This window comes from Corynebacterium lipophilum (assembly GCF_024102595.1).
Taxonomy (GTDB): Bacteria; Actinomycetota; Actinomycetes; order Mycobacteriales; family Mycobacteriaceae; genus Corynebacterium; species Corynebacterium pseudogenitalium.
The window spans coordinates 1-56,173 of record NZ_JAEUWV010000015.1 but is presented as its reverse complement, the minus strand read 5'-3'; the positions used below and the strand labels follow the sequence as shown (position 1 = coordinate 56,173).

Annotated in this window: 52 protein-coding genes and 2 tRNA genes; 34 read left to right on the top strand and 20 right to left on the bottom strand. The window is 62.6% G+C overall.

Features of this window, described 5'->3' with window-relative positions:
- Positions 1-790: 790 nt before the first annotated feature.
- The 7 genes from JMN37_RS09125 (at position 791) to JMN37_RS09095 (ending at position 8,586) form a co-directional block, all read left to right on the top strand.
- Complete coding sequence (locus tag JMN37_RS09125) at positions 791-1,885, top strand: ABC transporter substrate-binding protein (RefSeq protein WP_252931904.1); 1,095 nt, start codon at positions 791-793, stop codon at positions 1,883-1,885.
- 397 nt (positions 1,886-2,282) lie between these two features.
- On the top strand, positions 2,283-3,407 hold the full coding sequence (locus JMN37_RS09120) for an ABC transporter ATP-binding protein (RefSeq protein ID WP_252931894.1): 1,125 nt from the start codon (positions 2,283-2,285) through the stop codon (positions 3,405-3,407).
- 9 nt (positions 3,408-3,416) lie between these two features.
- Positions 3,417-4,646, top strand: a complete 1,230-nt coding sequence (locus JMN37_RS09115) for a DUF4032 domain-containing protein (protein ID WP_252931893.1) — start codon at positions 3,417-3,419, stop codon at positions 4,644-4,646.
- A 123-nt stretch (positions 4,647-4,769) separates the two neighbouring features.
- Complete coding sequence (locus JMN37_RS09110; protein ID WP_252931891.1) at positions 4,770-6,098, top strand: ABC transporter substrate-binding protein; 1,329 nt, start codon at positions 4,770-4,772, stop codon at positions 6,096-6,098.
- Positions 6,099-6,180: 82 nt separating this feature from the next.
- Complete coding sequence (locus tag JMN37_RS09105) at positions 6,181-7,026, top strand: carbohydrate ABC transporter permease (protein WP_252931890.1); 846 nt, start codon at positions 6,181-6,183, stop codon at positions 7,024-7,026.
- A 3-nt stretch (positions 7,027-7,029) separates the two neighbouring features.
- Positions 7,030-7,908: a carbohydrate ABC transporter permease gene (locus tag JMN37_RS09100; protein WP_252931888.1), complete on the top strand. Its 879-nt coding sequence runs from the start codon at positions 7,030-7,032 to the stop codon at positions 7,906-7,908.
- Between the two features lie 9 nt (positions 7,909-7,917).
- Positions 7,918-8,586, top strand: coding sequence for a MusI family membrane protein (locus tag JMN37_RS09095; protein ID WP_252931885.1), 669 nt, complete (start codon positions 7,918-7,920; stop codon positions 8,584-8,586).
- Here the strand turns inward: JMN37_RS09095 and JMN37_RS09090 are convergent.
- Positions 8,583-9,803, bottom strand: a complete 1,221-nt coding sequence (locus JMN37_RS09090; protein WP_252931883.1) for a dicarboxylate/amino acid:cation symporter — start codon at positions 9,801-9,803, stop codon at positions 8,583-8,585. The genes JMN37_RS09095 and JMN37_RS09090 overlap by 4 nt on opposite strands.
- Before the next feature lie 158 nt (positions 9,804-9,961).
- Here JMN37_RS09090 and JMN37_RS09085 point away from each other — a divergent pair, with 158 nt between their 5' ends.
- The 10 genes from JMN37_RS09085 to JMN37_RS09040 all read left to right on the top strand — a co-directional run bounded on the left by JMN37_RS09085 (position 9,962) and on the right by JMN37_RS09040 (position 18,930).
- Positions 9,962-10,351 (top strand): SdpI family protein, encoded by a 390-nt coding sequence (locus tag JMN37_RS09085; protein ID WP_252931881.1) that lies wholly within the window; start codon positions 9,962-9,964, stop codon positions 10,349-10,351.
- A 249-nt stretch (positions 10,352-10,600) separates the two neighbouring features.
- Positions 10,601-12,100: an anthranilate synthase component 1 gene (locus tag JMN37_RS09080; protein WP_252931879.1), complete on the top strand. Its 1,500-nt coding sequence runs from the start codon at positions 10,601-10,603 to the stop codon at positions 12,098-12,100.
- Positions 12,097-12,678: a glutamine amidotransferase-related protein gene (locus JMN37_RS09075; RefSeq protein WP_252931870.1), complete on the top strand. Its 582-nt coding sequence runs from the start codon at positions 12,097-12,099 to the stop codon at positions 12,676-12,678. The genes JMN37_RS09080 and JMN37_RS09075 overlap by 4 nt, the downstream gene beginning before the upstream one ends.
- Positions 12,679-12,680: 2 nt before the next feature.
- Positions 12,681-13,709: an anthranilate phosphoribosyltransferase gene (gene trpD / locus JMN37_RS09070; RefSeq protein ID WP_252931868.1), complete on the top strand. Its 1,029-nt coding sequence runs from the start codon at positions 12,681-12,683 to the stop codon at positions 13,707-13,709.
- On the top strand, positions 13,702-15,123 hold the full coding sequence (trpCF, locus tag JMN37_RS09065; protein ID WP_252931854.1) for a bifunctional indole-3-glycerol-phosphate synthase TrpC/phosphoribosylanthranilate isomerase TrpF: 1,422 nt from the start codon (positions 13,702-13,704) through the stop codon (positions 15,121-15,123). Before trpD ends, trpCF begins: the two co-directional genes overlap by 8 nt.
- On the top strand, positions 15,116-16,366 hold the full coding sequence (trpB, locus tag JMN37_RS09060) for a tryptophan synthase subunit beta (RefSeq protein ID WP_071573848.1): 1,251 nt from the start codon (positions 15,116-15,118) through the stop codon (positions 16,364-16,366). The genes trpCF and trpB overlap by 8 nt, the downstream gene beginning before the upstream one ends.
- 1 nt (position 16,367) lies before the next feature.
- Positions 16,368-17,225: a tryptophan synthase subunit alpha gene (gene trpA, locus JMN37_RS09055; RefSeq protein WP_071573849.1), complete on the top strand. Its 858-nt coding sequence runs from the start codon at positions 16,368-16,370 to the stop codon at positions 17,223-17,225.
- Between the two features lie 14 nt (positions 17,226-17,239).
- Positions 17,240-17,587, top strand: a complete 348-nt coding sequence (locus JMN37_RS09050; RefSeq protein WP_071573850.1) for a Rieske (2Fe-2S) protein — start codon at positions 17,240-17,242, stop codon at positions 17,585-17,587.
- Between the two features lie 53 nt (positions 17,588-17,640).
- A complete protein-coding gene (locus JMN37_RS09045; RefSeq protein ID WP_252931852.1) occupies positions 17,641-18,615 on the top strand; it encodes a bile acid:sodium symporter family protein in 975 nt (324 codons plus the stop codon).
- Positions 18,616-18,621: 6 nt separating this feature from the next.
- On the top strand, positions 18,622-18,930 hold the full coding sequence (locus JMN37_RS09040; RefSeq protein ID WP_070975444.1) for a hypothetical protein: 309 nt from the start codon (positions 18,622-18,624) through the stop codon (positions 18,928-18,930).
- Here the strand turns inward: JMN37_RS09040 and JMN37_RS09035 are convergent.
- Positions 18,927-20,150, bottom strand: a complete 1,224-nt coding sequence (locus tag JMN37_RS09035; RefSeq protein ID WP_252931850.1) for an HNH endonuclease signature motif containing protein — start codon at positions 20,148-20,150, stop codon at positions 18,927-18,929. The genes JMN37_RS09040 and JMN37_RS09035 overlap by 4 nt on opposite strands.
- A 679-nt stretch (positions 20,151-20,829) precedes the next feature.
- On the opposite strand from JMN37_RS09035, the gene JMN37_RS09030 reads away from it, so the two are divergent.
- Positions 20,830-21,273, top strand: a complete 444-nt coding sequence (locus tag JMN37_RS09030) for a hypothetical protein (RefSeq protein ID WP_252931848.1) — start codon at positions 20,830-20,832, stop codon at positions 21,271-21,273.
- A gap of 333 nt (positions 21,274-21,606) precedes the next feature.
- Here the strand turns inward: JMN37_RS09030 and JMN37_RS09025 are convergent, their stop codons facing one another.
- The 6 genes from JMN37_RS09025 to JMN37_RS09000 all read right to left on the bottom strand — a co-directional run bounded on the left by JMN37_RS09025 (position 21,607) and on the right by JMN37_RS09000 (position 25,543).
- On the bottom strand, positions 21,607-21,951 hold the full coding sequence (locus JMN37_RS09025; RefSeq protein ID WP_071573854.1) for a hypothetical protein: 345 nt from the start codon (positions 21,949-21,951) through the stop codon (positions 21,607-21,609).
- Between the two features lie 20 nt (positions 21,952-21,971).
- A complete protein-coding gene (locus tag JMN37_RS09020) occupies positions 21,972-22,385 on the bottom strand; it encodes a hypothetical protein (RefSeq protein WP_071573855.1) in 414 nt (137 codons plus the stop codon).
- A 92-nt stretch (positions 22,386-22,477) separates the two neighbouring features.
- Entirely contained in the window at positions 22,478-22,810 is a 333-nt protein-coding gene (locus JMN37_RS09015; RefSeq protein ID WP_071573856.1) for a branched-chain amino acid transporter permease, read from the bottom strand.
- Positions 22,807-23,520 carry an AzlC family ABC transporter permease gene (locus tag JMN37_RS09010; protein WP_252931846.1) on the bottom strand — a complete coding sequence of 238 codons (714 nt, stop codon included), beginning with the start codon at positions 23,518-23,520 and terminating at the stop codon, positions 22,807-22,809. Before JMN37_RS09010 ends, JMN37_RS09015 begins: the two co-directional genes overlap by 4 nt.
- Positions 23,521-24,129 (bottom strand): YqgE/AlgH family protein, encoded by a 609-nt coding sequence (locus tag JMN37_RS09005; protein ID WP_252931845.1) that lies wholly within the window; start codon positions 24,127-24,129, stop codon positions 23,521-23,523.
- On the bottom strand, positions 24,122-25,543 hold the full coding sequence (locus JMN37_RS09000; RefSeq protein WP_071573864.1) for a CCA tRNA nucleotidyltransferase: 1,422 nt from the start codon (positions 25,541-25,543) through the stop codon (positions 24,122-24,124). The genes JMN37_RS09005 and JMN37_RS09000 overlap by 8 nt, the downstream gene beginning before the upstream one ends.
- A gap of 149 nt (positions 25,544-25,692) precedes the next feature.
- On the opposite strand from JMN37_RS09000, the gene JMN37_RS08995 reads away from it, so the two are divergent.
- From JMN37_RS08995 to JMN37_RS08965, 7 genes are all read left to right on the top strand, one after another.
- The gene (locus tag JMN37_RS08995) at positions 25,693-26,445 is read left to right on the top strand and encodes an NUDIX hydrolase (RefSeq protein WP_252931843.1); all 753 of its coding nucleotides are present in this window, start codon (positions 25,693-25,695) and stop codon (positions 26,443-26,445) included.
- Positions 26,442-28,907, top strand: coding sequence for a DUF6049 family protein (locus tag JMN37_RS08990; protein ID WP_252931841.1), 2,466 nt, complete (start codon positions 26,442-26,444; stop codon positions 28,905-28,907). The genes JMN37_RS08995 and JMN37_RS08990 overlap by 4 nt, the downstream gene beginning before the upstream one ends.
- 1 nt (position 28,908) lies before the next feature.
- On the top strand, positions 28,909-32,217 hold the full coding sequence (locus JMN37_RS08985; protein ID WP_145945287.1) for a murein biosynthesis integral membrane protein MurJ: 3,309 nt from the start codon (positions 28,909-28,911) through the stop codon (positions 32,215-32,217).
- Positions 32,218-32,300: 83 nt separating this feature from the next.
- Positions 32,301-32,852 carry a sigma-70 family RNA polymerase sigma factor gene (locus JMN37_RS08980; protein WP_252931839.1) on the top strand — a complete coding sequence of 184 codons (552 nt, stop codon included), beginning with the start codon at positions 32,301-32,303 and terminating at the stop codon, positions 32,850-32,852.
- Between the two features lie 79 nt (positions 32,853-32,931).
- Positions 32,932-33,882 carry a thioredoxin-disulfide reductase gene (gene trxB / locus JMN37_RS08975; RefSeq protein WP_252931838.1) on the top strand — a complete coding sequence of 317 codons (951 nt, stop codon included), beginning with the start codon at positions 32,932-32,934 and terminating at the stop codon, positions 33,880-33,882.
- Positions 33,883-33,912: 30 nt separating this feature from the next.
- Positions 33,913-34,236, top strand: a complete 324-nt coding sequence (trxA, locus tag JMN37_RS08970; protein ID WP_070478319.1) for a thioredoxin — start codon at positions 33,913-33,915, stop codon at positions 34,234-34,236.
- 51 nt (positions 34,237-34,287) lie between these two features.
- The gene (locus JMN37_RS08965) at positions 34,288-35,469 is read left to right on the top strand and encodes an N-acetylmuramoyl-L-alanine amidase (protein WP_330166364.1); all 1,182 of its coding nucleotides are present in this window, start codon (positions 34,288-34,290) and stop codon (positions 35,467-35,469) included.
- Here the strand turns inward: JMN37_RS08965 and JMN37_RS08960 are convergent, their stop codons facing one another.
- From JMN37_RS08960 to rpmH, 7 genes are all read right to left on the bottom strand, one after another.
- Positions 35,470-36,555, bottom strand: coding sequence for a ParB/RepB/Spo0J family partition protein (locus JMN37_RS08960; RefSeq protein ID WP_071573180.1), 1,086 nt, complete (start codon positions 36,553-36,555; stop codon positions 35,470-35,472).
- A gap of 2 nt (positions 36,556-36,557) precedes the next feature.
- Positions 36,558-37,439: a ParA family protein gene (locus JMN37_RS08955; protein ID WP_252931829.1), complete on the bottom strand. Its 882-nt coding sequence runs from the start codon at positions 37,437-37,439 to the stop codon at positions 36,558-36,560.
- Positions 37,440-37,459: 20 nt separating this feature from the next.
- Entirely contained in the window at positions 37,460-38,077 is a 618-nt protein-coding gene (gene rsmG, locus JMN37_RS08950; protein WP_252931827.1) for a 16S rRNA (guanine(527)-N(7))-methyltransferase RsmG, read from the bottom strand.
- Positions 38,078-38,169: 92 nt separating this feature from the next.
- Positions 38,170-39,150 (bottom strand): membrane protein insertase YidC, encoded by a 981-nt coding sequence (gene yidC / locus JMN37_RS08945; RefSeq protein WP_070363380.1) that lies wholly within the window; start codon positions 39,148-39,150, stop codon positions 38,170-38,172.
- Between the two features lie 23 nt (positions 39,151-39,173).
- On the bottom strand, positions 39,174-39,476 hold the full coding sequence (gene yidD / locus JMN37_RS08940) for a membrane protein insertion efficiency factor YidD (RefSeq protein WP_071573183.1): 303 nt from the start codon (positions 39,474-39,476) through the stop codon (positions 39,174-39,176).
- Entirely contained in the window at positions 39,455-39,826 is a 372-nt protein-coding gene (gene rnpA, locus JMN37_RS08935; RefSeq protein WP_252931825.1) for a ribonuclease P protein component, read from the bottom strand. Before rnpA ends, yidD begins: the two co-directional genes overlap by 22 nt.
- A 22-nt stretch (positions 39,827-39,848) precedes the next feature.
- Positions 39,849-39,986, bottom strand: a complete 138-nt coding sequence (rpmH, locus tag JMN37_RS08930) for a 50S ribosomal protein L34 (RefSeq protein WP_070478313.1) — start codon at positions 39,984-39,986, stop codon at positions 39,849-39,851.
- Between the two features lie 881 nt (positions 39,987-40,867).
- On the opposite strand from rpmH, the gene dnaA reads away from it, so the two are divergent.
- From dnaA to gyrB, 5 genes are all read left to right on the top strand, one after another.
- On the top strand, positions 40,868-42,391 hold the full coding sequence (gene dnaA, locus JMN37_RS08925; protein WP_070363378.1) for a chromosomal replication initiator protein DnaA: 1,524 nt from the start codon (positions 40,868-40,870) through the stop codon (positions 42,389-42,391).
- A gap of 720 nt (positions 42,392-43,111) precedes the next feature.
- Positions 43,112-44,317 (top strand): DNA polymerase III subunit beta, encoded by a 1,206-nt coding sequence (gene dnaN, locus JMN37_RS08920; protein ID WP_252931823.1) that lies wholly within the window; start codon positions 43,112-43,114, stop codon positions 44,315-44,317.
- Positions 44,318-44,326: 9 nt separating this feature from the next.
- On the top strand, positions 44,327-45,505 hold the full coding sequence (gene recF / locus JMN37_RS08915; RefSeq protein ID WP_252931821.1) for a DNA replication/repair protein RecF: 1,179 nt from the start codon (positions 44,327-44,329) through the stop codon (positions 45,503-45,505).
- The gene (locus JMN37_RS08910) at positions 45,492-46,091 is read left to right on the top strand and encodes a DciA family protein (RefSeq protein WP_252931820.1); all 600 of its coding nucleotides are present in this window, start codon (positions 45,492-45,494) and stop codon (positions 46,089-46,091) included. The genes recF and JMN37_RS08910 overlap by 14 nt, the downstream gene beginning before the upstream one ends.
- A 77-nt stretch (positions 46,092-46,168) precedes the next feature.
- Positions 46,169-48,208, top strand: coding sequence for a DNA topoisomerase (ATP-hydrolyzing) subunit B (gene gyrB, locus JMN37_RS08905; protein WP_252931818.1), 2,040 nt, complete (start codon positions 46,169-46,171; stop codon positions 48,206-48,208).
- On the opposite strand, the gene JMN37_RS08900 is transcribed toward gyrB, so the two are convergent.
- The 5 genes from JMN37_RS08900 to JMN37_RS08880 form a co-directional block, all read right to left on the bottom strand.
- Positions 48,205-48,654 carry a DUF6918 family protein gene (locus JMN37_RS08900; protein WP_070478304.1) on the bottom strand — a complete coding sequence of 150 codons (450 nt, stop codon included), beginning with the start codon at positions 48,652-48,654 and terminating at the stop codon, positions 48,205-48,207. The genes gyrB and JMN37_RS08900 overlap by 4 nt on opposite strands.
- 158 nt (positions 48,655-48,812) lie before the next feature.
- Positions 48,813-49,199 carry a hypothetical protein gene (locus tag JMN37_RS08895; protein WP_252931816.1) on the bottom strand — a complete coding sequence of 129 codons (387 nt, stop codon included), beginning with the start codon at positions 49,197-49,199 and terminating at the stop codon, positions 48,813-48,815.
- A gap of 33 nt (positions 49,200-49,232) precedes the next feature.
- Complete coding sequence (locus JMN37_RS08890; RefSeq protein ID WP_252931814.1) at positions 49,233-52,058, bottom strand: Rib/alpha-like domain-containing protein; 2,826 nt, start codon at positions 52,056-52,058, stop codon at positions 49,233-49,235.
- Between the two features lie 67 nt (positions 52,059-52,125).
- The gene (locus tag JMN37_RS08885; protein WP_252931813.1) at positions 52,126-52,395 is read right to left on the bottom strand and encodes a TetR family transcriptional regulator; all 270 of its coding nucleotides are present in this window, start codon (positions 52,393-52,395) and stop codon (positions 52,126-52,128) included.
- Positions 52,388-52,603, bottom strand: coding sequence for a CopG family transcriptional regulator (locus JMN37_RS08880; protein WP_070975462.1), 216 nt, complete (start codon positions 52,601-52,603; stop codon positions 52,388-52,390). The genes JMN37_RS08885 and JMN37_RS08880 overlap by 8 nt, the downstream gene beginning before the upstream one ends.
- A gap of 96 nt (positions 52,604-52,699) precedes the next feature.
- Here JMN37_RS08880 and gyrA point away from each other — a divergent pair, with 96 nt between their 5' ends.
- From gyrA to JMN37_RS08860, 4 genes are all read left to right on the top strand, one after another.
- Positions 52,700-55,264, top strand: coding sequence for a DNA gyrase subunit A (gyrA, locus tag JMN37_RS08875; RefSeq protein ID WP_252931811.1), 2,565 nt, complete (start codon positions 52,700-52,702; stop codon positions 55,262-55,264).
- Positions 55,265-55,267: 3 nt separating this feature from the next.
- Positions 55,268-55,612, top strand: a complete 345-nt coding sequence (locus JMN37_RS08870; RefSeq protein WP_070478297.1) for a DUF3566 domain-containing protein — start codon at positions 55,268-55,270, stop codon at positions 55,610-55,612.
- Between the two features lie 98 nt (positions 55,613-55,710).
- Positions 55,711-55,784 (top strand) — tRNA-Ile (locus JMN37_RS08865).
- A gap of 11 nt (positions 55,785-55,795) precedes the next feature.
- Positions 55,796-55,868 (top strand) — tRNA-Ala (locus JMN37_RS08860).
- Positions 55,869-56,173: the final 305 nt, after the last annotated feature.

The window sequence follows — 56,173 nt, the reverse complement described above, 5'->3', positions numbered from 1 at the left end:
ACGCCTGAAGTGGTGGACCTTCCGGTCTACGGCAGGGAATCCCGATTCAACGAGCACTGTCCCGCCGTAGGCCCAGGCAGGACCTGGAATCCATATCCAAAAAAGCACACATTTTGTCGCTTAACCCCCCCGCACCAAATTCCTGGATTTTCCCTAGGTGGGAAGTGGCGTTGGCAAAAGCCCAGGTCGGGGGTCGGCCAGGTGGGAATGTGGTGCGTACACAGAGGCCTCAGTGCCAAGAGACGCATGTTTGAATTCCGGCCTCCGCATTTCCGCAGGTCATAAATGTGCTAGAGGTTATCGGTTGCGTTGTTTGGCACTGGCACGCCGAGATACGACACCACATTCCTGGATTTTGGGAAGCGGCGTTGGCAAAAGCCCAGGTCGCTGAGACTGTGTGAGGGAATTTGGTGCGCACCAAGCACGGACTGACACCAAATTCCTGGATTTTGGGAAGCGGCGTTGACAAATGCCCAGGTCGGAGGTCGGCCAGGTGGGAATGTGGTGCGTACACAGAGGCCTCAGTGCCAAGAGACGCATGTTTGAGTTCCGGCCTCCGCATTTCCGCAGTTCATAAATGTGCTAGATGTTATCGGTTGCGTTGTTTGGCACTGGCACGCCGAGACACGACACCACATTCCTGGATTTTGGGAAGCGGCGTTGACAAAAGCCCAGGTCGCTGAGACTGCGTGAGGGAATGTGGTGCGCAGACAGGGGTGGGTTCGGGTATGGGGATGTCGGTGGGTACACTGCTGGCGTAATCACAACCCCTAAGAAGGAGTCCTTTCCTATGCGTCACCACGCCGTAGCCGCAACGTTGTTGACCGCAACACTGCTGGTCACCGGGTGTACCGCCGAAAACTCAGCAGAAAACACAGCAGAAAACACAGCCGAGCAGACGACCCAAACAACCCAGGAGGACACGACCCGCCTGCTCACAGACATCGACGGCACAGACGTGCGGGTGCCGAAGCAGGTGACCCGGTTGGCGGACACGTGGGACGTCAATAATCAGTTTGTGCTGATGCTTGGTGGCGGGGACACCCTGGTGGCCACCACTGAGGAAGCGAAGCGGCTGCCATGGCTGACGAAGATCTACCCGCACGTCACGGAACTGCCGACGCCGGCCTCCGGGACGCGCCTCAACGTCGAAGAGCTGAAGGAAATCAACCCAGAAATGCTCCTAACCTCCTCGAAGGAACAGGTCGAGGCGGCACGTGCGCAGGGGATCCCGGCGGCGAGGGTCGACTTTGATGACTTTGAGCAGCTGATGAAGTCCGTGCGCATTACGGCGAACGCGCTGGGCACCGAGGAGGCCGACCAGAAGGCGACCGAGTACGTGACCTACATGGAGCGCAACCTGAAGATGGTCGCGGACCGCCTGGGCGGCATGCCGGGGGAGAAGAAGCCGAAGGTGCTGCATATCGTTGGCGGGGAGGACGTCACGCAGGCGGACGGGCCGGACTCCCTGGTGGGGGAGTGGATTGCAGCGACGGGGGCTCGCAATGTGATCGAGGAGGTTGTGGACGTCACGACCGTCACCCCGCAAGACATTGTCGACGCCGCTCCGGACTTCATCATCGTGGGCGGTATGGAGGCGCAGCTGGGCGTCGATAAGCTGGTGAATGATCCTGCACTGGCGAACGTGCCTGCGGTGAAGCAGGGCAACGTGGTGAAGAACCCGGTGGGGACGTCGAACTGGGGCCGCTACTCGGCGGAGGAAGCGCTGCAGCTGCTGTGGGCAGCGAAGCTGTTCCACCCGGAGAAGTTTGAGGACGTCGACCTGGTTGCTGAGACGCAACAATTCTACTCAACGTTCTACGGATACGAGCTGAGCACCGAGGACGCGCAGCGGATCCTGGACGGCGAGGGCCCGGCGGCTTAAAAAAATTCTAAGAAGGCAAAGAAAAACCCGGCACCTCGTGTTCTAGGTGCCGGGTCTCTGCTTCGAATTTCTCTACTTGGGACTATACGGAACCAGCTGCGAAAAGGGGAATACCCGTGAGAAAATCGGCCTAAACTTTAAAGACAGGGGACAACGAAGGTTTCTTAACTTTCTCTTAATTTCGCGCTGACCTTGGGGTATTCCAAATAGAAAAAAGTTTGAAAAACGGGGACACGTCACGCAGTTCAGCCCCGTACGGGGGGAGGATGTAACGGGGGTAGCGGGAGTGTGACTCGCGACATAGCGAGTATGGGCTTGTGATTCCAGATGGTAGGTTAAGGGAGTACCTTATCCCCACTACGGAACGTTCGGCACGTACCTGCCGATGGAGGACCACATGGCATCAGTAACTTACGACAACGCGACACGCATCTACCCGGGTGCGACCACGCCGAGTGTCGACAAGCTCAACCTTGAAATCGCGGACGGGGAGTTCCTCGTCCTCGTCGGCCCGTCCGGCTCCGGTAAGTCGACCGCGCTGCGCATGCTCGCGGGTCTCGAGGACACCAACGAAGGCCACATCCGCATCGGCGACCGCGACGTCACCCACGTCAGCCCGAAGGACCGCGACATCGCGATGGTCTTCCAGAACTACGCCCTGTACCCGCACATGACCGTGCGCGAGAACATGGGCTTCGCGCTGAAGATCGCCGGCATGGACAAGGCGGAGATCGATAAGCGAGTAGAAGAGGCCGCGAAGACCCTCGACCTGACCCAGTACCTCGACCGCAAGCCGAAGGCCCTCTCCGGTGGTCAGCGCCAGCGCGTGGCCATGGGCCGTGCCATCGTGCGCAAGCCACAGGTCTTCCTTATGGACGAGCCACTGTCCAACCTGGACGCGAAACTGCGTGTGCAGACCCGTACCCAGATCGCGAACCTGCAGCGCCGCATGGGTGTCACCACCCTGTACGTCACCCACGACCAGACGGAAGCCCTCACCATGGGCGACCGCATCGCCGTGCTGAACTTCGGCGTCCTGCAGCAGGTCGGCACCCCGCGTGAGCTCTACGATCACCCGAACAACGTCTTCGTCGCAGGCTTCATCGGCTCCCCAGCCATGAACCTGTCCACCTTCGACGTCGACCTGAACGAGAAGGTCGCCAAGCTCGGCCGCGCCTCAATCCCGCTTTCCGACGAGCACATCTCCCACCTCACCGTGGAAGACGACGGCCAGGTCATCCTCGGCTTCCGCCCAGAGTCCCTGGAGGTCGTCGACGCGAACGCGAAGCACTCCATCCCGGTCGAAATCGACTTCGTGGAAGAACTCGGCTCCGACTCCTACCTGTACGGCCACCTCGCAGGCGGCGGCTGGAAGGAAGAGGGCCTCGACGGAGAGACCTCCGGCCAGATCGTGGTGCGTACCGCGCCACTGTCCGGCATCATGAAGGGCGACGTCGTCCACGTCCAGATCGTGGACGGTGGACTCCACGTATTTAGCAAGGCAACTGGCCAGCGGATCTAAGGACACACATTGCGCGAGAAACTCAGCGTTGTCTCGCCCGTCTACGCACCAACACTGCTGAAAATGCCGTGGGCGCAGCCACTCGAGGACTGGTCCTCCGACCTCCTCGCGGCGCTGCCCCGCGGCATTTCGCGCCACACGGTGCGCCTCATCGAAGCTGACGGGCTAGTCTTCGCAGTCAAGGAAATCGGCGGGGAAGTCGCCTACCACGAGTACAACATGCTCAGAAAGCTTCAAGAGCTCGACGCCCCCTGCGTCGTCCCCGTCGCCGTCATCACGCACCGCGTCGACGAACACGGCGAGGAGCTCACCCCCTGCCTGGTCACAGAGCACCTGCGGTTCTCACTTCCGTACCGCGACGTGTTCTCCCGCGACATCAGCGTCGACACCATCAACAAGCTGGTGCGCGCCCTGGCGGTACTGCTGGTGCGCCTGCACCTGCTGCACTTCTACTGGGGCGACGTCTCCCTGTCCAATACCCTGTTCCGGCGCGACGCCGACCAGTTCTCCGCCTACCTCGTCGACGCCGAAACCGGCGAGTTCCACGACCCCATCTCCGACGGACGACGCCTCTACGACGTCGACGTCGCCCGCGTCAACATCATTGGCGAGATGATGGACCTGCAGGCAGGCGGCTACCTCAACGAGGATGTCGACGTCATCACCCTCGGCAACGACATCGCATCAACCTACAACGAACTGTGGGACCTGATGACAGGGGAGCTCATCGTCGAAGGTGACGCGTTCGGGGCGATCGCTGGGCGCGTCGCAAGGATTAATGAGTTGGGATTCGACGTCGGCGAAGTCGAGATTGAGCACGACGCCGAGAACACCTACCGAGTGATCATCGAGCCCGCTGTTTTCTCCACAGGCTTCTACCAGAAGAAGCTGCTGCGGCTCACCGGCCTGGAGGTGCAAGACCGGCAGGCGCAACGCCTCCTCGGCGAGATGGAGGTGTACCGCGCCGTGCGCTACGGCGGCAAGCTTCCCCTCGAATCGGTGGCGCACCGCTGGATGGTGAAGAACTACGAACCCATCGTTGAGCTCATCCCACCCGAGCTACGCGAGAAGCTCGAACCCGCACAGATTTTCCACGAAATCCTGGATCACCGCTGGTTCATGAGCCAAAACGACCAGCGCTACGTCACCCTCACGGAGGCGGCACAGTCCTATTTCGACTACGTGCTGCCAGGGCATCCGGACGAAGCAATCGTCTATAAATTACCCCCGGAGATGTGACAGGGGCCATAATGTTTGCCGTGCTTCACAGAAGGTCACTATACTGAGGTAGTACCTTAAAACGCGCCGTGAACCGCATCGGGTAACGCTGGCAAGGAGCACGGCTAACATGAAGGATGGCCCATGAAGAAATTCACGCGAGCTTTCGCCTCAACCGCTGTCGCTGCACTGGCAGCGTCCGCCCTCGTCGCCTGTGGCGGCGGAGGCGACACCGAAGGTCCGAACGTCTACTTCCTCAACTTCAAGCCTGAGCAGGACGCGACCTACCAAGCAATCGCTGAAGAGTACACCGCGGAAACCGGCGTTCCAGTCAAGGTCGTCACCGCGGCGTCCGGCAACTACGAGCAGACCCTGCGCACCGAGGTCGGCAAGTCCGACGCTCCGACGCTCTTCCAGATGAACGGCCCAACCGGCTTCAAGACCTGGAAGGACTACACCGCAGACCTGTCCGACTTCTCCCTCGCACAAGAACTCAACGAGGACGTCACCCCTCTCACCGCGGAAGACGGCACCGTACGAGGCATCCCGTTCGCAGTTGAAGGCTTCGGCATCATCTACAACGAGGAAATCACCGACAAGTACTTCGCACTGCCAAACCCGGCAGTCGCTTCCATGGACGAAGTCAAGAACTTCGAATCCCTGAAGAAGCTCGCCGAAGACATGCAGGCAAAGAAGGACGAGCTCGGCATCGACGGCACCTTCGCGTCCACCTCGCTCACCAGCGGTGAGGACTGGCGCTGGCAGACGCACCTGGCGAACGGCCCAATGCACTTCGAGTTCGAGGACCTCGGCACCACCGACGCAGAGGACGTCACCTTCAAGTACAACAAGGAGTACAAGAACCTCTTTGACCTGTACCTGAACAACTCCACCGTCGCACCGACCCTGGCACCGTCCAAGGCAGTGTCCGACTCCATGGCAGAGTTCGCACTCGGCCAGGCAGCGTTCGTCCAGAACGGTAACTGGGCATGGTCGCAGATCGCTGACGTCAACGGCAACGTCGTGAAGGAAGACAAGATCAAGTTCCTCCCGATGTACATGGGCCTCCCAGATGAGGAAAAGACCGGCATCAACGTCGGTACCGAGAACTACCTCGCCATCAACGCCAAGGCGCCAGAAGAGGACCAGCAGGCCACCAAGGACTTCCTGAACTGGCTGTTCACCTCCGAGGCAGGCAAGAAGCACGTCATCGAGGACCTCGGCTTCATCGCACCGTTCAAGAACTACACGGAGACCGACGTCCCAGCCGACCCGCTGGCACGCCAGGTACAGGAAGCCATCTCCAACACGGAGCTGACCACCCTGCCATGGGACTTCCAGTTCTTCCCATCCCAGCAGTTCAAGGATGACTTCGGCGGCAACCTCGCCCAGTACGCATCCGGCAACATGGAGTGGGCAGACGTCGTCGCTAAGTTCAGCGAGGACTGGAAGGCCGAAAAGGGCTCCAACTAAGCACTGAACATGTTGTAAACCAGAGCGCGGGGTGTGCGAACAGCGCACTCCGCGCTTTTTATTCCCCAGATAGGCACCACAAATGCAGCAATCACTGAAGAAATATTTCCCACTCTTCGTACTGCCGACGCTGCTTGCGTTCTTGATCGCCTTCCTTGCCCCATTCGTCATTGGTTTCCTGCTGTCATTCACCAGCTTCCACACCATTACCGACGCAACCTGGGTAGGATTCGACAACTACGTCCAAGCGTTCGAAGCACGAGAAGGCTTCGTCCGAGCATTCGGATTCACCGCCCTCGTCGCCATCGTTTCCATCATCACCGTCAACGTCTTCGCATTCGCAATCGCCTGGACACTGACACGGAAACTCAAAGGCACCAACTTCTTCCGCACCGTATTCTTCATGCCGAACCTCATCGGCGGCATCGTCCTCGGCTACACATGGCAATCCATGATCAACGCCGTGCTCGCCCAATACGGCACCACGATCGTCTCCGACTGGAAATACGGCTACCTCGGCCTGGTCATCCTCATTAACTGGCAGCTCGTCGGCTACATGATGATCATCTACATCGCAGGCCTACAGAACGTGCCACCAGAGCTCGTAGAAGCAGCAGAACTCGACGGCGTCTCCAAGTGGGAAATGCTCCGCCACGTGACCATCCCAATGATCATGCCGTCCATTACCATCTGCCTCTTCCTGACCCTGTCCAACACCTTCAAACTCTTCGACCAGAACCTCGCGCTCACCAACGGTGCCCCAGGCGGAGCAACCGAAATGGTCGCACTCAACATCGTCAACACGATGTTCCTGCGCAACAACGTCGAGGGCGTCGGCCAAGCAAAGGCCGTCATCTTCGTCGTAGTGGTCGTCGTCATCGCAATGTTCCAGCTGCGCGCAACACGCAGCAAGGAAGTGGAGGCATAACCCATGGCAACCAAAACAAAGGCACCCGTCACCGCCTCCGAAGCGAGCGTCAGCGGCCCAGCCAAAGTACTCATCTACGCGGTGCTGGTGTTCCTCACCGTGGTCTTCCTCGGACCCATCGTGTTCATCTTCCTGAACTCCTTCAAGCAGAAGTTCGCAATCTCCAACAACCCATTCGCCCTCCCGCTCGGCGACATGTGGGCCGGACTCGAAAACTACATCACCGGCGTCCAAGGCGAAGGCTTCGCGTGGGCCATCGTGTGGTCGTTCACCATCACGATCCTCTCTGTCGCCTCCATCGTCTTCTTCTCCTCGATGACCGCCTACTACATCACCCGCGTGAAAACGTGGTGGACGTCCACGCTGTACTACCTGTTCGTGTTCTCCATGGTCATCCCGTTCCAGATGGTGATGTTCCCAACCGTCACCATCGCCGACCGCCTCGGCCTGGCCAACCCGCTTGGCATGGTGGTGCTCTACACCGGATTCGGCGCAGGCCTGTCCGTCTTCATGTTCGCCGGCTTCGTCAAGTCGATCCCGCTCGAAATTGAAGAAGCAGCAACCATCGACGGCTGCAGCCCACTGCAAACGTTCTTCCGCGTCGTCCTGCCGATGCTCAAGCCAACCGCAGTGACCGTCGCCATCCTCAACGCAATGTGGGTCTGGAACGACTACCTGCTGCCATACCTCGTCATCGGCCTGTCCACCCCATACCGCACCATCCCAGTGGTCATCCAGCAGTTCGTTGGATCCCAGGGCAACCGCGACATGGGCGCAATGATGGCAATGCTCGTGCTCGCCATCGTGCCGATCATCATCTTCTACATGTCTTCCCAGAAGCACATCGTGGAAGGTGTCGCAGCTGGCGCCGTGAAGGGATAACATTCTGGCGTGAGCCTTTTCAATCCCGATTCCCGATTTATGTCCGCCTTCACCTTGATGGCGGACATTGTCATTGTCAACATGCTTTTCGTGCTGTCCAGCCTGCCCATTGTGACGGGCGGCATGGCGATCCGCGCGGCGAACGTCGTCACCGGCTACATGGTCGAAGGGCGTGGCTCCCGCTACGGACTGCACTACCTCCGCGAGTTCCGCTACGGCGGCGGCACATTCGGCGGCGCCTCCACCCAGTGGTGGGGGATCCTCGTCGCCATCGGCCTCGGCGTCACCTACCAACAGTGGGTCATCTTCCAAGCAGGTGTCGACGGCCCCCTCCTCAACCTCACGCAAGGGCTCACCCTGTCCGGCATCCTCATCATCACCGGCATCAGCGTGTGGTTCTTCGCGCTCCAGGCGCAGTTGGACCTCCAGGCGACCCCAGAAGGGCAGCAAAAAGCGCCCCTGGGCGAAACCCTGGGGCGCTCCGTGATCCTCACGTTCCAGCAACTGCCACGCACCCTCGGCGCACTCCTGTGCATCGGGGCAGCGGCATCCCTGCCGCTGTGGACCTCAGTTGCCGTGTGGATCCCCGCCTATTTCTTCGCGGTGCCGGCGCTCACGCTGTTCCTTGTACAGCTGCTCGTCGCGGCACCGCTCGGGCGGGGGCTCGCTAGCGACTAGGCGTCCTGCGCCTGAATCTCCTTAGCGCGTTCCATATCCTGCGTGACGATCTTGCCCTTCGCGAAACGGTTCACAATCATCGCGATCGCGCCGTCACCGGTCACGTTCGCCGCGGTGCCGAAGGAGTCAACCACAATGTAGGCGGCGATCATCAGGGAAATCATCGACTCGTCGAAGCCCAGGTTCGCCTGCAGCAGGCCAACCGCGGCCATGATCGCGCCACCAGGCACGCCCGGCGCAGCGATCATCATGATGCCAAGCAGCAGCACGAAACCAACGACGGTGCCACCGGTGATCGGCAGCTGCGCCATGAACACAATCGCCAGGGCGTACAGCGTAATCTTCATCATCGAACCAGACAGGTGAATCGTCGCGCACAGTGGCACGATGAAGCCCGCCACGTTCTCGTCCACCTTGTTCTTCAGGGTGGACTGGTAGGTGACCGGAATCGTCGCCGCGGAGGACGACGTACCCAGCGCCGTGAAGTACGCCGGCAGCATGTTCTTCAGCGCCGTGAACGGGTTCTGACCCGCCACAGCACCAGCGATCAGGTACTGGCCCAGCACGATCACGATCGTCATGCCGACCGAGAGCAGCAACACCACGCCGAACGCGGCCATCGTCGAACCGAAGTTCTCGTTCATAGCCAGGTTCAGGAACGTACCGAAAATGAACAACGGCAGCAGCGGAATGACGAAGCTCTGGACCACCTTCATGATCACGTCACGCAGCTCATTGAGCACCTCGTGCATCGTGCGGGACTTCACCGTGGTCATCGCGATACCAATCACGAACGCGAGCAGCAGCGCCGACATCACCTCAAACGGTGCAGGCATCTCCACCTCGAAGAACGGCGACAGGCCGCCCTCGGAGGGGTCGTCGATATCTGTACGCAGCTGCGTACCAGCCAGCAACGTTGGGTAGAGTGCTGAAGCCACACCCCAGGCAATCAGGCCGGAAATGATCGTGGATCCGTAGGCGACCCCGGCCGTGATACCCAACCACTTACCCGCGCCCTTGCCCAGGCCCGCAATCGCGGGGGCGATCAGGGAGAAGATGAGGATTGGGACGAAGAATCCCAGGAAGTTCGAGAACAGGCCGTTGAACGTCACGAAGACGCGCGCGAGCCAGTCAGGAAAGAAAAAACTGCACAGAAAGCCGGCGACGATCGCCACGACAATCCAGAAGAGCAGCGAGCTCAACACTTTCGATTTCATTGTTGCACCTTTAATACGAGGCGATGGACAGATCCACAGGCGAAAAACCTGTGATGGTTATGCTATACGGTATGTTGCTTGCACAGAGCCCTAATGGGCCATTTTCTGACACAAGTTCCATAAATACTATCATTGGGATACTCCTTATAGTATTCACTGTGGCACTTCTCATACCGGGCGTCCTCGCGACCACCGGGAAGCTCCCCGGCAACAGCATCATCGGGCTGCGTGTACCGGAAGTTCGCAAGCACGAGTCCACCTGGCGCCAGGCCCACCGCGTCACCGGCCCCTTCTGGGTGCTCGCCGCAGTCGCCTTCGCCATCGGCGCCGCCTTTGCATTTATTGCATACGGGTGGATGTGGATACTCGTGGCCGTGGCTGTCATCGCCGGGCTCGTGAGCATCTCCGTCGGCGGTAACTTCGGGGCCCGCGCCGCCGCGCTTGTCGACGCCGCCTTGGACGCCTCGGACTCAGACTCCTCAGACGAGCCCGCCGTGGACCTCGGCGCGCTACGCAAGGCCGCCGGGAAGGCGGACGAACAGCAGTAGCAGTTTTATATTCACGCTGTACGCAGGGAGTTTGGTGGTTCCGCGTACAGCGTTCGATCTCTCCGCTACCTTTACACCTATGACTTTCACGACTCAGAAGAACTGGTGGTGGCTCCCGAACACGGCGAGCCGCCTCTTCTAGTACCTTCTAGAGTCCCAACGACGGCCCGCCGGCTTGTAACCACAAGCACCGCGGGCCGTTTGCTTTGGCTCACACGCCCTCGGTGTACCAACACACGAAGGACGACCATGAGCACACACACCACCCGCCACGTGAAGTACCACGCGGACGCCGCCAGCCTCTTCGCGCACCTCGGCGGCACCACGAACCAGGACACGGTACTGCTTGAATCCGCCGACATCACCACCCGCTCCGGCATCCAATCGGTCGCGGTGCTGCGGGCCGCGGTGCGCGTCACCTGCTCGGGCATCCACGTACACGTCGAGCCACTGACCTCCTTCGGGCGCACGGTGGCTGATCAACTGCGGGAGCAGCTGGGGGAGTACCACGTTGGAGAGAACGTCTACGCGTTTCCGCCTGTTGCCGCTGCTGTTGTTGCGGACGAGCGCGAGCGCCTCACCGCCACCTCCACCGTCGAGGTACTGCGCGCGCTCAGCAAGTTCGGCTTCCTCGCCGGCGGGTTCGCCTACGACTACCTCGAAACCTTCGAGGCGCTTCCGGCCGTGGCCGACGGCGCCAACACCTACCCCGACTACCAGTTCGTCCTCGCCGAAGTGCTGCTGCGCATCGACCACCAGGCACAGACCGCGACGCTCAGCGGAGTTGGGATTGACGCGCTCGCCGAGCGTATCGACGCCGCTTCGCCACCGCCATTACGTTCCTCGGCGGGGCCCGGCGGCACCCTGGTTGCTCGCGCCGACATCCCCGACGCGCAGTTCTGCGCCGACGTCGAACGCCTCAAGGAGCACATCTACAACGGGGACATCTACCAAGTCGTGCCCGCCCGCAGCTTTGTCGCCGACTGCCCGGACGCGTTCGCCGCGTACCTCCAACTGCGCGCGACTAATCCTTCGCCGTACATGTTTTACCAGAGGGGCGTCGATAAGCATGGTGACTCTTTCGAGCTCTTCGGCGCCTCGCCCGAATCCAACCTGAAGTACACCAACGCCGACCGTGAGGTGCAGCTGTACCCGATTGCGGGGACGCGGCCGCGCGGGCTCGCCGAGGACGGGACGGTCGACCACGAGCTGGACACGCGGATGGAGCTGCAGCTACGCACCGACGCCAAAGAAGTCGCCGAGCACACCATGCTCGTGGACCTCGCGCGCAACGACGTCGCCCGCGTTGCGGAGCCCGGCACGCGGCGAGTTGCCGAGTTGCTGCAGGTAGACCGGTATTCGCGCGTCATGCACCTCGTGTCCCGGGTCTCAGCGCGGCTGGCTGGGGACCTCGACGCACTCGACGCGTACCGGGCGTGCATGAACATGGGCACGCTCACCGGGGCGCCGAAGCTGCGCGCCACTTCGCTGATCCGCTCGCTCGAGGGCGCGCGGCGCGGGTCTTACGGCGGAGCAGTCGGCTACCTGGACAGCAACGGCGACTTTGACACCTGCATCGTGATCCGTTCCGCGTACGTCACCGGCGGGAAGGCGATCGTGCAGGCGGGTGCCGGAGTCGTGCGCGACTCCAACCCGCAGTCCGAAGCCGACGAGACGCTGCACAAGGCGTACGCGGTACTCAACGCCATCGCGCTGGCCGCCGGCGCAGAACTGGAGGTAATCAAATGATTGTGCTGCTGGATAACCAGGACTCGTTCGTTTACAACTTGGTGGACGCGCTTGCTGAGTATGAGTCAGTAGTGTTTCGTAACACTGTTGATGTTAACTCAATACTGGCGCTGGATCCTTCACTGATCGTGCTTTCACCCGGGCCCGGGTACCCCGGCGACGCCGGCTGCATGCCAGAACTGATCCGCCGGGCACAGGGCAGCGTGCCGATGCTCGGCATCTGCCTCGGCTACCAAGCCCTCGTGGAACACTTCGGCGGCACCGTCCAGCCCTGCGGGCCCGTGCACGGAGTCTCGGACACCATGAGACTAACCTCGGAGGGCCTTGCGTCCGGGCTCTTCCGCGGCATGACCAGCCAGCTCAGGCGCGACGTGCCGGTCGCGCGCTACCACTCGCTCGGGGCAGTGTCGCTGCCTGCAGAGATGCACGCGCTGGCCCGCACCGGGGACATCGTCATGGCCGCCGAAACCAACGACGGCATGTCCATCGGGCTGCAGTTCCACCCCGAATCGATCCTCACACCCGCAGGCCCAACGATGCTGCGCCGGTGCGTCGACAAGCTGAAGAAAGGAAACTAACCATGGCAACCGAACGATCCCTCACCATCCTCAAGCGCTTCCTGGACAACCGGGAGCCGACACTCGAGGAAGCCATCGAGGCATTCACCCCGCTCACCGTCGGCGACTACGACGACGTCCACATCGCAGCACTCCTGGCCACGATCCGCACACGCGGCGAAACCTTCGCCGACATCGCCGGCGCGGCTCGCGCGTTCCTCGCCGCAGGCCGACCGTTCCCGGTGACGGGGGAGGGGCTGATGGACACCGCCGGCACCGGCGGCGACGGCGCGAATACCATCAACATCACCACCGCGGCGTCACTGGTCGCCGCCGCTGGCGGAGTGCCCATGATCAAGTGCGGCAACCGGTCCGTGTCCTCCAAGTCCGGCTCCGCCGACGTCCTCGAGGCCCTGAACATCCCACTCGACCTCGACCCCTCGCGTGCGGTGCGACAGTTCGAGTCCTCCAACTTCACCTTCCTCTTCGCACCGGCGTACAACCCGACCATCGCGCACGTGCAGCCGGTGCGCAAGGCGCTCGGCGTGTCCACGCTGTTTAACACGATGGGGCCGCTGCTCTCACCGGCGCGGCCGGAGTACCAGATCATGGGCATCGCCAACCCGGCGCAGGGGCGCGTCATCGCTGAGACGATGCGCGAGCTCGGGCGCGGGCGTGCGCTCGTCGTCCACGGCGCGGGCACCGACGAGCTGGCGGTGCACGGCGAGTCGCAGGTCTGGGAGCTGGGCCGGGACGGTTCCATCACTGAATACGTGCTTACGCCGGAGGAACTCGGCCTCAAGCGCTGCTCGCTCGAGGACTTACGCGGCGGCGACGGCGCGGAGAACGCAGCCGCCATCCGCGCGACGTTCGCGGGGGAGGGGCCGGAGGCGCACCGCTCGGCCGTCGCCGCCGGTGCGGGTGCCATGTTCTACCTCAACGGCACAGCGCCAACCATCGCCGACGGCGTCACCCACGCCCTCAACCTGCTTGCCGACGGCACCGTGCAAGCATGGTTGCAACGACACGAGGAGGCTGATTACAGTGCCTAAGCAATTACCCACCGTGCTCGAGGAGATCGTGGCAAGCCGACGTGGCGATTTGGCAGCGATCCGCGAGCGTCTTGTCCACGTTGATGTCGCTGCACTCCCGCGCTCGGAGCGCTCGCTCTACGACAACCTGAAGCGCAAGGGCACCAGCTTCATCATGGAATGCAAGTCCTCCTCGCCGTCCCTCGGCCTGATCCGCGCCGACTACAAGCCCGGCCAAATCGCCTCGGTGTACTCGCGCTACGCCGCCGGCATCTCCGTGCTGTGCGAGCCCTCCCGCTTCGGCGGCGACTACGACCACCTGGCCACGGTCGCCTCGAGCACGCACCTGCCCGTACTCTGCAAGGACTTCATCATCGACGAGGTCCAGGTCTACGCCGCGCGCTACTTCGGCGCCGACGCTATCCTGCTCATGCTCTCGATTCTTGACGACGCCAGCTACGCCTACCTCTCCGGCCGCGCCGAGTCCCTCGGGATGGACGTGCTCACCGAAGTGATTAGCGAGGAGGAGGCCGTGCGGGCTGGTCGACTCGGCGCGCGGATCTTCGGCGTGAACCACCGGAACCTCCACGACCTGTCGATTGACCTAACGCGCTCCGCCCGGTTGGCGCGACTCGCTCCTGCCGAAGCGGCGGTGGTGTCGGAGTCCGGCATCCAGTCCGTGGAGACTGTGCGTCAGCTCGGCGGGCACTCGGACGGGTTCCTGGTCGGGTCGCAGCTGACCGGCCAGCCGGACATCGACCTGGCCGCCCGGAAACTGGTGTACGGGCCAAACAAGGTGTGCGGGCTGACGTCGTGGAGCGCCGCGCAGGCCGCCAAGGCGGCGGGCGCCGTGTACGGCGGGCTCATCTTCGAGGAGTCGAGTCCGCGCAATGTTTCACGTGAAACATCGGCGGACATCATCGCACACGAGCCGGGGCTGCGGTACGTCGCGGTTTCCCGCCGCACGTCCGGGTACGGCGAACTGGTCCAGCCGGGCATCCACGCGGTGCAGGTGCACGCTCCGTACCAGGGATCGCTCGAGGCAGAACGCTCCCTGGTCGAGCGGGTGCGCGCAGAGATCGGGGAGGACGTCGAGCTCTGGCGGGCGGTCTCCATGAGTGAGTCATCCGGCGTAGAGGTTGCGCTGGGGATCCTAGGGGGCGTCGACAAGCTGGTGCTCGACGCGCGCGACGGCGGTTCCGGCGAGACCTTCCGCTGGGCCGACATCCCGGACGAGGTACGCGGCGACTCGCTCCTCGCCGGCGGGCTGCACCCCGACAACCTCCGGGAGGCGCTCGCCGTCGGCTGCTCCGGCGTAGACCTCAACTCGGGCGTCGAATACCCTGCTCAGGCCGGGCGTAAGGACGCGGGCGCGCTGCGGCGGGCCTTCGAGATCATCGGCAACTACCACTACCCAAGGACAGAAATTGACTGACTACACCCACGGCGGCAGCACCATCCTGCCCGCATACTACGGCGAATTCGGCGGGCAATTCGTCCCCGAATCGCTCCTGCCGGCGCTTGACCAACTCGAGCGAGCGTTTGTCGACGCCCTCGCCGAGGAAACCTTCATGGCCGAATACCGCGCGATGCTTCGCGACTACCTCGGCCGACCGACCCCGCTTACCGAATGTCGCAATCTGCCCCTCAACGGCGCGAACGCGCGCATCTTCCTCAAGCGCGAGGACCTCGTGCACGGCGGCGCACACAAGACGAACCAGGTCATCGGCCAAGCACTACTGGCGAAGAAGATGGGCAAAACCCGCATCATTGCCGAGACCGGCGCCGGCCAACACGGCACCGCCACCGCGCTCGCCTGCGCTTTACTGGGTTTGGATTGCGTCATCTACATGGGTAAGACCGACATGGCGCGGCAGGAGCCAAACGTCTACCGCATGCGGCTGATGGGTGCTGAGGTAGTGGGCGTCGACTCCGGCGCCGGCACCCTGAAAGACGCCGTCAACGAAGCACTACGCGACTGGACCGCCACCTTCCACGAGTCCCACTACCTGCTCGGCACCGCGGCCGGGCCGCACCCGTTCCCCAAGATCGTCAAGGAGTTCCACCGCGTGATCTCCGCCGAGGCGAAAGCCCAGATGCTTGAGCGTACCGGTGGGCTGCCGGACGTCGTCTGCGCCTGCGTCGGTGGCGGCTCCAACGCCATCGGGATGTTCGCCGAGTTTATCGACGAGGAGGGCGTCGAACTCGTCGGCGTCGAACCCGGGGGAGAGGGCGTGGGCGTCGGCAAGCATGGCGCCGCGATTGCTGCCGGGACCGTCGGCATTCTGCACGGCACGCGCTCCTACCTGATGCGTGACACCGACGGCCAAGTGGCTGAGTCTTACTCAATATCCGCCGGCCTGGACTACCCCGCGGTCGGACCCGAGCACGCAAACCTTGCCAAGACGGGCCGAGCGAAGTACGTTCCCGTCACCGACGAATCCGCCCTGCGTGCGTTCCAGTTGCTGTCACGGCACGAGGGCATCATCCCGGCGCTCGAGTCCTCGCATGCGTTGGCGTACGCGCTGCAACGCGCGGCGTCCCACCCGGCTGACGCGGAGCCCCTCACAATCCTCGTTTCCCTTTCGGGCCGCGGCGACAAGGACGTCACTCACGTCCGTAGAACACTCGCCGAACACCCGGAATGGGTTGAAAATGTGCGAAAGGAGACCAACTAACATGTCCACCCCTGCAACGTCACGTTACGAAAGACTCTTCGCCTCCCTACAGGAGAGGGGAGAGGGGGCCTTCGTCCCATTCATCATGCTTTCCGACCCCAACCCCGACGACGCCCTCCAAATCATCGACGCCGCCGTCACCGCCGGAGCCGACGCCCTCGAACTCGGCGTCCCGTTCTCCGACCCCGTCGCCGACGGCCCCGCCATCCAGGCGGCACACGTGCGGGCACTCGATGGCGGAGCAACCGTCGATAAGGCACTGGCACAAGTTCGGACGATCCGCGAGCGATACCCCGACCTGCCGATCGGCATGCTGATCTACGCCAACGTCGCCTACGTACGCGGTCTTTCCTCGTTCTACGAGGCGTTCCGAGAGGCGGGCGCAGACAGCGTGCTGCTCCCGGACGTCCCTGTGCGCGAATCGGCGCCGTTCAGCGAAGCTGCTCTTGCCGCGGGTGTCGACCCGATCTACATCGCCCCTGCCAAAGCCAGCCCGCAGACTTTGGAGGGCGTCGCCGCGCAATCCCGCGGCTACATTTACGCCATCTCCCGTGACGGCGTGACCGGCGCCGACAAGGAAGCCTCCGTCGACGGCCTTCGCGAGGTAGTGGACAACGTGCAAGCATACGGCGGCGCCCCGGTGCTGCTCGGGTTCGGGATCTCCACACCGCAGCACGTCGCGGACGCAATCGCAGCCGGGGCAGCAGGCGCCATCACCGGCTCCGCGATTGCGAACATCGTGGCTAAATACACCGAACACACGCACCCGAATCCCGCGCGCATCACGGACATCGACGCGCTGACCGCCGAGCTGTCCTCCTACGTCGCGGCAATGAAACAGGCTACTATCAGGGCATGACTTGTTCACGACGCATGTTCCTCCTCGGCACCGCCACCACTTTCGCCGGCGCGTTCCTCGCCGCCTGCGGATCGGAACCAACCGCCGAGGTAGCCAAAACCCAAGTACCCGTCGGCAGCGCCGTCATCCTCGACGGCTTCATCATCGCCCAACCGACCGCCGGCGAGTACGTCGCCTACTCCCAAACCTGCCCGCATCAGGGCCAGAAGATCACCAAAGTCGATGGGGACACTGTTCGCTGCACCGGCCACGGCTCCGTCTTCAGCATTACCGACGGCTCCGCAGTCTCCGGACCAACGCAAAATCCCCTGACCCCAGCGCAGCTTACAGAAGCGGGCGAGACGCTGAACGCGTCGATGTAAGGCTGCTGCTTTCTCGGACTGCCTGGCGTGGCCTACGTGGCTATCATGTGTGCATGTCAGGTTTTCTTCGCCGTATCGACCCCTTGCTCCTCGGCATCATCCTCGCCGCGGTACTCGCGTTCATTGCGCCCGCCCGAGGCTCGTTTGCCGAGGGCTTTTCCATTGCTGTCAAACTTGCAATCGGTCTGCTGTTTTTCCTCTATGGTGCGCGTCTTTCCACCCGCGAGGCGCTGCAAGGTTTGACGAATTGGCGCCTGCATTCGGTCATCCTCGCCTTCACGTTCATCGCATATCCTTTGATCGGCCTGGCCATGCGCCCCCCCACCGCGTTCATTTCCAACTCGGTGTACCAGGGGATTCTCTATCTTTGCCTGGTGCCGTCGACTGTACAGTCGTCGGTGGCGCTGACGGGGATCGCGCGTGGCAATGTGCCGGGTGCGGTAGTTGCGGCGAGCCTGTCGTCGATAGTTGGTGTGGTGGCGACGCCGGCCCTCGTGATGGTCCTGATGGGTGCCGACAGTGGCATTCATATTGATGCATCTGTGTTCCGGAATGTTGCATTACAGTTGCTCCTTCCTTTCGTGCTGGGTCAGGTCGCTCGGGCAGTGGTGCCTGGTGTTGCTGGCTTCGCTGCGCGGAAAGCTACCAAGCTTGTTGACCGCGGGTCCATTTGGATGGTCGTTTACTCGGCGTTCTCAGCTGGTGTTGTTTCTGGCGTGTGGTCAAGTGTTTCTGCGCTCGAGGTGGTCTTCCTCTCTGCGTTCGCTCTGGTTCTGGTTTGCGTCATGCTGTGGGTGACGCGGGTTGTCCCGGAGGCTTTGAGGTTCTCGAGGGCGGACACTGTAGCGATCCAGATGTGCGGGACGCAGAAGTCGTTGGCTGCTGGGTTGCCGATGGCGTCGGTTATCTTTGGCGGAGGTCAACTCGGTGTGCTGATTGTGCCGCTGATGATCTACCATCTGATTCAGTTGATGACGTGCTCCGCGTACGTCTCGCGCCTTGCAAAACCGACATCTTCGAAGGAGTAGTTTCACGTGAAACATTACGTCCGGATTCATTACAGCGCTCCAGATCTTGGGGGAGAGCTTCTCAATATTGCCGAACTTGAGGAGCTGAACCCTCGCGAATGTACGATGGTTCGGATGATCGAGCTGGACCCGAGCGAGACCATTACTGGCATTTATACCGACGGCAAAGTGATTGGTCAGGCGAATGAGCCGATGTCTATCGTTCCGCACCCAGACCTGTACGCACAGTTCGAGGGCATTTCTGCGACAGCCATTGCGGTAGAGGAGTTCGAGGCGCTGTGGGCTGAGGCTTGTAGTCTGCTGGGGCATGCTTAAACCTTGGGTGTGTCCCAATCCCACGTCGGTGCGGCTTCATCCGCAAACGAATCCACACCCCACCCATCCAACTCAATCTCGGCAGCATCATCGCGATACCCCACCCGACCAGGCTCACACACCCACTGCTCACCACTAGCAAACCGGAAATACAACACAGGCCCAGGCTTGACCACGCGAATAAACCCATCCGTGACCAACGAATGACACCTCGAGCACAACGGCACCAAATTCTCCACATCCGTTGCACCTCCTTCGGCCCAATCCCGAATATGATGCATCTGCAAAAACCTGGTATGCCCACACCCCGGCACCGCGCACTTATGCCCCCACATCCCTAACAACACCTGCACCTGCTTGCTACTTGCCAAACGGCGTTTGCGCCCAAACTTGATCACCTGCCCCTGGGCGTCATAGAGCACACCCATCAAATCTGCATGATCTACCAGATTGGCAAGCCGTGCGGCAGGAGCGGCCATGTGATTCGGTAAAAACGCCCGCCCATCTGATGTCATATGCACCATCACTTGTGCTGCTGGTGCCATCGTGGCGTGTGTGGCGGCCCCGGTGCGCACCATGTGCACCAACCCCATGAGTGATTGCAGCATTAATCGTGCCTGTGGCAGCCCGAAGGTTGAGCGCATCATCTGCGCATCCGCCTCATCCATCGCGTTGTCGTCCGCATAGGCGTGTGCGCCTGCGCGCAGGGCTGCTTGAAAGGCCACACCGTCGGTAGCGTTCATGCAAAACCAGCCGCGTAGGTATTGGCCGTCTTCGCGGATGGTCAGCCCGCAGTGTGCACCAGCATCCTGGGGTTGCCTATTGGTGGGTGTTGCGCCTGCAAGGGCGTATACGAGGCCTTGGTAGCCAGATTCGGCGGCTATCTCTACGAGTTCGTGTTGGTTTGCCTCGGTGGCGTAGTCGAGCATGTAGCGCACACTGGTGTAGTCGATGGTTCCTTGTCGTAGCGCGTCGAGGATGGTGGGAAAGGCGGTGAGTTTGCGTGCGACGGCGGCGTATTCGTAGGCGCGGGTGCGTTTCATTTTTAACACTCTGGCAAGCCATGCCCCGGTTGAGGCACACCCGTAGGCTTCGGCGAGGTTGTGGGTGTCGAATTCGGCGATCGCGGTCAGTATTTCCGCGTGTGAGTATGCGAACAGGCGTGCGCTTTCTACGATGGTGTTGATGATGGTGTCGGCGTCGATGGTGGTGGTGTGCATGGTTCCCCCTGATGTTTTGGTCGTTTTGTTTAGTATACGTGTTCGATTGATGGTGTCAAGAGGTTTATCCAAATATTTGTTGGTGGGTGTCCGCGCGGCGGACAGTGCGCGGGGTGCTTTGCGACGCCACTTTCGAGCACGGGTGTGTGGGTGGGTGTCCGCGCGGCGGACACCTTGATGCAATCGTTGGGGTCTTGAGCTGAACTCGCTCTGTCCGCGCCGCGGAATGCTACTGGAGTCGACTAAAGCTTCGTTGGAGTCCGCGCGGCGGACTGTGCGGGAGGTTGGGTTGTAACAACGGATAGATTGTCCGCGCCGCGGAATGCGTGCTTCGCCGATGCAATTCGCGAAGTGGTGTCCGCCCCGCGGAAAGTGAACAATACTGGGTTGCAACAACGGCGAGTTGTCCGCCCCGCGGAATATCGAAACACGCAATCACCTGTCCGCCCCGCGGACAATCGGAGCCGTTCGACGGCCCCATGGGAGTAGCAAGTTCTCAACCCACTCTGACCTATTGGTCCGAGCCCGCGCAGGGCAGGGGAGCGCTGTTCCCAAATCACCTCTCGGAATCATTTGATCTCCGAAGTAACGCACAGGACGTTCCGATCGATGTTAGTTGCAGACATGCCAAAACTTTGGCGAGTCCCTAACTTTAACCGATCCCACAAAGGAGCTACCCATGAAGCGTTTTACCTCCGTAGCAGCTGCTGCAACTCTGTCCCTGTCCCTGGTCGCTGGCCCTGCGTTCGCAGCGGAGGCTCAGCCTTCCGACAAGGATGCCAAGGTCGGCTCGTCGGTTGCCTTCGCGAAGTGCAAGGCGAAGGCTGAGGCCGCAGAGAAGGAAAAGGAGGCTGAGGCGAAGAAGAAGGCGGCTGATGCACAGACTGCTGGTGACATCGCTAAGAACAAGGCTGATCAGACTCGTCAGGAGATCCGTGAGGAGCTGACCTCTTCTTCTGACGAGATGGATTGTGTCAAGGAGCTGATCAACGACAAGGATTACAAGGCAGGCATTCTCGGTCTCCTGATCGGCGTTCCGGCTGCGCTCGTTGCACTTCTTGGTGTCGTTGCTGCAGTCTCCGGCGTCATTCCGGGCATTCAGCTTCCAGCGCTGCCGTTCTAATTCACTTATCGACGCCACATTCTGACCCAGCCTCCCGTATGAGGCTGGGTTTTGCTGACCTAGATAGACACCCTATTAATACCTAATCAATAGCGCGCGAACGTCAAGCCAATCTTGGATCGTTCCGACCACGCACCACTCTATTAAGTTCCACTAAATACAGGCAGGGTATCCTCTGACAACGGCTCGGATAGGGCAAGGAAGCGTCCGAAAACGAAACTTTGCCCCTACCAAGACTATAGACCTGTCTAACGTATGTGACGTTAATAAAACATTCCCCGAAACGACAAAGCGCTCGACCCGAAACCCGAGCCTCGCGCAAAATCTTGAAATCTACTTTGCGTTCAGAGCGAGGAACGCAAGACCACCAAGAGCCGCAACACCGAGCAGGGAACCCCAGATGATGTCGAAGGTGCGGCCCATGGGCCAGCCCTTCTTCTCGTCGTTTTCAAAGGAACTTTGCAATGCGGCGGCGCCGAACAGCGTCTCTACAGCTGCTTGATCGTAATCCGCCTGGTTTTCGGCACCGGCCAGCTTGCCTGCTTGCAACAGAGCCAAAAGACCAACCGACGAGGTGACTTCGTCATCGTTGCTTGACGTGTCTGCAGCCTGCGCCGGCACAACAGCGAGCGAGAGGGCAGTGGTGGCTGCGATGGCAGCGGTAGCGAAACGCTTCATGGAAATCTCCTGAATAATTGTTAGAACGGAAGCTGAATGAGGCCCTGAAGTTGTGCGGCGCCTAGGCCACCAAGAACAGCCAGAACAGCTGCTGCGATACTTGTCCCGATGATGATGTCAGCAGTGGTGCCTAGCTTGTAATTATTAACGGCATCATTCTTATAAGCGAATTTCCAAAAAGGACCAAAGTCCGACTTTGGCGAATTCTCTTTTCGCTTAGACGAAGATTCAGAGGATGCTTTATGAGGTGCAGAAACACCTGAGCCGGGATTCTTTAGCTCCTTTCCCCAAGAATCCACAATGTACTGGATCATAGACTCATCCGTAAGGCCTGCGGTCGACCCTTGCCTCGTATCTTCCCCAGCCTGCGCCGGTACAACGGCGAGCGAAAGGGCAGTGGTGGCTGCGATGGCAGCGGTAGCGAAACGCTTCATGGAAATCTCCTGAATACAGAGGGCGATATTGCCAGGGATTTGACAACAACCGCCAATGTATCAGGCAGATTTATATTCAGCAATTTCGTGACTTACAACACTAAGTTAACCAGCCCCACGTACAGCCCCGTGCCGGCCAGGATGGAGAGGGCGGGGGAGCGTCGCCAGGCGTGGAGGGCGAGCGTCACGAAGCCGACGAGCACCCCGGCCCACACGGGCTGGTCGGAGCTGGTGAAGGTGTACAGCACGAGGACGACCATGACGCCGACGGGCATGTAGAGGCGGAGGAAGTCGAGAAGAGGGCTGCCGTCTAGCCACCCACGAAAGGCAAATGGCAGCGCACGGAGCAACACGGTGACCACGGCGATCGGCAGGATGACGGCCCACACCATGGGCAGGTCAACGCCGGCGGGAAGTCCGTTCATCGCTTCCACTCCAATCGCTTATCGACGCCAGGTACCCAAAAACGAACCAGCAGGACCAGGAAGTACGCGATGAGCGCCACCATCAGCATCTGCCCGGGGACGACGAAGGCTGCAACGAGCGCGATCCCAGCGGCGATGAGCACGGCGCTCATGTCTCGCGAAGCCTGGAACGCTTCGTAGGCGAGGACGATGAACAGTGCGGTGAGGGCGAAGTCCATGCCCTCGATTGTGCCGGGAAGGCGTTCGCCGGCGAGCGCGCCGACGAGGCCAGACACAACCCAGAGCGCCTGGCACATCACGTGGATGGCGATGAGGCGCGGGCCGGTGTGGCGCGTGGTCTGCTGTCGGGCGCTGATGACGGCGTAGACTTCGTCGGTAAGTGAATACATCGAATAGAGGCGGCCGAACGTCGAGCGGATCGCGTCCCGCGGGTAGGTGAGGCCGTAAAAGAGGTGTCGGAAGTTCACCATGAAACCGGTCATCGCGGCGGAGGCGGGGCCGACCCCGCCGAGCACCATCGGGATTGCGAGGAATTCGGTGGAGCCGGCGTAGATAAGCATCGAGAAGACCGGCGTCCACCACCAAGCGAAACCGGATTGCACCATGAGCAGGCCGAACGCCAGCCCGAGTGGCACGACGCCGAGGCCGACGAGCCACATGTCGCGCACTCCGAGACCGAGTTCTCGCAATGTTTCACGTGAAACATTCATCTAGTTGTCCTCGATGTCGGATGGGAAGGTGGCGAAAAGGGGTAGAGGCATGGGCTGGCGGCGTAGGACGTCGGCCCACAAATCGACACTCGCGGGTGTGATGACGTCGGAGGGGAGGGCCGGGGCGACGTACCAGTCGCCGCGTTCGATCTCCTCGTCGAGCTGCCCGGCATCCCACGAAGAGAACCCGGCGAAGAGGCGGAAGCCCTCCAGCAACTCAGAGAAGGAATCAGCCGGCTCATGCATGTTGACGTGCACCAGCTTGTTCGCAAGGCGCGTCAGCGTCGGGTGCTCGGCGATGTCGACGTCGTTGCGCGTGACGCCCAGGCCAACGGCAGCGTTCGGGCTGACGGGTCCGCCGTAATACATCACCGCCGGCTCGCTGGCGAGCGACTCCCACTCTGGCAGCACGTTCGCCACGGCGGCGTCGGAACGCCGGTTCAAGATGACGCCGAGCGTGCCCTGCTCACCGTGCTCAATCACGAGCACAACCGTCCGAGCAAACTCGGGCGAGTACATCCCCGGAGCGGCGACGAGCAGCATACCGCTGTCAGGTTCCGTGCGTTCGAGTGACGTAAACAGGCGGTCACCGAAGAAATACTCAGACATTACGTTCCTCCCACCAAGACTTCAGGGCAGCGACGGCCTCGTCGTGCTCGAGTTCGCCGCGCTCCAGACGTAGTTCCTTCATATACTTCCAGGCTTCGCCGACCTCCGGGCCGGGCTTAAGATCCAGGATCTGCATGATTTCGTTGCCGTCCAGGTCAGGGCGGATGCGCGCAAGGTCCTCCTGCTCGGCGAGCGTCGCGATTCGCTCCTCGAGGTTCTGGTACGCACGTTGCAGGCGGCGCGCCTTGCGTGGGTTTCGCGTCGTGCAGTCGGCGCGCACGAGTTTGTTCAGGCGGCCGAGGAGGTCGCCGGCGTCGGTGACGTAGCGACGCACCGCCGAATCGGTCCACTTGCCTTCGCCGAAACCGTAGAAGCGCATGTGCAGGAAAACCAACTGGCCGACGTCGCTGATCACGTGCTTCGGGTACTTCAGCGCACGGAGGCGCTTGCGCACCAGCTTCGCACCCACGACCTCGTGGTGGTGGAAGCTCACGCCACCGCCTTCCTTGAGGGCGCGGGTGGCGGGCTTGCCGACGTCGTGAAGCAGCGCGGCGAGCCGCAACTTGAGGTCGGGGCCGTCGTCCTCGAGCTCGGTGGCCTGGCGCAGCACTGTCAGCGAGTGTGCGTAGACGTCCTTGTGCTGCATGTGCTCGTCCTGCTCAAGCTGCAGCGCGGGCACCTCAGGCAGCACGAACTCGGCGAGGCCGGTACGGACCAGCAGGTCAATGCCCTCCCAGGGGGCGATGCCACACATGAGCTTGTCCAGCTCGGCTTGGATCCGCTCGACGGTGATGCGCTGAATCTCACCTGCCATGTCGCGCATCGCGTCGAAGACGCGCGGAGCAACCTCGAAGCCGAGTTGGGAGGTGAAGCGGGCGGCGCGGAGCATGCGAAGCGGGTCGTCGCGGAAGGAAATCTCGGGGGCCTGCGGGGTGTCAAGGCGGCGTTGCAGCAGGTCACTGATACCGTCCACCGGGTCGTGGAAGATTGGGCGGAGTGCGCCGTCGACCACGTCGAGCTCGATGGCCATCGCGTTGCAAGCAAAGTCGCGCCGAATGAGGTCGCCGTCGAGGGTGTCGCCGAACGTCACCTCGGGGTTGCGTGTCACGCCGTCGTACAGGTCGGAGCGGAACGTCGTGATCTCCACCTGCTGGCCCTCGCGCACGGCGGCCACGGTGCCGAACTCAATGCCGGTATCCCAGGTGGTTTCGCCCCATTCGTCGAGAATTTCCTGCACGGTGGGGGGCAGGGCGGACGTCGTGAAGTCGAGGTCGTGCCCGAGCTTGCCCAGCATCGCGTCGCGCACGGGCCCGCCGACAAGGTAGAGGTGCTCGCCGCGCTCCACGAAGCGCTGGGCGAGGGGCGTCAGCAAGCCACTGAGCTTTTCGACGCCCTCTTCGGCCCGAACCTGCAACGCCGCGACGGCGTTCGGGTCGGAGGGGTCGGGGAGGTCGAACGGGCACCGGTGTGTTTCTTCAGTCTTTGTCACCTCTCACACGATACTTTGCTTCCCTGGTGCTGTTAAGTACCACAAAGGTGGCCAGTACGGATACCATGAATTGAATGACTGAGAACACTCGGCCGAAGCCGGTTCCTCCGTCGGAGCGGAAGTCTCCGAACTCTGGCGGGAAGGGGCGCGGGGACGGCGCTAACTCGAAGGCGGGGGGTGACTCCCCGAAGCGGCGGCGTGGCCGTCGGCGTGGTTCGCACGCCAAAAAGCGGGGGTCGCAGCAGCAGCGTCGCCGCGGGTCGAACCGGCGGGGCAGGGGGACCTCGGCACGCAAGAGGCAGCAGCGGCCGGTGGATTCGTCGCTGGAGACCCGGAACGAGACGAGCGCGGGCGGCCTGGTGGTGTCGGGTATGGCGGAGGCTGTGGACCGGCACGACAAGGTGGACCTGTCGAAGATTTACGTCGCGCTGATTGGGCGGCTGGACCGTCGGGGGCGTCTGTTGTGGTCGATGCCGAAGGGCCACGTGGAGGAAGGCGAGGAGCAGTGGCGCACCGCGGAGCGTGAGGTGTGGGAGGAAACCGGGATTACCGGCGAGGCCTTCAACACGCTCGGTGTGATTGATTATTGGTTCATTTCTGAGGGCGTCCGTATTCATAAGACAGTGCACCACAACTTGTTGCGCTACGTCGACGGGGTGTTTAACGACGAAGACCCGGAGGTCACGGAAGTCGCGTGGGTGCCGATGAACCAGCTGATTGAGCGCCTGGCGTACGCGGACGAGCGCAAGCTCGCGCGGATCGCGGTGAACAGGATGCCGGACTTGGCGCGCAAGGAGGCCGCGGCCGGAAGGTTGACGCCGCGATGAGCAGCGTGCGTAGCGGAGCCGCGGCGATTGCAGTGGCGGCGCTGGGTCTGCTCCCGATGACGGCGGGCGCCCTACCAGCGCCAACGTCGCCCGAGGACCCGGCGGTGGCGTCGCAGTGGGTGAACCCGGCAGTGCGTCCGGGGGAGGGCACCCGCGCGTCCATCACGCTTGTCGACGCCCCCTCGGCCCTCAACGCCGGCGAAATGTTTCACGTGAAACTTCGCATCCACAACAACACGGACGCGCCGCTGGCGAACCTGCGCGTGGTCCCACGGCGTGGCCCGGCCACGGGTTCCGTGCTGGACCAGCGCGCGGCGGCGGTCGCCTCGGTGAGCGAGTACGGCCCGGTGGGGCGCGGAGTGGACGTCGATAAGGAGTTGGGCGCGGGGGAGTCGGCAGAGGTCGAGCTGGATGTTGAGCTGCCGGGCGCGGGGACGTACCCGCTGCTCTTCGAACTCAAACAGAACCTGACCACGCTGGACACTGAGCGCTTCCACATCTCGGTGCGCGGCGAGCCGTCGGAGGACCCGGCGCCGGCTATGACCGCCCTGTACCCGATCACCGCACCAATTGACATTGTGCCCGGGGAGACCGGGGAAGCCCCGGAGCGCTCCCCGCTGCTGCTGAAGTCGGAGACGTTGGCGAACCAGCTCGCGCCCGGCGGGAGACTCGAGCGGCTGCTCAGTCAGTACGAGGACGCCGTGGAGGAGCCGGGCGTCGGCTTCGCCACGTGCGTGGGGCTGGACCCGGCGCTCGTGGACACGGTGGCGCGGATGGCGGAGGGCTACCGCGTCACCACCACGCGCCCGCCCGTCGCTGAGGAGCCCAAGCGGCTCCGCGACAGCTGGACCACCGACGACACCACCGCCCAAGGAGAGGTAGGCAAGGGACAAGCGGACGCGCAGGCGTGGCTGGAGCAGCTGCGCAGCGTCGCCGCGAAGGGGTGCACGGTGGCGCTGCCGTGGCAAAACGTCGACGTCAACACCCTGGCCCGCACCGGGGACGAGTGGCTGATGCGTGAGGCGTTGGAGCGAGGCCCGTTCGTGCTCGAGCGGGAGCTCGGCACGCCGGGCACGCTCAACGCCGTCATCCCGGGCGCCGGCTACATCACGCCGGATGCGGCCCCCGCCTTCGGCTGGGCCAACCACATCGACTCCGCGATCCCGGAGCACGGGCTGCAAGGGGAGTGGGAGGCTGCTCGGGCGGAGCGGGCGTCGACAATTGGGGACGGGCAGGCGGCGCTCGACCGCAACGAACTGCCGGACCCCGCGGACGTGTTCCCGGCGGCGCCCGCGCACCCGGTGCACGTGCTGGCGGCGCGAAGCAGCGTCGACCACCCGGGCCCCGGCAACGCCGCGTGGGTGGCGCCGGGGGTGATGGCAGTGCAGTTCCAGGACTCGCTGGCCTCCGTCTTAGCGACGGTCGGCTCCGCCCCCGCCACCGTCGGCTACTCGAATGACGCGCTACGGTACCGCTACGAGATGGACTCCCAGCGGGCGCGCGCGATCAATGCGGCCTCCGCGCTCAGGCTTGCGGTGCAGGAGGCGACGCCGGAGGAGCCGGTATTCGTGAACCCTCCGGCGAGCTGGGACGCGGACTCGGCGGCGCTGCTGCTGGGCACGGTCGCCGAGCTGGTCCGGTCCGGCGAGGTCGCGCCGATGAGCTTCGGCGACTTCCTGAACACGCCCGACCAGGCGGAGGTGCCAGCGGCGACGCGCGTGGGCACGCTGTTTCCGGATCCGACGGTGGTCTCGGACGCGGAGGTGCTGACGGCCTCCCAGCAGGCTGAGTTCACAGATGACTTAACGCAGCTGCTCGCGAACGACCCACAGGTGGCGCTGACGCGTTACGGGTTCACGCTGCCGCTGCGTCGCGATGTGCTGGCGGCCCTGAGTATGCAGGAGCGCCAGTCGCTGTCGCGGTACGACGCCTCCGTGCGCACCACGGCCGAGCGGTTGCGGGGCAGCCGTGACGTACTGCAGGCGCTGCGGGCGTCGGTGACGCTGATCCCGCCGGGCAACGTGTACACGCGGACCTCCCCGTCGAGCCCGCTGCTGATCGTGGCGCAGAACGGGATGCCGCTGCCGGTGCAGACGACCATCCGGTTCCAGGCGGCGAGCGGCCCGATCACGCTGCACGTGCCAACCACGATGCGGATCCCGGCCCGCGGCTCGCAGACGGTACAGATGACGGCGGACTACCCGGAGGACCAGCGCAGTATTGACCTGCAGCTGTACCTGGCGGGTTCCGATGGCAGCCCGATCTCGCAGCCGGTGAACATTTCGGTGCGCACGGCGGGCGCCGCCGTGGAGGGCTGGGCGCTGGTTACCGGGCTCGGCGTGCTGGTGGTGCTGATGCTGATGTATTCGGTGGGCCGTCGGCGTCGGGCGCGGGCTGCGCCACGCAGCCCAACAACACAGCAACGTTTGGACAATGAACACCCACCTTTGATTGGAGACTGACGTGGTTGAGCAACCTCGGGCTGGTACGCGTGGCCGAATCGTGCCCCCTGCACCGCCGGCGCCGGTGCCCACCCCGCGAGAGAACCCAGAGCTTATCGACGCCACCGAGGCCGAGGCCCCGGACCGTTCGACGCTGACCGCGGACCCTTCGGCAGCGGTGCCGGATCCCGCCCCGGAGAGCAATTCCGTGGTGCGGGCGACGGGATCGATGGCGATCGCGACGCTGATTTCGCGCATCACGGGGTTCATCCGCACGGTGCTGATCGGCGCCGCGTTGGGCCCGGCGGTGGCGTCGGCATTTAATACGGCGAATACGCTGCCGAACATTATTACGGAGATCGTGCTGGGATCCGTGTTGACGGCCCTGGTGGTGCCGGTGTTGGTGCGCGCGGAGAAGGAGGACCCGGACCACGGGGAGCGCTTTATCCGCCAGCTGTTCACGCTGACGCTGACGCTCCTGACGGTGGTGACCATCATCGCGGTGGCCGCCGCGCCGCTGCTGACTCGCGTCTTCCTCGACGATGAGGGCCAGGTGAACGTCGCGCAGTCGACGTCGTTTGCGTATTTGGTATTGCCGCAGATTTTCTTCTACGGCATGTTCTCGCTGTTCATGGCGGTGCTGAATACGAAGGAGCATTTCCGGCCGGGTGCGTGGGCGCCGGTGGCGAACAACGTGGTGTCGATTGCGGTGCTGCTGGGGTACATGATGTTGCCGGGCAGTTTGAATCCCGCGGCGCCGGCGTCGATAGCGAATCCGCATGTGCTGCTGCTGGGCGTCGGCACGACGTTGGGTGTGGCGGTGCAGTGCCTGATTATGCTGCCGGCGCTGCGCAAGCTCGGCATTAACCTGCGGCCGCTGTGGGGTATCGACGACCGCCTCAAGGTGTTCGGCGGGATGGCCCTGGCGATCGTGACCTATGTGGGGATTAGCCAGGTCGGCTACATCGTGACCACGCGTATCGCGTCGATGGCGAGCGACGCCGCCCCGATTATTTACCAGCAGCACTGGATGCTGCTGCAGGTGCCCTACGGCATCATTGGCGTCACCTTGCTGACGGCGATCATGCCGCGCCTGTCCCGCAACGCCGCCGACGGTGACGACGCCGCGGTGGTCCGGGACTTGACGCTGGGCACGAAGCTGACGTTCATCGCCCTGATCCCGATCATTGTCTTTATGACGGCGCTCGGCCCGGACATCGGGCACGCGCTGTTCGCCTACGGCAACTTCGACGGCGGCACGGCCCGCACGCTGGGCCTGACGGTGAGTTTCTCCGCGTTTACGCTGATCCCGTACGCCCTGGTGATGCTGCACCTGCGCGTGTTCTACGCGCGGGAGGAGGCATGGACGCCGACGTTCATTATCGCCGGCATCACGATTACGAAGGTGGTGCTGTCGTACCTAGCGCCGCTGGTTGCGGATTCGACGCAGTCCGTCGTGGTGCTGTTGGGTGCTGCGAACGGCTTCGGTTTCGTCGCCGGCGCGGTGATCGGCGCGCTGTTGCTGCGTCGGAAGTTGGGCACGCTGGAGGCGCGTTCGGTGCTGCACACGTCGCTGTGGGCGGCGGCTTCGGCGCTGGTCGGTATCGCGGTGATGTTCCTGGTGCGCTGGCTCGTGCGTGATGTCGCGGGTATCGACGCCCCGTCCTTCCTCGGCGGGCTCATCGGCCTGCCGTCGCTGGGCTTCCTGCTTGAGGTGATGGTCCTCGGCGTGCTGTTCGTGGTGGCGACGGGCCTGGTGCTGTCGCGCTCTGGTCTGCCGGAGGTGCAGAACCTGGGCCGCGCGCTGGCGCGCATCCCGGGCATGGGTCGCTTTATCCGCCCGGACGAGGACGCCGCGATCGAGGTCGGCGAGGTGGATCTGCGGGATGTGTCGCAGCAGTTCCTGGCCGCCGATACGTTCAATGCGTCGCCGGTGCCGCCGCCGATGTCGGCTGGTGTCGTGCGTGGTCCGCGTTTGGTACCGGGTGCGTCGGTGTCGGATGGCCGTTTCCGCCTCATCCGCGATCACGGCTCCACGACGGGCGCGCAGTTCTGGCAGGCCCGCGAAGTGTCGACGGGCCGCTCCGTGGCGCTGACGTTCGTCGATACGACGGGCATGGCCCCGATGGCTCCGGCGACGCCGCGCCAGGCCGCTATCGACGCCGCGGGTGTGTCGCGTCGCACGCGCAAGCTCGCGATGCTGCGCCACCCGGCGCTGCCGGAGAACATCGAGATCGTGTCGTATCGCACGGGCGCCCTCGTGGTTGCGGACTGGGTGGAGGGCTCCTCGGTCCGCGCCGTCGCCGAGTCGGGCCAGACGTTGCACACGGATGCGGTGGCGAACGCGCTTGCCCCGTTGGCGGGCGCGATCGCCGCGGCGCACGAGGCTGGGGTGCCGCTCGGGTTGGATAACCGCCAGCGCCTGCGCATCGACCGCGAGGGCCACGTGCGCCTCGCGTTCCCGGCCGTCCTGCCGGACGCCTCCGCAGCCGACGACGCCGACGCCTTCGCCTCCGCGCTGCAGCTGCTGACCACCAACGTCGACTCCGATGACCTCGCGGATGTCGCCAGCACCACCCGCGCCCTCGTCGACGCCGACGCCATCGAGTCCCACGACTTCCGCGAGCTCGAGCGCCAACTCACCCGCGACGAAGCCGAGGACGCCCCCGCCGAAGCTATCGATCCCGTCGAGCCGGTCGAGGAGCAGTCTGAGGAGCCGAAGGACCTGCGCGGCGGTTTCGGATCCCGCCGTTACGGCCCGGTCACACTCGCGGTGTTGCTGTCGCTCGCGGTTGGCGCGGTGATCATCATCGCGGCGCTCACCGCGTACCTGGTCGGCTTCCTCTCCGGCGACGACACGAACGCACCCGTCACGGTGGACTCGGTCCAGACCGGGGTAGAGGAGGTCGAGGAGGAGGTCACGGGCCTGCCCGTGTTGCTCACCCCGATGCGCGCGACCATCGAAGGTGCTTCCGCGCCCGAGCTTGTCGACGCCGACCGCTCCACCACCTGGACCGGCTCAGACAACGTGAGCGTCGAGCTCCGACCCGCCAAGGGCGCGACCGCCCGCAAAGGGTTCACCCTGGAGCACGTGATCGTCGATACTCCGTCCAACGGCGACAGCTTCCGGATCTACGGCCTGCCTGCCGGCGCCTCGTGGAACGGCGACGTCGCCGACCTGCCGCTGCTTAAGGAGGGCACGTTCCTCAACGGCGAAAACGGCATCGACGTGGAGGACTCACCGGAACTCACCGGCTTGGTCCTCAACGTTTCCGGCCAGGACATCATCCTCCGGGACGTCACCCTCATCGGGCGCACTAGCCTCCGATGATGTCCACCATGGTGGACAAGAAACGCTTCCTCTTCCGGCGCTGATGCATCACACTGGATGCATCAGCAATGGGAGGGTGCATCATGCGCAGAAAAACGGACCACCAACTCGTCCACGAATACATCGCAGGCGACATCCACGCCTTCAACCTCATCGTCCGGCGCCACGAACGCAACATGCTCGGCGTCGCCCTTCGCTACTCACGCAATGAGTGCGACGCCGAAGACATCGTCCAGGACGCCCTGCTCAAGGCGTCCCGCCACCTGTATGGCTTCCGCTTCGAGTCGAAGGTGTCTACCTGGCTGTACCGGCTAGTCGCCAACGCAAGCTTGGACCACCAGCGCCGACGCAAGGCCGAGTACACCGTGTCCCTCGACGACAACGATGAGCTCTCCCAGGACAAGGATCCCCGCCTGGCCCACGACCCGACCGCTCACCTCGACCGCCTCATCGCCGTCAAGGACGCGCTGCGCGTCGTACCGGAGGCGCACCGGAAGGCTGTCTTCCTCATCGATATCATGGGCATGTCCCTCCAGTCCGCCGCCGACACCTGCGGCGTCCAGCCCGGCACCATGAAGTCCCGCCGCGCCCGGGCACGCGCCATAATGCTCGAGCACATGGAAGGCGCCTGCTAGGCCAAAAGCACACGTCTGGAACAAACAGTAGACTGGCTACGTTTACACCCCTGACAGAGCAAATCTACGAGGAGTTTCCATGACCAACGAGGCCAGCGAACAAACAGAACAGATTCATGACGTGATTATTGTCGGCTCGGGCCCGGCGGGGTACACGGCGGCGCTGTACGCGGCGCGCGGGGAGCTGAACCCGCTGGTGTTTGAGGGTTACGAGTACGGCGGCGAGCTGATGAACACCACTGAGGTGGAGAATTTCCCGGGCTTCAAGGATGGGGTGATGGGCCCGGATCTGATGATGCAGATGCGCGATCAGGCGGAGAAGTTCGGCGCGCGCCTGGAGTCGGAGCTGGTGGACAAGGTTGATCTCAGCGGTGACGTGAAGAAGGTGTTCGTGGGGGATGACGTCTACCAGGCCCGCGCGGTCATTCTCGCTACTGGTGCGGCGCCGCGTCACCTGGGCATTCCGGGTGAGGCTGAGCTGACGGGTCGCGGTGTGTCCACATGCGCGACCTGTGACGGCTTCTTCTTTAAGGATCAGCACATTGCCGTTGTCGGTGGTGGGGATTCGGCGATGGAGGAGGCGACGTTTTTGACCAAGTTTGGGTCGAAGGTTTCCATCATTCACCGATCGGAGAACTTCCGCGCGTCGCAGATTATGTTGGAGCGCGCCCGGGCGAATGAGAAGATTGAGTTTATTACGCATTCGGTGGTCGAAGAGGTCGTCGAAAAGGATGGCAAGGTTGGCGGCCTGAAGGTGCGGAATGTGCAGTCGGGCGAGGAGTCGGTGCTGGACGCGACGGCGTTGTTCGTGGCGATTGGGCATGATCCGCGTTCGGCGTTCCTGGAGGGCCAGGTGGCCACGGACGAGGGTGGCTACGTAGTTGTCGACGCCCCTTCGACCCGCACGAACGTGCCGGGCGTGTTTGCGTGTGGCGATTTGGTGGATAACCACTATCGTCAGGCGATTACGGCGGCTGGTTCGGGGTGCCGGGCGGCGTTGGATGCGCAGCATTTCCTTGCGGCGCTTTAGAATAGAAAGAACTGTGTTCAAGGAGGAACGATGAGTGCACCTGTTGATGTGACGAAGAATACGTTTAAGGCTGAGGTCGTTGAGGCTTCGACGCCGGTGTTGGTGGATTTTTGGGCTGAGTGGTGCGCTCCGTGCCGGAAGTTGTCGCCGACGTTGGATGAGATTGCGTCTGAGCTGGATGGCAAGGTGAAGGTCGCGAAGGTGAATGTGGATGAGGAGCGTGAGCTGGGGATGATGTTCCAGGTCATGTCGATTCCGACTGTGTTGATCTTCAAGGATGGCCAGAAGGTGGATGAGTTTGTGGGGGCGCTCCCGAAGGCGCAGATCGTCCAGAAGGTTGAGTCGTATCTGTAGGCTGTCCGTCGTAGGATGGACTGCATTGTTGGTTTTGTAGAAAGGTGCCCAGTGGGTGACATTCTCCGCGTAGGTGATTCGAGTGCTCGCGTGGCCGAGGCGCGTGCGACGCTTGCGCGTTTGGGCATGTTGGAGGACTTCGATGGGGATATCGAGGACTTCAACTCGCGGCAGTTCACTCCCGACGAGATGCTTTTCGACGCCCCTTTGGCGGAGTCCGTGAAAGCATTTCAGCAGTCGCGGGGAATTATGCCGACTGGCGCTATCGATGACTTGACGTTGCGTGAGCTGCGTGAGGCGTCGTATACGTTGGGGGCGCGTGTGTTGCAGTACCAGCCGAATCAGGAGCTGGTGGGCGACGACGTGGGGCAGTTGCAGACGCAGCTGCATGAGCTGGGCTTTTATTCGGATCGTGTGGATGGGCGGTTTGGTCCGCATACGCACGAGGCCGTGGTGAATTACCAGCTGAACTCGGGCTTGGAAGACGATGGGGTGTGTGGCCCGGATACGTTGCACGCGTTGAGTCTGTTGGGCCGCCGGATTACGGGCGGTTCGGCGCACGCGATTCGCGAGCGTGAGCATGTGCGCGCGGCTGGCCCGCAGTTGGCGGGCAAGCGCGTGGTGATTGATCCGCATCTTGGTGGTGCGGATAAGGGCGCGCTTGTCGACGGCCCCTTTGGCCAGATCACGGAGGAGGAGATCCTGTGGGATTTGGCGCAGCGCGTGGAGGGCCGCATGATTGCGGCTGGTGTGGAGACGATTATTTCGCGCCCGCGTGGTGATAATCCGTCGTGTAAGGAGCGCGCCGATCTGGCGAACGGCTTCGACGCCGACTTGGTGATTTCCCTGCAGTTGGACCGTTATGCCAATGAGAAGGCGAATGGTGTGGCCACGTTCTACTTCGGTTCGGAGAACGGGACGTCGTCGATGACGGGGGAGACGCTGTCGGGCTATATTCAGCGGGAGATTGCGGCGAGGACGTCGCTACGTAACTGCTGGAATCATGCCCGGACGTGGGAGATGCTGCGGATGACGCGGATGCCGTCGGTGGAGATCGTGGCTGGCTATGTCACGAATCCGCACGATGTTGAGGTGGTGACGGATCCGCAGCAGCGTGACGCGATCGCGGAGGCGATTGTGGTGGCGGTGAAGCGCCTGTACTTGCTGGATTCTGATGACCAGCCGACAGGCACCTACTCTTTCCAGGATTTGCTCCGCCAGGAGCACCTGTAGTTAGTCGGTGCCCTGGATGAGGCCCATGATGCGCTCGAAGTCCTGACGGTCGCCGAATTCGACGACGATTTTGCCTTTCCGTTTGCCCATGGTGACGGAGACTTTGGTGTCCCATTCGTCGGCGAGTTGGTCGGCGGCCCGGGTGAGGTATTCGGGCTGGGGGACGGGTTCGCGGCGTTTCTTCTGTGGGACGCCGCCTTCGTTATTCATGAGCGTGACGGCTTCTTCGGTGGCGCGGACGCTTAAGCCCTCGGAGACGATGCGTTCGGCGAGCAGGGTCTGACCGTTGGAGGTCAGGGCGTCGCTGCCGAGCTTGAGGCCGAGCAGCGCACGGGCGTGACCTGCGGAGAGAACACCGGCGGCGACGCGGCGCTGCACCGGCACCGGGAGGCGCAGGAGGCGGATCGCGTTGGTGATCACCGGGCGGGAGCGGCCGAGTTTGTCGGCGAGTTGCTCCTGGGTGACGCCGAACTCTTCGAGAAGTTGCTGGTAGGCGGCGGCTTCTTCGAGTGGGTTGAGTTGGACGCGGTGGATGTTTTCCAGGAGGGCGTCGCGAAGCATGTCCTGGTCGGAGGTTTCGCGGACGATGGCTGGGATGTGCTTCAGGCCGGCTTTGGAGGCGGCGCGCCAGCGGCGCTCGCCCATGATGAGCTCGAAGCCCTCTGGGGTGTCGCGGACGACGATGGGCTGCAGCAGGCCGAACTCGCGGATGGAGTGGACCAGCTCGTTAAGGTCGTCTTCGTCGAAGACCTGGCGGGGCTGCTTCGGGTTCGGGATGATCTGCCCGACCGCGATTTCCTGGTAGCGTGCGCCGACGGGCACGGGTTGCATAACGTTCTCTGGCGTGGCGCCGACGGTTGGCGCGCCCGCGACCTTGGGTCGCTTTCCGCGGGGCGGAAGCTTGTCGCCGCCACCGGAAGCACCGGAAGCTCCCGAAGCCCCGGCGGCGCCGGCTGCGCCGAAGATCACGTCGGAGGCTTTGCCGCCGATGCCGCCGGTTTTGCCGGTTTTGTCGGTCGCGGCCGGTGCCTGCGGGATGAGTGCTGCTAGTCCGCGGCCGAGGCCGCCTTTACGCTCTTGTGCCATGGTTATTCCTCGCCCTCGTCAAGTTGTTGGGCCACCTGGGGGCTGACTCCGATGGGCCCCGTGGTGGCGTGTGGTTGGTAGTCGCCGCGTGTTGCCAGTTCGCGGGCGGCGTCGTAGTAGGCCAGCGCTCCGCTGGAGAGTGGGTCGTAGTCGATGACGGTCTGGCCGTAGCCTGGCGCCTCGGAAACCTTCACGGAGCGCGGGATGACGTTGCGCAGCACCACTTCGCCGAACTGGTTGCGCACTTCGCCGGCGACGTCGGCCGCAAGCCGCGTGCGGGCGTCGTACATGGTGAGCACGATCGCGGAGATGTGCAGGTTGTGGTTGAGGTGCTCGCGGATCATGCTGATGTTGCCGAGCAGCTGGCCGACGCCCTCAAGCGCGTAGTACTCGCACTGGATGGGGATCATGACTTCGTCGACGGCGGTCATGGCGTTGATGGTGAGCAACCCGAGTGATGGTGGGCAGTCGATGAAGACGTAGTCGAAGTTGTGTTCTTCGAGGAAGCCGCGCCGGATGGCGTCGTGCAGCCGGTATTCGCGGCGCACCATGGACACCAGCTCGATTTCGGCGCCGGCGAGGTCGATGGTGGCGGGGATGCAGTAGAGGTTCTCGTTGTTGGCGTGCGCCTGCAGTGCTTCCTCGGGCGTTGCTTCGCCGATGAGGACTTCGTAGCTGGAGGTGGTGCCGGAGGTGTGCTCGGCGCCGAGCGCGGTGGAGGCGTTGCCCTGCGGGTCCAGGTCGATGACGAGGACGCGCATGCCTTGGCGGCTGAGTGCCGACGCCATGTTCACCGATGTCGTCGTCTTGCCGACGCCGCCCTTCTGGTTCGCAACGGTGAACACGCGGGTGTGCGCGGGGCGTTGCAGCGTGGCGTTGTCCATGCTGGTGGTGTTCCTTTCCGCTATTTCCGCACGATTCGGATGAGGGTGGTGGGCTGGTCGAGGACGTCGGCGCCAACCTGGAAAATGTTCGGCGTGATCCCCCCGGCTTTCGCAATCGCCCGCGCGTCGCGTTCTAGTTCTTCTGCAACACTAGCGCCTTTCAGCGCCAACATCGAGCCCCCGTGGCGTACCAGTGGAAGGCTCCAGCCGGCGAGCTTGCCCAGGGGTGCGACGGCGCGAGAGGTGACCACGTCGAACTGCCCGCCGGGCTGTTCCTCGGCGCGGCCGCGGACGACGGTAACGTTGTCCAGTCCCAACTCGTTTTTGACCTCGGCGAGGTACGTGGAGCGCTTCAGCAGCGGCTCGATGAGGGTAAAGGAGACGTCGGGGCGGGCGATGGCCAGTGGGATGCCGGGCAGCCCTGCGCCGGAGCCGATGTCGGCGACGGTGGTGGCGTCGTCAAGTGCTTCGGAGACCACCGCACAGTTGAGGATGTGCCGTTCCCACAGGCGGCTGACTTCTTTGGGGCCGATGAAGCCGCGCTCGGCGGCGGTTGTGGCGAGCGATTCGTGGTAGGCCTCGGCGAGCGGCAGGCGATCGCCAAAGATGGTGGCGGCTGCTGTGGGCTGTTCTGACACGGCTGTGTACTCCTTTGAATTTTTAGTCTGGCATCGACTCTAGTAAAAGTAACGCCCCCAGCAAACACTTGCTGGGGGCTGGGGGCTACCGGTTACTTGCCTTGCTGCTTGCGCTGCTTCTTGCTGCGCTTGTCCACCTTGCGGGCACCGACAACGGGAGCGGAGGCGCGCTTGGCTTCCGCCTTGGCGCGTTCCTCGGCCTCTTCCTCGGCGTCCATCTTGGCAAAGACGATGCGGGTCTGGAAGAAGGTCCACACGTTGTTGGCCAGCATGTAGAACAGCAGGCCGATGTGCCACAGGAAGCCGGACGCGATGATCATGACCGGGAAGACCCAGAGCATCATCTTGTTCATCATCTGCATCTGCTGTTCCATCATGGCGGCGTTGTCACCGGACGGGGAGTTGACCTTGCCGGCGGCGCGGCGTGCGGCCTGACGGTTCATGGACATCCGGGCGTTGAGGTGGGTGAACGTCGCGGAGATCAGCACGAGCGGCAGGCACACCATGATGATGTTGGCGCGGGTGAAGTCCAGGCCGGTGAACGCCGCGAAGGCGTCTTCTGGCATGGACATGTACGCGGAGAGCGGCACACCGAAGAAGTCGGCGTCCAGGAAGGAGCGGACGTCTTCTGGGGAGAACGCGTAGTTGGCCAGGTTGCGGTTCTCTTCAACGCTCAGGCCCAGCTGGTTGGGGCCGGTGCCGGTGCGGTTGAAGGAGCGCAGCACATGGAACAGGCCGATGAACACGGGCATCTGCGCCAGCGGGACGATGCACGAGGCGAGCGGGTTGGTGCCCATCTCCTTGTACAGCTTCTGCGTCTCTTCCGCCATTTTCTGCTGGTCGTTCTTGTACTTTTGGCGGATTTCCTGCATCTTCGGCTGCATTTCCTGCATCTTGCGCATGGACCGCATTTGGTTGACCATGGGCTTGACCAGCAGGGTTCGCAGGGTGAAGGTGAGGAAGACGATGGACAGGATCCATGACAACGCCGAGTCTGGCGAGAGGATGAAGCCGAATACTTTGTGCCAGAACCACAGCACCCAAGAAATCGGCCAGTAGATGAAATTCAGCACTTTGGGGTGTTTCTCCTCGTTGGTTACTTGGTGGTCGTTCCTGTGGACGCGTCCGTACCGCTGCCGGGTACTGGGTCGAACCCGCCGGGGTGCCAGGGCCCACATTTACAGACGCGGGCCACGCTGAGCAGGGTGCCTTTGATGGCACCGTGTCGCGCGACCGCTTCGAGTGCGTAGGCGCTGCACACTGGCATGAAACGACACGTCGCACCCATCTTAAGGGGTGAGAGGTACTTTTGGTAGCAGCGTACGGCCTTCACGAGTGCCCGCGCGGCCGCGGTTGGTGGTGCGGGGATGCGTTGGCCTAGGAAGTTGTAGTACGCCATTTGTCCAGGGCTTTGCGCAGCGCGGCGTCGTAGTCGTGTGCGAGTTGCGCGCTCGTGGCGGTGGCTGAGGCGGGCAGGGCCCTCACCACGACGTCGTGGTGCAGCTCCAGCTTATCGACGCCCCCTCGCAGCACATGCCGCAGTTTCCGAGACACCGCGTGCCTGGTCACCGCGTTACCGACCTGCTTGGACACGATCAGTCCGAAGCGCGGCCCGCCGTGCAGCGCGATGGTGTCGCCGGCCCGGGAGCGGACGTGGACGATTAAAGTGCGAGACCCCGCGCGCACTCCTTTCCTCATGGTCTGCCGGAAGTCGGCAGAGGAGGAGAGTTTGTGCGGGCGGGGTAACACGATGTCGCTGCGCTTCGGGCGTTTATGCCGTCAGGCTTGCGCGGCCCTTCTTGCGGCGCGCGGAAACGATTGCGCGGCCGGCGCGGGTGCGCATGCGGGCACGGAAGCCGTGCTTGCGTGAACGACGGCGGTTGTTTGGCTGGAAAGTCCGCTTAGACACGGTGGACTCCTTATAAGAGGTCACGACGGCCAGCGGGAACCCGCCGCGGTGTGCGACGCATTCCCTCCCGGGGTAGTAGCCGTCCCGGAATTGCAATGTTCAGGTTGAGATTGCCCGGCCGCGGCGCGTTGTGCGCGTTGACCTGCATGCATCACCTTCGCTGACTCGCCCTGGGTGGGCGGCCCGGTGCACTGCGTAGATGGTGCTCTCAAGCACACCGTGGGCATGTTGCTTCGCGCCCGTGGTGTGACAGACTACGCCAGACTACGCGAAAAACCGCTGGTTGTTCAAATCGACACACTGTCTTTTGAGCCGGGTGGGGCGCAGGTCCATTCGTTTACCCCCGTAATTACAAGGGTGTACTTTCGCGCAGGTGGTTGCATATTTTCGAACACCGGGGGCCGCGCTATCACCGGCCTGACGCGCGATTACTTCCCAACACGCGTACGCAATGTTCGAGATTTCCTGTGAATCACATCCGTGAAACGAGTTATCCACAGGGTTGTGGCGTGCGGGCTGTTAGACATTGCAAGCTCACACCGGGTAACAATGATAAAGCACCACAATTACACACGTTCTTTCTCCACATCGCTGTGGATAACTGTGAACAACAGGTTGAGACTTTGCGGCGTAATTTGTAATTACAGCAGGTCACAGCCGGTAAAAGTTCCGTGAAAAGTTATCCACAGGGGAGGGGGAAGGCTGTGAACAACTTACTCACCGAAGTTATCCACAGGTGTGGACAAGTCTGTGGAAGATACTGGTGAGACGCAGGTTTTGGAATTACAAAATCTGTGAAACAGCGGTGGAATGTACGTGAAATTCCACAGTTGTGACGAACGTCACTAAATGACATGTCGGATTAGGAGGAAAGCGGGACGTTGGCAGAGCAAGACATCGAAACGCTATGGCGCACCATCGTCGCTGACCTGCTGGCGCTGTCGGCGCAGCCCAGCTCGCAGGTCCCGTCGCTCACCCCACAAGAGCGCGCCTACCTCCAGCTCGTCCGCCCCGTCATGCTTGTCGACGGCTACGCCATCCTCTCCGCCCCCCACGCCGCCGCAAAAACGGTCGTGGAGCAGTCCCTGGCACCGCACATCACTGCGCTGCTGGCGTCCCACCTGGGCAAACACTGCACGCTCGCCGTCTCGATCCAGGCGCCAGAAGCCCCGGCAGCGCCTTCAGCTCCGCCTGCCCCCGAGGCCGTCGACCCGGCCCACATGACCCCCGGCGAGCAAATCCCAATGGGCCTCGATGAACTCGCCGAGATGCACGCCCGCCAACAGCAACAACACCAGGCGCCGGCGCACCCGACCGTCCCTAAGCGAATCCCCCGCGAAAAGCCTGCCCACGACCCCGAGCGCGAGACCAGCCTGAACCCGAAGTACACCTTTGAGAACTTCGTCATCGGCTCCTCGAACCGCTTCGCCAACGGCGCCGCCGTCGCCGTCGCCGAGAACCCGGCCCGCGCCTACAACCCCCTGTTCATCTGGGGTGGCTCGGGCCTCGGCAAGACGCACCTGCTGCACGCCGCCGGCAACTACGCGCAGGTCCTGCAGCCGAACCTCCGCATCAAGTACGTCTCCTCCGAGGAGTTCACGAACGACTACATCAACTCCGTACGCGACGACCGCCAAGAAAGCTTCAAGCGCCGCTACCGCAACCTCGACATCCTGATGGTCGACGACATCCAGTTCCTCGAGGGCAAGGAAGGTACCCAGGAGGAGTTCTTCCACACCTTCAACGCGCTGCACCAGGCGAATAAGCAGATCATCCTGTCGTCTGACCGCCCGCCGAAGCAGCTCACCACCCTCGAGGACCGCCTCCGCACCCGCTTCGAAGGCGGCCTCATCACCGACGTCCAGCCACCAGACCTGGAGACCCGCATCGCCATCTTGATGAAGAAGGCGGCCGCCGACGGCACGCAGGTCGACCACCAGGTGCTCGAGCTCATCGCCTCACAATTCGAGTCGTCGATCCGCGAGCTCGAGGGCGCCCTCATCAGGGTCTCGGCCTACTCTTCCCTTATCGACGAGCCCATCACCCTCGACGTCGCCCAAGTCGCCCTTCGCGACATCCTCCCCGACGAAGGCGACATCAACATCAACGCCTCCACCATCAAGGAGTACGCCGCCGAATACTTCAACGTCACGATGGACCAGCTCATCGGCGCAGGTAAAACCCGCCAGGTGGCGCACGCCCGCCAGATCGCGATGTACCTGTGCCGCGAACTCACCGAACTCTCCCTCCCCAAGATCGGCGACGAGTTCGGCGGCAAGGACCACACCACCGTGATGTACGCGGACCGCAAGATCCGCAAGGAGATGACGGAGAACCGCGGCACCTACGACGAAATCCAGGAACTGACCCAAATCATCAAGGCCCGCGCCCGCACCCTGCGCTAACTTTCGTCGCTCTCGGCGTCGCCCGCACCAAATTCCCTCACGCACCCCCAGCGACCTGGGGAAACACAAGCCCGACTCCCCAAATCCCGGAATTTGGTGCCCCACCTGGTCTCTCAGTGCCAAAAGACGCACCCACTTTTGCCTAGCCCTTTTTCTGCCAGACACTTTGAACACCTAGTCCATATCAGATTGCGACATTTGGCACTCCCACCTCCCGCACCCTAAAAATCCATCCACAGACTTATCCACACCTGTGTAATTACACCGCTGTAATTCACATTTAGGGGCAAAACACCTAAGTGACCCCCACCACAAAGAGACCCACATCACACACCACAGGCCTTGTGGATAACGTGTGAATCCCCAGTGGACAACCCTTCCTGAGTTGTGCACAGATCAAATGACAGAAAATCTATCCACAAGCGCCCGGAGTTATCCACATTTCTTCCACAGGCAATTGCACACCCTGTTTTCGCGTTCCGACCACGGCGAATTCGTGTAATTCCACAGATTGCACAGGACTTATTGTTGTTCCCAAGGTTTTTACTTGTAATTCCTAGAGTAGAAAGGGGAGCTGTGCAGAACGGCGCACAAACGACCGACGCCCCAAAAAGCCATGAGCCAGGCGTGTGAAAACTCGAATGACAAAAAGCGTGTCCCCGCCTAAAGTGAGTACGTAATTACAAGAATCTCTACGTACTGCAAGGAGCCCGTGTCACTATGGCGGACATCCAAGACAACTTGAATTCCAACGTTTCCTTCCGCGTGCACAAGGAGGACCTGTCGGACGCGGTGGCGTGGGTTGCTCGGATGTTGCCTACGAAGAACACGCAGCCGATTCTTCGCGCGGTGTTGATTACGGCGTCGGATGAGGGTTTGGAGTTCGCGGGCTTCGATTATGAGGTGTCGTCGAGGGTGCGGATTGCGGCGGAGGTCGCTACGCCGGGTCGCGTTGCGGTGGCGGGCAAGTTGTTGTCTGACATTGTTGCGAATATGCCGAATCAGCCGGTTGAGGTTTCTACGAGTGACACAAAGTTGCTTCTCGACGGCGGCTCTGCCCACTTCGAGCTGCCTTTGATGCCGTTGGACGATTATCCGCAGTTGCCGCAGTTGCCTGAGGTGACTGGCACGATCGGTTCGGAGGACCTCAGTGGCGCGGTGATGCAGGTGGCTGCCGCGGCGGGTAAGGATGACACGTTGCCGATGCTGACTGGTATCCACATTGAGGTGGAGGGTTCGACGTTGCACTTGACGGCGACGGACCGTTTCCGGTTGGCGTTGCGTTCGTTGGAGTGGTCGCCTGCTGGTGAGGGGGTGCAGGCGAAGCTGCTGGTGCCGGCGAAGACGTTGTTGGATAACGCGCGGACGTTGGATACGCAGTTGGAGGAGCCGGTGCAGATTGCCGTTGGTGGCGTCGATAATGTGGGCGCGGACGGCTTGTTTGGTTTGCATGCGGGCAATCGTGAGACGACGACGCGTATGTTGGATGCGGATTTCCCGAATGTGCAGCCGTTGTTGCCGAAGGCGCATACGTCGATGGCGTCGGTGGAGGTGGCTCCGTTGTTGGAGGCGATTCGCCGTGTGTCGTTGGTGGCGGATCGGAATGCGCAGTTGAGGTTGCATTTTTCGGAGGGTCAGGTGACGTTGTTTGCGTCGGGGGCTGATTCGGGTGAGGCGTCGGAGTCGATTCCTGCGCAGTTTGTGGGGGAGGATGAGCTGCTGATTGCGTTTAATGCTGGTTATTTGCGTGATGGTTTGTCGGTGATTGGGACGGATCGTGCGGTGTTTGGGTTTACGGAGTCGTCGCGTCCGGCGATTATGATTCCGGAGCCGGAGTCGTTGCCGGAGAAGGGCGATGATGGGTTGTTCCCGACGCCGGAGACGAATTTCACGTATCTGTTGATGCCGGTTCGCCTGCCGGGCTAGTTTGCCACGATGTACGTTTCGGAGCTTGACCTGCGTGATTTCCGTTCGTGGCGGGAGTTGCATGTGGATTTGGAGCCGGGCGTCACGGTGTTTTCGGGCCGCAATGGGCACGGGAAGACGAACATTGTGGAGGCGGTGCGGTACACGTCGATGCTCGGGAGTCACCGGGTGGCCACGGACGCTCCGCTGATCCATTCGGGGGCGAGTGATGCGCGTGTGTCGGCGACGACGGTGAATGAGGGGCGCGCGCTGACCACCCATGTGCTGATTAAGGCGAGTGGGGCGAATCAGGCGCAGATTAATAGGACGCGGTTGAAGTCGGCGCGTGAGCTGCTGGGTGTGCTGCGGACGGTGATGTTTTCGCCGGAGGATTTGCGGTTGGTGAATGGGGAGCCGGGGGATCGTCGCCGGTTTTTGGATGCGTTGGCGGCGGTGCGTACGCCGCGTCATGGTGGGGTGAAGGCGGATTATGACAAGGTGTTGCGCCAGCGTAATGCGTTGTTGCGTTCGCAGAATATGGCGTTGCGCCGCGGTTATGGGGATGCGGCGGGAGCGGGTGCGTTGAGTACGTTGGATGCGTGGGATGCGCAGTTGGCGCGGTATGGGGCGCAGCTGCTGGCGGGCAGGCTTTTGCTTGTCGACGCCCTCTCCGACCCCATCACGGAGTCCTATGCGTCGGTGGCGCCGGAGTCGCGGGCGGCGTCGGTGGAGTATACGTCGACGTTGGATCGGGCGGTGTTGGAGTTGACGGGGGAGGCGTCGCGGGATCCGCAGGTGTTGGAGGCGGCGATGTTGTCGGAGTTGGGGAGGCGTCGAAAAGAGGAGATTGAGCGTGGCTCAACGCTGGTTGGTCCGCACCGGGATGATTTGGTGTTGATGTTGGGTCAGCAGCCGGCGAAGGGGTATGCGTCGCATGGGGAGACGTGGTCCTTTGCGCTGAGTTTGCACTTGGCGGAGTACCGCTTGTTGGCTGGTGAGGGCACGGATCCGGTGCTGATTCTGGATGATGTGTTTGCGGAGTTGGACGCGAAGCGCCGTGAGCGGTTGGTGCACGTGGCGGAGTCGGCGGAGCAGGTGTTGATTACGGCGGCGGTCGGGGATGACTTGCCGGGCAACCTTGATGGGGCGGTGACGGCGCGGTATCACGTGCGGATGGAGGAGGGGGTGTCGCACATTGAGCGAGCGTGACTTGGTGGGCACTACCTTTGACCAGTTGCGGCGCACGGCGAAGCGGCGCGGCGGGAGGTTGCCGGATTTGTCGAAGCAGGGAACGAGCGTGGTGCCGCGCCGCAGCCAGGGCAAGGGCCGTCCGGTGAAGGATATTACGGTGCCGGGGCTGCACTTTGAGCAGGAGGAGCGCAGGCCGTGGTTGGAGCGGGGTCGGCCGACGGGCAAGGATGGTCGGGCGTTGCCGCGCAGTTATAAGGTGAAGTCGTTTTCGTCGCTGTTGGGGAAGGAGATCCGGAAGCGCGATTGGACGGAGAACATGGCGTATGGCTGGGTGATGGGCAATTGGGAGGGCCTGGTCGGCGCGAAGATCGCGGAGCATACGAAGGTGGAGATGATTAAGGACGGCGAGGTCTTCATCACCTGCACGACGACGGCGTGGGCGACGCAGCTGAAGTACATGCAGTCGACGGTGCTGCGTGCGATTGCGGAGAAGGTGGGCCCGGATGTGATCCGGAAGCTGCATATTTATGGGCCGCGGGTGAAGAGTTGGCGCTATGGTCCGCTGCACGTGAAGGGGCGGGGGCCGAGGGACACGTACGGGTAGTCGTGGGGTTTGGTGTCCTGTTTTACGTGTAAGATAGGACGGGTTAATGACATTTTTCAGGAGGAGCGTCTTTTCCAGTGGCTGATCAACAACCTCATTATGACGCGTCGTCGATTACTATCCTCGAGGGCCTTGAGGCCGTCCGGAAGCGCCCAGGTATGTACATTGGGTCGACCGGCGAGCGTGGCCTGCACCACTTGGTGTGGGAGGTCGTGGATAACTCGGTCGATGAGGCGATGGCGGGCTATGCCGATCGCGTCGATGTGACTCTGCTCGCGGATGGCGGCGTAGAGGTCGTCGATAATGGTCGTGGTATTCCGGTGGAGATGCACCCGTCTGGTGCGCCGACGGTGCAGGTCGTGATGACGCAGCTGCACGCGGGCGGTAAGTTCGACTCGGAGTCGTACGCGGTGTCGGGTGGCTTGCACGGTGTGGGTATTTCCGTGGTGAACGCGCTGTCCACGCGCGTGGAGGCGGACATTAAGCGCGATGGCAAGCACTGGTACCAGCGGTTTGTGAACGCGCAGCCGGAGCCTCTGGAGGAGGGCGGCAATGCCCGCGGCACGGGTACGGCGATTCGTTTTTGGCCGGACCCGGAGATTTTTGAGACCACGGAGTTCAAGTGGGACACGATTGCGCGTCGTCTGCAGGAGATGGCGTTCCTGAACAAGGGCCTGACCATCACGCTGAAGGACGAGCGCGTCTCCGAGGAGGAGCTTGAGCTCGAGGCGATCGCGGAGGAGGGTGAGACGGCCGCTGCGGTTGGCTCGGACTCGTTTGACGACGCCACCGAGGGTGACACATCTGCTGCCCCGAAGAAGCGCGAGAAGAAGGTCACGTACCACTACCCGGACGGTTTGATTGATTACGTCAACTACCTGAATAAGTCGAAGACGGCGATCCACCCGACGATCGTGGGCTTTGACCAGAAGGGTGACGGCCTTGAGGCTGAGGTGGCGATGCAGTGGAACAGCTCCTTCAAGGAGTCTGTGCATACGTTCGCGAACACCATTAATACGCATGAGGGCGGTACGCACGAGGAGGGTTTCCGTGCGGCGTTGACCACCCTGATGAACCGTTACGCGCGTGACCATAAGCTGCTGAAGGACAAGGAGCCGAACCTCACTGGTGATGACTGCCGTGAGGGACTCGCGGCCGTGGTGTCTGTCCGCGTGGCGGACCCGCAGTTTGAGGGCCAGACGAAGACGAAGCTCGGCAATACCGAGGTGAAGGGCTTCGTGCAGCGCGCCGTGAATGAGAATCTGTCGGATTGGTTTGATGCCAACCCGGCGGAGGCGAAGGCCATTATTTCGAAGGCTGTGTCGTCGTCGCAGGCGCGTCAGGCGGCGCGCAAGGCGCGTGACTTGGTGCGTCGCAAGTCGGCGACGGACTTGGGTGGCCTGCCGGGTAAGTTGGCGGATTGCCGTTCGAAGGACCCGAAGCTGTCCGAGCTGTTCATTGTTGAGGGTGACTCAGCAGGTGGTTCGGCGAAGCAGGGCCGCGACTCGATGTACCAGGCGATTCTCCCGCTGCGCGGCAAGATCCTGAACGTGGAGAAGGCCCGCATGGACCGCGTGTTGAAGAACGCGGAGGTCCAGGCGATCATTACCGCGCTGGGTACTGGTATTCATGAAGAGTTCGATATTTCGAAGCTGCGCTACCACAAGATTGTGCTGATGGCGGATGCTGACGTCGACGGCCAGCACATCGCAACGCTGCTGCTTACCCTGCTGTTCCGTTTCATGCCGGAGCTCATTGAGGAGGGCCACGTCTACCTGGCGAACCCGCCGCTGTACAAGCTGAAGTGGGCGAAGGGCGAGCCTGGCTACGCCTTCTCCGACGCGGAGCGCGACCAGCTGCTCGCGGAGGGCCTGGAGGCCGGCCGCAAGATCAACACGGATGACGGCATCCAGCGCTACAAGGGTCTGGGTGAGATGAACCCGAGCGAGCTGTGGGAGACCACGCTTGACCGGGATCACCGTATTCTGCGTCGTGTTGATGTGGAGGACGCCCAGCGCGCTGACGAGCTGTTCAGCATCCTGATGGGCGATGATGTGGCGGCTCGCCGCTCCTTCATCACCCGCAAGGCGAAGGACGTCCGCTTCCTGGACGTCTAGCCTTCCATCTGCTTTTCGACGACCTCTCCGATCCGCGGCAACGCAGGCCCCACGATCTTGGCGGCCTTGCTGCGGAAGGTGGCGTAGATCTTCTGTACGCCGGCTGGCATGGAGTCGCGGAGGTTGTCGCCGAGTGAGACGAGTTCTGTGACCACGTCGTCTTCGTGTTGTGCGAGGTATTCGCCGAAGGCGGCGTGGTCGCTGTTTTTGTAGTCTTCCCAGCGGGGGTTGAGCTGCTCGAGCAGTTGGGGGAGTACGGTGTTGATGCCCTTGTGCAGGATCCGGGCGTCGACTTTCTTTACGCCCGCGATTGCGGAGCGCAGTGCCATGCCGGTGAGTCCGCTTTGGTCTGCGACGGTCTGGTCGACCACTCCGGCGAGCGCGTCGACGATTCCTGGGCGGCGCCCATTGTGCAGCAGTGCGTTGAGTCCTTGTGGTGTTTCCATGCCGTTGATTGTATGACAAATGCGACCTGCCCCCTGGCAGGTCGCATTGTTACGTTGAGCGTTGCGGCTCTTCCGCCACAGCAGTCACACAGGACACTGTAACCACAACAGGAACAAACTTATCATGAGTCACAGCGGTTACATACTTGGGGTGGGGTTTAGACCTTGGGCAGCATCTTCTGCAGCTCGTTGAGGTCGATCTTGGAGAAGTCGAAAATGCGGTTACCCTGGGAGGATCCCATCACGCCCGAGAGTCCTGCCTGGCGCGCGAGGTCATCGACGGCTGCGCGCAGTGGGGGGACGGCGTCGACAATGACTTGGCCAACCAGCAGGGTGAGCAGCGCCGCGATGGTCAGCGAGACCGGCGCTGAGCCCGTGTACGCGCTGCCGAGCGGTGGCTGCTTCGGAGGGGTGACGGTCGGCGTGATCACCGGCGTCGGTTTGGAGGATCCGGATGACCCCGATGGAGCGGTGGTGGCTTGCGGCGCGACGATCAGCGACGCCGCGACCCCGCCGGCGAGGACGATAGCACTCATTTTCTTCATAGTGCTTAGAATATCGTCCCCGCGCGAACGGTGTTAGCGAAGCAGTGAGTTGATGTCGACGTACTGCAGCACGTAGTTCGCCGCGCCGGCCAGCAGGCCGAGCAGCGCGAGCACACCAACCACGATGCCGATGGTCGCGCCCGTGCTCGAGCCTTCCTCCTTCGAGGAGGAGCTGCTGGAGTTGTCGCTGCTCGATCCGGTGTCACCACCCTTATCGACGTCCCCTCCGCCCGCAACGGTCGCCTTCAGCTTGTAGTCCTTCGTCGACCAGTCCGGGAACGTCGCGGTGACGGTGTAGTCGATGGAGGCACCAGGCTTCGCGTCCGCCGGAGGCGTGATCGTGACCTCACCTGTGTTCGGGTCGGTGGCGAACTTCCAGCCGTCGTACGTACCGTTCGGGCCCGTGAACTTGGTGCCTGCAGGAGCGTTGCCGCTTGGGCGCTGCACGATCGTGCCGCCAGCGTTCACCTTCGGGTTTTCAAAGTCGACGTCCGACTTGTCCGCCTGGGACTCCTTCGGCTTTGCTGGCGTCGTCGTGTTCGTTGGTGCGGTGCCGGTCGGTGCGGTGCTCGTTGGCTGCTCGCTGGTGGACGGCGCCGTGGTGGTGCGCTCCACGTAGACGGTGACTTCGTGAATCTGCCTCGACTTGTCTGGGAAGACCACGGTGACAGGGAAGCTCACAGTGGTACCAACCGTCGCGTTTGCTGGTGCAGTAATTCGAATCTCACCAGTCTGGCTGTTCGTGGTGGCGGACCATCCTTGCTGCGACCCGCTCGGCCCGTTGAACTTCGTGCCGGCCGGGAATTCGCCCTTCGGCTTCAGCGTCACGGACTCGCCCGCGTGCACCGGCGTGCGCGCGTACTCAATCTTGGTCGTCTCATTCTGCGGCCTCGAAGGCTTCGTCGAGGTCGTTGGAGTCGTCTCACTTGTCGACGCCTCTTCGGTTGTCCGCGGGGCGGACGTGGTGGGCTCCTCGCTCGTTGGTTCGGTTGTCCGCGGGGCGGACGGTTCCGCTGCGGAAGTGGTCGCCTTGGTGGTGCTCGGCTCGCTCGTCGGTTCCGTCGAAGGCTGCTCGCTTGTCCGCGGGGCGGAAGTCGTTGGCTCTTCGCTCGTCGGTTCGGTTGTCCGCGGCGCGGACGTGGTGGGCTCCTCGCTTGTCGGTTCGGTTGTCCGCGGGGCGGACGGTTCCGCTGCGGAAGTGGTCGCCTTGGTGGTGCTCGGCTCGGTCGAAGGCTCGGTCGAAGGTTTGGTCTCCGACGTCTTCGGCGTAGTCGTCTCCTTTGCCTTCACGGTGACGTGGAATTTCGTCTCCTGCTTGGAGCCGTCGCGGAAGTAGATCTCGAGGGGAACCGTGAAGTCGAAGTCACGGGCGTGGCTTGGTACTTCAACGGAGACAGCGCCGTCCTTGTCGGTATTGACCTTCACGCCGTTGACGCTCTGGTTCTTCGGGCCGTTGACGGTGGCACCGGTAGGGAGTGCTTCGGTTGGTTTGAACACGCGGTTCTCACCGGCCTTGACGGTCACGTCCTTGTAGGTGACCTTGAACTTGTCGGACTCGGGGTTAGTTGGTGCCTCGAAGAGGACGACCGCGTTGGTGACGGTGCGGGAACCGTCGGGGAACTCGACGCGGACAGGCACGTTAATCTGGGTGCCTGCGCGGGTGCCCTCTGGGGCGTTGACGGTCACCACACCGGTCACAGGCGCGATGCCGATCTCCCAACCCGTTGGTGGCGTCGCGTTCATGGCGAACTTGGTGCCCTCCGGCACATCCTTGAGCGCGGGGGTGATGGTGGCGGTCTCATCGGCTGGGGATTTCTCCACCGGGTAGTCGACGCTAGCCTTGCTGGACTGCCACACGGGGTCCTTGGTCACCTCGACCTTGGCCTGTACGAAGTCTTGGGATTCGTCGGAGTAGGTGACGATGACGGGCACATTCGCGACGGCACCGGCAGCGAGCGGCTGCTTTGGTTTCGCGGTGATGGTGCCGGTGGTGGCGTCGATAGACAGGTCCCACAGCTTGGACTCGCCGAGGATCTTGAACTTGGTGCCTTCGGGCAGCTTAGCGGTCTGCTTGAGAGTGGCGGTTTCGTTGCCTGCGATCTGTGCTGTGGTGTACTCCGGTGTGTGCTTCGCGGCGAGGCGGTCGGATGGCGGGGTGGTGTTGCCGTGCTGGTCGGCGACGGTGACTTTGGCGTGCTTGACGTCGGAGGAGCCGTCGGGGAACTCTGCGCGAACTGGGATGGAGAGCCAGGAGCCGTAGCCGATGTCGCCGGCCTTGACCGTGACGGCGCCGGTGGCCTCGTCGACGCTTACTTCCCACTTCTCAATCTTGTCACTGTTGAGGTAGAACTTCGTGCCCTGCGGGAACGTGCCCGTGGGGGTAACGGTGACACTCTGCTTCGGCTGGACCAGCGAGTCCTTGTACTCGATGGTGGAGGTGTGGGCGTTGTTGTTTCCGCCAGGAACGACGGTCACTTCGGCGTCGTAGGTGGCCGTGGTCTTGTCGGCGAAGAGAACCAAGACACGGTAGCGCAGTCCCTGGCCGGGGCGCAGCTTCGGTGCGGCCTCGATGGTAACGGCACCCGTCTTTTCGTCGGTGGTCAGCTTCCAGCCGTCGATGCTGGTCGGGCCGACGGCCTTGGCGCCCTCTGGGAGAGGGACGCTCGGTTCGACGGTGATGGTGTCGCCTGCGGTGATTTCGGCGTCGCGCCATTCGCGCGCCTCCTGAGACTGAGACGCCGCAGATGCCGAATCAGACGCAGCAGCAGTCTCCTCCGCACGCAGTTGTGGTGCGGCCAGGCCGGCGCCGATCAGTGCTGCGGTGGTTGCCAGTACAGCGGTGTACTTTGTAGCGTTCATTGTTCCTCCACCAAGTGTTTTCTAATGGTCCGTGTAAATAGTTGCCAGTGTAGGAGAAAGTGCGCAATTACGCTTCCTCGACCCACCGCAAATAGGTGGTGCCGGCGACGTCAGCGAAGGCGTCGTTGGCTCCGGTCAGGGGGCGCAGGGCCCGGATCGTGTCGGCGAGGCCGCGAGCGGCGGCGTGTGCGGTGTCGTAGACGGGCACGCCGTGGAGGTGGGCGCCGGGGACGGCGGCGCAGGCGCAGAGTGCGGCGAAGGAACGTATTCGCACCTTATATATATGCGCGCATTCGTCGGCGATGGCCAGCAGCTGCTCGCTGCTCAGGCTACGCATCGCGGGCCTGTCGGATGCGGCGTTCGGTGTGGGCGTATTCCTGCAGGGTGGTGCGGGCGAGGTTGGTAATGGTGGCGTCGTCAAGAAGGCGGGAGGCGGCGGTGACGATGGCGCGGCGGGCGGCCTCTTGTTTGGAGCAGCCCCACGCGGAGGCGAGCATGATGAGCGCTGTGTTTTCGTCTGTGCTGAGTCGTAGCGTCATAGCCATGCCGCGATGGTATCAGAGTGATACCACGGCGCAGGGGTGATTCGGTGCACAAGGCGCTAGAATCGGTAGGAACCAATGTTTGACGAAAGGTGAGCAATGAGTGATGACACTCTAGGTGGCGGCGGCTCCGACGCCATCCAGCCCATTGACATCAACGAGGAGATGCAGACGAGCTACATCGATTACGCGATGAGCGTGATCGTCGGCCGTGCGCTCCCGGATGTTCGCGATGGCATGAAGCCGGTGCACCGCCGCATCATTTACGCGATGTACGACCACGGGTACCGCCCCGAGCGTTCGTACGTGAAGAGTGCCAAGCCTGTCGCTGACACGATGGGTAACTTCCACCCGCACGGTGACATCGCCATTTACGACACGCTGGTGCGCATGGCTCAGCCTTGGGCGATGCGCTACCCGCTGGTGGACGGCCAGGGTAACTTCGGTTCCCCGGGTAACGACGGCCCAGCGGCCATGCGTTACACCGAGTGCAAGATGACGCCGCTGGCGATGGAGATGGTCCGCGACATCCGCGAGGACGCCGTGGAGTTCTCCCCGAACTACGACGGCAAGACCCGCGAGCCGGACGTGCTGCCGTCACGCGTGCCGAACCTGCTGATGAACGGCTCGAACGGTATCGCCGTCGGTATGGCCACCAATATCCCGCCGCACAACTTGAACGAGTTGGCGGAGGCTATCTACTGGATGCTCGACAACTACGACGCGGATGAGCAGGCGGCGCTCGACGCGGTGATGGAGCGAGTGAAGGGCCCGGACTTTCCGACGGCCGGCCTCATCGTCGGCGATCAGGGCATCAAGGACGCCTACACCACGGGCCGCGGTTCGATCCGCATGCGTGGTGTGACCGAGATCGAGGAGATCGGCAACCGCCAGGTCATCACGATTACGGAGCTGCCGTACCAGGTCAACCCGGATAACTTCATCCACAACATCGCGGAGCAGGTTACCGCGGGCAAGATGGTGGGCATCTCCAAGATTGAGGACGAGTCCTCCGACCGCGTGGGCATGCGCATCGTGGTCACGCTGAAGCGCGACGCGGTTCCTCGGGTGGTGCTCAATAACCTGTACAAGCACTCGCAGCTGGAGACGAACTTCTCCGCGAACATGCTCTCCATCGTCGACGGCGTGCCGCGCACGCTGCGCCTCGACCAGATGCTGCGCTACTACGTCAAGCACCAGATCGACGTTATCGTTCGCCGCACCAAGTTCCGCCTGGATGAGGCCGAGAAGCGCGCCCACATCCTGCGTGGCCTGGTCAAGGCCCTCGATGCGTTGGACGAGGTCATCGCCCTGATCCGTCGCTCGCCAACGGTTGACGACGCCCGCCAGGGCCTGATCAAGCTTCTCGACGTCGACGAGATCCAAGCCAACGAAATCCTGGCAATGCAGCTGCGCCGCCTGGCAGCGCTGGAGCGCCAGAAGATCATCGACGACCTGGCCGAGATCGAGCGCAAGATCGCCGACTACAAGGACATCTTGGCCCGCCCGGAGCGCCAGCGGGAGATCGTTGGCAACGAGCTGCGTGAGATCGTCGAAAAGTATGGCGACGAGCGCCGCACCCAGATCGTGGCCGCAACCGGCGATGTGACCGAGGAAGACCTCATCGCGCGCGAGAACGTCGTGGTCACCATCACCTCCACCGGATACGCGAAGCGTACGAAGGTGGATGCGTACAAGTCTCAGAAGCGTGGCGGCAAGGGTGTCCGCGGGGCGGAACTGAAGCAGGACGACGTGGTGAAGCACTTCTTCATCTGCTCCACCCACGACTGGATCTTGTTCTTCACCAACTTCGGCCGCGTGTACCGCCTCAAGGCTTACGAGCTGCCGGAGGCGGGCCGCACCGCTCGCGGCCAGCATGTGGCGAACCTGCTGGAGTTCCAGCCTGAGGAGCGCATCGCGCAGGTCATCCAGATCCAGTCCTACGAGGACGCCCCGTACCTGGTCCTGGCCACCCGCGATGGTCGCGTGAAGAAGTCCCGCCTGACCGACTACGAGTCGGCGCGTTCCGCAGGCCTCATCGCGATCAACCTCAACGAGGGCGACGCCCTGATCGGCGCCGCACTGGCAGGCGAGGAAGACGACCTGCTGCTCGTCTCTGAGCAGGGCCAGGCCATCCGCTTCACCGCTGACGACGACCAGCTGCGCCCAATGGGCCGCGCGACCGCCGGCGTGAAGGGCATGCGCTTCCGCGGCGACGACAAGCTGCTCGCAATGACCGTGGTCCAGGACGGCGAGTTCCTGCTCGTCGCCACCGCTGGCGGCTACGGCAAGCGCACCGCGATCGAGGAGTACAACACCCAGGGCCGCGGCGGCATGGGCGTCATGACCTTCAAGTACACCCCGAAGCGCGGCAAGCTGATCGGCGCCCTGGCGGTCGATGAGGAAGACCAGATCTTCGCCATCACCTCCGCCGGCGGCGTAATCCGCACCGAGGTCAACCAGATCCGTCCGTCCTCCCGCGCCACGATGGGCGTCCGCCTCGTCGACCTCGCGGATGACGTTGAGCTGCTGGCCATCGACAAGAACGTCGAGGAGCAGGGCGAAGAGGAGGCAACCGCGGTTGCCAAGGGCGAGAAGACGATTGAGGAAGCCAAGGAGCAGACCGCCTCGTCCATCTCCGCCTCGCCGAAGGATGGGGAGTAAATCATGGCCGCCCGCAAGATAGTGGTGCGGCGCGTGGGTGTCGCCTCCGTGTTTAAGGTGGCGACAATCCTCGCCCTCGTCGGCTTCGTCGCCTGGATGCTGGGCGCGGCCATCGTCTACTACGGCCTCGCGCAGACGGGGGTCATTGACTCCTTGAACTCGCTGGTCAGTGGCGTCGGCGGCGACCAAGTTATCGACGCCACCCTGGTCATGTCCGCGGCCGGCCTCTTCGGGCTCATCGGCGTGGTGTTCATCGCGGTGATGGCCCCGCTGACGGCGTTGCTCTACAACGCCATCGCGGACCTGGTCGGCGGCGTCACCCTGGTGATGTCCAACAGAGCGCGATAGCCGTGAGATACCTACCGCTATAACCACTATAAAAACACCGCTTGTACTGGCGATTTGTCAAAGGTTATAGTGGTAGGTAATCTTACTTCTCGTTCCCAGGGCCTATAGCTCAGTCGGTTAGAGCGCATCGCTGATAACGATGAGGTCGCAAGTTCGATTCTTGCTAGGCCCACAGGAACAAAAGGGGCATTAGCTCAGTTGGTAGAGCACCTGCTTTGCAAGCAGGATGTCAGGAGTTCGATTCTCCTATGCTCCACAGGTTCACCCTGGTCTCCGGTTCGGAGACCAGGGTTTTTTCGTGTGGGAAGGCCGCACCCCCTGTTTGGTGGCAGTGGTGTTTTAAGTGTGATAGATCACTTTTTTGTTGCGTGCGTTGCCAGCTTTTGTGAAGGTGCTGGTCAGGGGGATTTTATTGTGGGTTTGGTGGGGGTTTTGTGGGGGTTTGTGTGGTTTTGTGGTGGTGGGGGCGTTGTGGACTACTTTCAGGGAGATTTTTGTGATTGAATAAATGTCTGTCAGTTTGTGGATCCGTGTTCAGATGGTCTTCAGGCTGCTTCGAAT

Excerpts from the sequence above, each read along its gene's own strand:
- dnaN (WP_252931823.1), top strand. The coding sequence starts at position 43,112 with ATGGCGGACATCCAAGACAACTTGAATTCCAACGTTTCCTTCCGCGTG.
- JMN37_RS08895 (WP_252931816.1), bottom strand. The coding sequence starts at position 49,199 with ATGAAGAAAATGAGTGCTATCGTCCTCGCCGGCGGGGTCGCGGCGTCG.
- JMN37_RS08980 (WP_252931839.1), top strand. The coding sequence starts at position 32,301 with ATGCGCAGAAAAACGGACCACCAACTCGTCCACGAATACATCGCAGGC.
- JMN37_RS08955 (WP_252931829.1), bottom strand. The coding sequence starts at position 37,439 with ATGGACAACGCCACGCTGCAACGCCCCGCGCACACCCGCGTGTTCACC.
- trpA (WP_071573849.1), top strand. The coding sequence starts at position 16,368 with ATGTCCACCCCTGCAACGTCACGTTACGAAAGACTCTTCGCCTCCCTA.
- trxB (WP_252931838.1), top strand. The coding sequence starts at position 32,932 with ATGACCAACGAGGCCAGCGAACAAACAGAACAGATTCATGACGTGATT.
- JMN37_RS08880 (WP_070975462.1), bottom strand. The coding sequence starts at position 52,603 with ATGGCTATGACGCTACGACTCAGCACAGACGAAAACACAGCGCTCATC.
- JMN37_RS09015 (WP_071573856.1), bottom strand. The coding sequence starts at position 22,810 with ATGAACGGACTTCCCGCCGGCGTTGACCTGCCCATGGTGTGGGCCGTC.
- JMN37_RS08990 (WP_252931841.1), top strand. The coding sequence starts at position 26,442 with ATGAGCAGCGTGCGTAGCGGAGCCGCGGCGATTGCAGTGGCGGCGCTG.
- JMN37_RS09075 (WP_252931870.1), top strand. The coding sequence starts at position 12,097 with ATGATTGTGCTGCTGGATAACCAGGACTCGTTCGTTTACAACTTGGTG.
- JMN37_RS09050 (WP_071573850.1), top strand. The coding sequence starts at position 17,240 with ATGTTCCTCCTCGGCACCGCCACCACTTTCGCCGGCGCGTTCCTCGCC.
- JMN37_RS09005 (WP_252931845.1), bottom strand. The coding sequence starts at position 24,129 with ATGTCTGAGTATTTCTTCGGTGACCGCCTGTTTACGTCACTCGAACGC.
- JMN37_RS09035 (WP_252931850.1), bottom strand. The coding sequence starts at position 20,150 with ATGCACACCACCACCATCGACGCCGACACCATCATCAACACCATCGTA.
- JMN37_RS09025 (WP_071573854.1), bottom strand. The coding sequence starts at position 21,951 with ATGAAGCGTTTCGCTACCGCTGCCATCGCAGCCACCACTGCCCTCTCG.
- JMN37_RS09080 (WP_252931879.1), top strand. The coding sequence starts at position 10,601 with ATGAGCACACACACCACCCGCCACGTGAAGTACCACGCGGACGCCGCC.
- JMN37_RS09020 (WP_071573855.1), bottom strand. The coding sequence starts at position 22,385 with ATGAAGCGTTTCGCTACCGCTGCCATCGCAGCCACCACTGCCCTTTCG.
- JMN37_RS08960 (WP_071573180.1), bottom strand. The coding sequence starts at position 36,555 with ATGGCACAAGAGCGTAAAGGCGGCCTCGGCCGCGGACTAGCAGCACTC.
- gyrA (WP_252931811.1), top strand. The coding sequence starts at position 52,700 with ATGAGTGATGACACTCTAGGTGGCGGCGGCTCCGACGCCATCCAGCCC.
- trpD (WP_252931868.1), top strand. The coding sequence starts at position 12,681 with ATGGCAACCGAACGATCCCTCACCATCCTCAAGCGCTTCCTGGACAAC.
- JMN37_RS08900 (WP_070478304.1), bottom strand. The coding sequence starts at position 48,654 with ATGGAAACACCACAAGGACTCAACGCACTGCTGCACAATGGGCGCCGC.
- JMN37_RS09110 (WP_252931891.1), top strand. The coding sequence starts at position 4,770 with ATGAAGAAATTCACGCGAGCTTTCGCCTCAACCGCTGTCGCTGCACTG.
- JMN37_RS09125 (WP_252931904.1), top strand. The coding sequence starts at position 791 with ATGCGTCACCACGCCGTAGCCGCAACGTTGTTGACCGCAACACTGCTG.
- trxA (WP_070478319.1), top strand. The coding sequence starts at position 33,913 with ATGAGTGCACCTGTTGATGTGACGAAGAATACGTTTAAGGCTGAGGTC.
- JMN37_RS09105 (WP_252931890.1), top strand. The coding sequence starts at position 6,181 with ATGCAGCAATCACTGAAGAAATATTTCCCACTCTTCGTACTGCCGACG.
- recF (WP_252931821.1), top strand. The coding sequence starts at position 44,327 with ATGTACGTTTCGGAGCTTGACCTGCGTGATTTCCGTTCGTGGCGGGAG.
- JMN37_RS09010 (WP_252931846.1), bottom strand. The coding sequence starts at position 23,520 with ATGAATGTTTCACGTGAAACATTGCGAGAACTCGGTCTCGGAGTGCGC.
- JMN37_RS09120 (WP_252931894.1), top strand. The coding sequence starts at position 2,283 with ATGGCATCAGTAACTTACGACAACGCGACACGCATCTACCCGGGTGCG.
- JMN37_RS09090 (WP_252931883.1), bottom strand. The coding sequence starts at position 9,803 with ATGAAATCGAAAGTGTTGAGCTCGCTGCTCTTCTGGATTGTCGTGGCG.
- JMN37_RS08995 (WP_252931843.1), top strand. The coding sequence starts at position 25,693 with ATGACTGAGAACACTCGGCCGAAGCCGGTTCCTCCGTCGGAGCGGAAG.
- JMN37_RS08885 (WP_252931813.1), bottom strand. The coding sequence starts at position 52,395 with ATGCGTAGCCTGAGCAGCGAGCAGCTGCTGGCCATCGCCGACGAATGC.
- JMN37_RS09030 (WP_252931848.1), top strand. The coding sequence starts at position 20,830 with ATGAAGCGTTTTACCTCCGTAGCAGCTGCTGCAACTCTGTCCCTGTCC.
- JMN37_RS08870 (WP_070478297.1), top strand. The coding sequence starts at position 55,268 with ATGGCCGCCCGCAAGATAGTGGTGCGGCGCGTGGGTGTCGCCTCCGTG.
- JMN37_RS08890 (WP_252931814.1), bottom strand. The coding sequence starts at position 52,058 with ATGAACGCTACAAAGTACACCGCTGTACTGGCAACCACCGCAGCACTG.
- JMN37_RS09045 (WP_252931852.1), top strand. The coding sequence starts at position 17,641 with ATGTCAGGTTTTCTTCGCCGTATCGACCCCTTGCTCCTCGGCATCATC.
- yidD (WP_071573183.1), bottom strand. The coding sequence starts at position 39,476 with ATGGCGTACTACAACTTCCTAGGCCAACGCATCCCCGCACCACCAACC.
- JMN37_RS09100 (WP_252931888.1), top strand. The coding sequence starts at position 7,030 with ATGGCAACCAAAACAAAGGCACCCGTCACCGCCTCCGAAGCGAGCGTC.